Genomic DNA, 53,250 nt, shown 5'->3' with positions numbered 1-53,250 from the left:
TTCGTCTCATGGTTAGGCGATTAGCTGCTTAATATTTACTTTACGAATCAGCTCTAAACCCATGTGGGACTACCATAGTACAGCTTATGTTTGGGTGGGAGCAGCAATATTTCCGATCGCTCTCTTAATAAACTCAAAAATGCTTATCTAAACCAGCTTGTTTCAATACTCCATTTGCAGTATGACGTGATTTTATTTTACTATCAACTACAAAGTTATTATCAGTAATTGGGCTATACCAAATTTCATGATCTCCTTTCCCTTGCTTTTAAAATAACATCCAGCTTCTGTTAAAAGTTTTTTAACTTCAGGAGTAAAGGAAACACTCATTAGCCAGCCATTTTGATTGATTCATGACGATGCGTTGTTAAGTATAAATCAATGTAATCTTTGTTGTCAGATTCAACTCTATTTAATTCAATAAGTTCTGGAATCATAGCTTTGAGTTTTGCTGTTAACATCTCAATAGTAGAAGCTTCTGTAACCAACCCAGGTAGATTATCACTGCTAGCTACCCACACATCAACCTCAGAATCCCAAAAAGCGCTTACTTTGACAATAAAAGTATTCATAATTCGCTTTTTTAGCTATCGCACGTATGTAAACAATTTTAATTCAGAACTTTGAAAATTTTGCAAGTAACTTACAAAATCAGATACAATCTTGACTTGTTATCAGGTGCGTAGGCGTAGCCCGTCGTAGACATCGCTGATTTGCCTACTACGGTGAAACTAGTTGAAGCCTGTAGTAAGCTTTTGCCTGTGATTACTAAGTTTTTCGGCTTGCCAGCTTTGCGAACACAAACGTACCATCAGACTCTGGTAGTTGAGTGCGATCGGGAAACTGAGGCGGTATGGCAATATCACCAAGTGTTTCACTCATACTTTGAAAAGTATTGCAGCTATTTATTTAGTGCTTGACGCTTCCCATAAGGTGTTACTAACTAGTATAAAAGCTTGTTCTGTCTTGATTTCAGTGCTTTTACCCTGCCAGAACAACTTTGATCGCGAGTAAAAAGATATGAAATCTGATATTTTGAAACTGTATGTATTTTAAGTTAGGCGGCATAGTAGGAGCGATCGCTATTTTATTGAGTAATGGCAGTGCGTTCACCGGAGGTGTTGGCGTAGCCATCGCTCAAGATGCAGAAAGATATATCACTGTAGGGCATGATAAATTGGGAAACAGCGTAGCTCTGGACACAGAAACGATTAAGGGCACGATATACAAGCTTTACGGGATCTATGGAGATGGCATCTTCGAGACTACCTTTGATGCATCGTGCAAAGAATCGCGGCTGTTTCGCAATCGCATTGCGATTTACGGGCCAGAAGGACAGCTACTTGAAGAGGATAAAGAAAAAGGAGAAATCCCTTTTGTAGCAAGTTCTTCACCAGGCAAAGGTATGAAAATTGTATGTCAAAAGATTGGTGCAAGTGGTTGGTAGTTGCTCAATATTTTATAAGTGGGGAATGGGGAATAAGCAATGCCCAATGCCCAATTCCCAATTCCCAGGTAGAAAATACTAAGGACAAAACAACGTGTCACGCGTATCTCGTCCTGTAATCGGATTAGTTCCCTTGGCAAGTTTGCACAATTTTTTTTGCTCATCGGGACGCAGCAGCGTATCGGTAAAATCTGCCCCGTCAATGACTGCACCATCAAATCTGGCGTTAGCAGCAAAAGCACCCTCCAACAGTGCATTTGTCAAATTTGCTCTGACTAAACGAGCCGAGTCTAAAGTCGCATTTCTCAAATCAGAACCCTCCAAATTTGCAGACTCCAAATTTGCTGCAAAAAAACTGACGCCGTTCAAATTAGCGTGACTGAAGTTGCTCTGGCGAAGATTAGCTTTAGTAAAGCTAGAGTCTGTTAAATCACGTCCTGAAAAATCAGCCTCGACCAAAATTTCTTTGTTATATTCGAGTGCCAAAGCTGTTGGAGCAAAACCGACCGTTGCGCTGATGGCAATTATTCCCCACAGAAATAAGCTGAGTATGCTTGCCCAAATGTGATGGTCTGTTTTATACTTCAACCTCAACTTTGTTCGGGATAAGTCGAGTGTAGAACCCGTTGTGCGTAGGCGTAGACCGCCGCAGGCATCGCTTAACCTAGAATTCACAGAATTCATCATATTTTTAGTCAATGGCTAACCTTCCTCCATCTCATTATCCAGATATTGGTTCATTAGGAGAAGACCTAGTAGCCCAATGGTTGCAAGCTACAGGTTGGATAATTCTTCATCGTCGCTTTTCTTGTCGCTGGGGAGAAATTGATATCATCGCTGAATATGATAGAAAAGCAGAGGCAGCAGGGAAGCAGGGGAGCAGAGGAGCAGTAGGAGAACTCAGCACTCAGCACTCAATATTGGCATTTGTTGAAGTCAAAACCCGTAGTTCAGGTAGTTGGGATGCCGGGGGAAGAAGCGCAATCACTCCACAAAAGCAAGCAAAAATCTGTCGTACAGCTGAAATATTCTTAGCCCAGTATCCTGAGAAGGCAGATTATTCTTGTCGATTTGATGTTGCTATTGTCTACTGTCAAAGGATATCAAAAAATCTGACTGGGGTTACAGCAAATCAGGAAGCTTTAGCTACTTCATCAGTACCCGGATATAAGTTTAAGCTGCAAGAATACATTCTGGCAGCTTTTGACTTTTCAATTGATAATGGTTAATTGGTAATCGATAAAATATCTTAATTACCAATGACCAATAATTTTGTAGTAGCGTTAGAACCAAATAGGCTTACGCTAAAGTTTCTGGACAGTAACCTAAGCCCCGGACAAACTGCTGCCGGAACGCTTCAATTTCGTCTCTTTCTGGGCTACCGTGAGAAACGATCGCTACCTGATAACGACGCATCACATCCACAGGGCACTGTCCAGCTTCCAAACTCCAAAGTGCCATTTGCACCCTCATTGGCGGCTCATAGCTAATTCCTAATTCATTTAGAAAAGCCCGAAAGTCGCCATCTTCTTGGGGCGAGACTTGACCTTTGAGTTTGATCCTAACCACCCAGCCATCAATTTGATGAATTACGGTGACGAACGAAACTGGTGTCTGGGGTCTAGCGTGGAGGTGTTGAACGACCCTCAGGGTTAGACTGGCATTTGCCAGATAGTACAAGTATTCCATGTTTGTTGGTGCTTGGGATCAAAGCCAATCCTACATATCTATATTCGTCAATCAGTGCCTGTTCCCGGTAGGGTAAAAGCCCCCGTTTTTAGATGGGGAGGTTTACCCAATTTTTATATTAATTTTTCCGTGTTACTTAATAGTAACAATCTTATAGCCTAGCGGCAAAACTGAGCGAAGATGCCTTAAAGTTCCAATATAAGGTAAAACTTAACTCAGCCTTTTTAAGAGAGTATAAATACTAAATAAACCAAAAACTAGTACAAGTCAATTTGAAAGATACATCTAGCCCACAAGAAAAAAATTTTGAATTAGATTGCTCGGTAGCTGGCTATGACTACGAACTACCTCCAGAACTCATTGCCCAAAACCCAGCAGTTCCTAGAGATAGTTCGCGGTTACTGGTAGTTGATTCTCCGACTACAGGCATCGAAACAGCACCTCTACACCATATTTTCCATGATTTGCCTGCACTGCTGCGCTCTGGTGATTTGTTGGTTATGAACAATACAAGAGTCATTCCAGCGCGGCTTTATGGTCATAAATCCACTGGTGCGAAAATCCAGGTGTTGCTGTTGGAAGAACGGCAGCATAACTGTTGGTTAGCTTTAGTTAAGCCAGGAAAAAGCTTCAAACGGGGAGCGAAGATTGTTTTTACAGGAAGGCAATTAGGAATTAAGGATTGTAAAGATTCTTCTTTAGTACCCAGCGATGCACTGAGCTTGTCGAAGTGTCACCAACTCACGGCTACGGTTCTAGAAACAGATGCAGCTACTGGGGGGCGTTTGTTGCAATTTGATGTACCAGAGGGTAAGACTTTGGTGGAACTGTTAGAGGTATTTGGTGAAGTACCGTTACCACCATATATCACTACCTCAGAAGCAGCTGATGAGCAGTATCAGACAGTTTATGCTAAACAACCAGGAGCGATCGCAGCTCCGACGGCAGGATTACACTTTACCCCAGAATTATTACAAAAGTTGGGCGATCGCCAAATCGATCGAGCTTTTGTGACGCTACACGTTGGTGTCGGCACATTTCGCCCTGTGGAAGTAGAGGACGTAACTACCCATCAGATGCATGAAGAATGGATTGAAGTTCCTGCGGCTACAGTAGAGCAAATCCGCGCCACTAAAGCTGCTGGCGGTCGAATTATTGCTGTGGGAACAACGGCAGTACGGGCTTTAGAAGGGGCGGCTCAATCTGGTAATTTACAACCATTTTGCGGAAAAACAGACTTGTTTATTTATCCCGGCTACCAATGGCGGGTGGTAGACGGTTTGATTACGAATTTTCACTTACCGCGTTCTAGTTTGTTGATGTTGGTAAGTGCCCTAATTGGCAGACAACGATTATTGAATATATACAACGAAGCGATCGCTTTTGGATATCGCTTTTATTCATTCGGTGATGCCATGCTAATTTTGCCGTCAGCTGTGGGAGCGGGGAGTGGGAAGAGACGCGATTAATCGCGTCTGTACAAGAAAGAGACGCGATTAATCGCGTCTGTACAAGAGTTAGAAGTTAAAAGTTGGAAATTGGGAATTTTTTCTTTCGTGGTGGGTACTCTGACTTATAAGGGGTTAAAAATAAGTACAGGTCTGCTATTAATGTCTGAAAAATACCTATTTTCTCATTGGTTAAATTTATTTTGTCAGGTAACACTCGGTGGCTGTTCTGCATTTTTGCTCTTGGCTGCACCGACAATTACTAATTTCCCAGTTAGCAAGCTGCTGGCAGAAACTGCAATTTCTCAGGATCTCGAAGCAGCTAGCTTTTTCCAGCAAGGAGTTACGCGCTATAACCGCCAAGACTTACAAGGTGCAGAATATGCCTTTCGTCAAGCATTACAGCGAGATCCTAACCTTGGGGCAGCACGGAATTATCTGGGTAATATATTGATAGAGCAAAATCGCCTGGATGAAGCTTTACATGAATTTACAGAGGCGATAAAAGTTAATCCCAATTCTAGCGAAGCTTATTACAACTTAGGGTTAGTGTTGCACCGACAAGGAGAAAAAGATGCAGCAATTACCGCTTATCGCCAGAGCTTGGCGATCGATTCCACAAGGGTGGCAGGGCTGTATAATCTGGGTTTGTTGCTGTACGAACAAGGAAAGTCAGAGGAAGCGATCGCTGCATACCAAAAAGCAATTAATCTAGATAGCAGCAATGCCAATGCTTATCTTAACTTAGCGATCGCCTTGCAACAACAAGGTCAAATCGAGCCTGCGATCGCCAATTATCGCCAAGCTTTGAAGCTAGATCCTAAAAATGCCGTAGCCTACAGCAACATGGCAAATTTGCTAGCAATGCATGGTCAAGCTTCTGAGGCTATTTCTGTTTATCGGCAAGCGATTCGCCTAAATCCAAAAAGTGCCTCAGCTTACTATAACTTGGGAGTAACTTTATATAATCAGGGCGAATTCAAAAAAGCCAGTGGAGTCTTGAAACGCGCTCACAATGAATATCGCGAGCAAGGTAACATTGAACAAGCCCAAAAAATTGAGCAGCTAATGCAGCAAATTGCTCAGAAAAATGGGCAACAGCAACCTCAAGCCAGTCAAACAGCTACTCCTTCTCAGAGTTCAGATTCTACAGTACAAACATCTGAGCCACAAACGGCAAATCAACCAGAAACGCCCGCAAACCCTGGCGATGTACCTGTCTCAGTCGAACCACAATCCACTTCAACAAGTCCCGGACAATAAAAAACTCAGAGTTAAGGCAATTTGCCCTCATCCCCCAACCCCTTCTCCCAAACTTGGGAGAGGGATTTAGGGTGAGGGCTTTTGATTCATCCAATAAGTCTATTCTCTACTCGAAGTTAATTTTGAGTAAAAGTTGCACACGGCATAACTCCTAACTTTTAATTCCTAACTCCTAACTTTTTTAAATCGGCAAACGATTAATATCTTTATTGCAACCAATAACAACCATTGCTGAACCACGCTCTAAACGCTTGGTAGCGTCAGGATTAATTTGAAATTTCCCATCCTGGCTTACTGCTAGCAAATTTAAACCGTAGCGGTTACGAAGTTGCAGTTCAGTGATGGTTTTGCCGTGAAATTCATCAGGCACAATCAACTCTACAATACTGTTATCGGGGTCGAGGTCAAACCGATCTAGAATTGCTGGTTTAGTAAGAGTACGCGCTAGGGCACAACCCGCTTCATACTCAGGAAAAACAACATGATCTGCGCCTACTCGCCGCAACAGTTTACGATGAACTTCACTAGAAGCTTTAGCAACTACATGAGGTACGCCAGCCTCTTTCACATTGAGAGTGGTTATGATACTTTCTTGAACGTAGTTACCAATTGCGACAATTACAGTATCAAATTCAAAAATTCCAGCTTCTTTGAGTGCAGCTGGTTCTGTAGAGTCTAGTTGCAAAGCATGACCAACTATTCCCTCAGTTAATGCTTCTGAAACTCGTTTTTCATCAATATCTGTTGCCAGCACTTGATAACCAAAATTGTGCAGTGTGGAACAGACAGAGCGACCAAAACGACCTAACCCAATTACAGCAAATTGGTGGTTGTCTTTACGTAAACTGCGAAAAAAACTTAATGATGACAGATTCACCCTTTTTATCCTTATGATGGCTCCCTGTATTTAGGGCAAAAAACGGTTATGCCGCTTGAATTAAAAATTTTATTTTTACCTTACAATGTATATTTTATCAGTTTAGTCATTTGTTATTTGTCATTTGTTATTTGTTATTTTCCCCCTGTTTCTCCTACTCTCTCTCCCTAACTATCCCACGAGTAAATTTTCTTCAGGATAGTGAATTCTGGTAGGGCGGGGATCTCCTAGTACGGCAGACATCAGCAGTAAAACACCGACTCTTCCAACGTACATAGTGACAATTAAGATGAGCTTTGCTCCTGTAGAGACACTTGCTGTAATGCCTGTAGAAAGTCCCACAGTAGCGAAGGCTGATACTACTTCAAACAAAATTTGAATAAAATCTAATGTTGGATCTGTGAGGCTAATTAAAATCGTGGCGAAAATTACGGTTGCTACCGATCCTACTAACACACCTACAGCTTTCAAAATTAAAGTTATTGCTATCTTGCGATCGTACAACAAAACTTCTTCTTTACCCTGAAGAATCGCTTTGGTACAACTGGTCAAAACTCTCAAGGTTGTTGTTTTCATGCCTCCTCCTGTGCCACCTGGACTTGCACCAATAAACATCAGCGCAATTGTAATAAATAGACCAGCAGTAGTCATTTTGCCAATATCGATGGTATTAAAACCAGCAGTTCTGGGAGTAACTGATTGAAACCAAGCTACTAATATCTGGTCACGTAAATTTAGATAACCAAATGTTTCAGGGTTTCTGATTTCTATACAGAAAAAGGCTATTATCCCCACTAATAATAATATCAGAGTTGTACTGATTGCAACTTTGAAATCTAGGGTGAAGACTTGGTTTTGAGTTTTTTTGTGAATGCGATCGCGCAACCAAAGATACATTTCCAAAATTACTTGATAGCCAATTCCCCCAAAGATAATCAACATGCTAATGGTAAAGACTACTAAAAAGGATGATTGATAGCCAATTAAGTTATCTTTAAACAAACTAAAACCAGCATTATTCCAAGCATTGATACTATGAAAAATTGCCAACCAAAGTCCTCGATCCCAACCATATTTTGGAACGAAAGCTGGTATAAGTAAGAATATTCCTGTAATTTCAAAAATTAAAGTTGTGGCAATAATTGAACGGATGACTTGGGCACTCCCGCTCATTCCTGGTCGGTCTAAAGCTTGTTGAATAGCTACCTTTTGTCGCAGGTCAAACTTGCGTCCAATTAGCAGAATCAGAAAGGTAGTGCTTGTCATATAGCCCAAACCGCCAATCTGAACCAACAGTGTCATAAACAGCTGACCCCAAAAAGAAAAATAAGTACCAGGATCGACCACTGATAAGCCAGTAACACAAACCGCAGATGTAGATGTGAACAGCGCCACAATAGGGTTGTTCCATGTACCATCACTAGTTGAGAAAGGCATCATTAACAAGATTGTTCCTATAGCGATGACAGTCAAAAATCCCAGGCAAACTGTGCGAGAAACGGTCATAATTAATTCGTAGTTCGTAATACTTCGGCTACGCCCTTCGACTACGCTCAGGACAAGCTCAGTACAAGTTCGTAATTCGTAATTAAGAAAGTTAGAGTAAATCTAGGTTTTCATTTCTTGTATATGTATGTTGTTTGGAATAATTGGTATAAATTTGACAAAGAAAAGTTTATTAAGGTAAAACTGAGAAATTTTTTCCAGGAGGATAAATCTCGGTTTACCTTCCCCGGAGTAAAAATACCCTTATTTAATTAAAAACATACATGGTAGCCTACCTGTATGTTTTTTTTGAATTCTAATTCGTCTCAATACTACTTTTTTCATGAGTGCAACACTTTACCAGCAAATTCAGCAGTTCTACGATGCTTCCTCTGGTCTGTGGGAACAGATTTGGGGCGAACACATGCACCACGGCTACTATGGTGTCGATGGCAGCCAGAAAAAAGACCGTCGTCAAGCTCAAATTGATTTAATCGAGGAATTGCTCACTTGGGCGGGGGTACAAGCAGCAGAAAATATTCTCGATGTCGGCTGTGGTATTGGTGGCAGTTCTTTATACCTGGCAGAAAAGTTTAATGCTAAGGCTACAGGGATTACTTTGAGTCCTGTGCAAGCTGCCAGAGCAACGGAACGCGCAATGGAAGCGAATTTGAGTCTGAAAACTCAGTTTCAAGTCGCCAATGCTCAAGAAATGCCCTTTGCTGATAATTCTTTTGATTTGGTTTGGTCGCTGGAAAGCGGCGAACACATGCCGGATAAAACTAAGTTTCTCCAGGAGTGTTATCGGGTATTGAAACCTGGCGGCAAGTTAATTATGGTGACTTGGTGTCATCGACCGACTGATAAGTTACCACTGACGGCGGATGAGGAAAAGCATTTGCAGGATATTTATCGGGTGTATTGTTTGCCTTATGTAATTTCTTTACCAGAGTATGAAGCGATCGCACGTCAACTTCCATTAAACAATATTCGCACCGCCGATTGGTCAACCGCCGTCGCCCCCTTTTGGAATGTAGTCATAGATTCGGCGTTCACTCCCCAAGCACTTTGGGGCTTACTCAATGCCGGTTGGACTACCATTCAAGGGGCGTTATCGCTGGGGTTGATGCGTCGCGGTTATGAACGCGGGTTAGTTCGGTTTGGTTTATTGTGTGGGAATAAGTAGAAACAAGACCGCGCTGTAATGAAACAGCGCGATCGCACTACAATTTAAGAAATTCAATGACGGCTAATTTTACAGAGCTTATTTTGAGTATTTTAACTTATTGACAAAAGGTACTTTGTCTTAACTTCTTACAGATATGCTTGTAGAGACGTTGTATTGCAACATCTCTACATACTACTAAATCCCACCAATAACCTTAACTAAGCGGTAAGGAATAAGAGTTACAGAGAGTTCTTGCCTAAGTGATAGCTTAGATAAGGGAATTTAGTGTGTTTCATTCAACGACTGTTACTGAAGCTCCTTCATTGGATGGAGGTACAGCGGGTAATTCCAGACAGTATCCAGCACCATACACTGTCTTAATATAGCGGGGGTGGCGAGGGTCTGGTTCTAGCTTGGTTCTCAAGTGGCGAATATGCACTCGAATCGTTTCTATGTCATCATCAGGATCGTAGCCCCAAACTTCTCTGAGGATTTCGCTAGGAGAAACTGTTTGACCGTGGCGTTGCAGTAAGCAGTGAAGTAGCTCAAATTCCAAGTGAGTCAATTTCACCGTCTCATTGAACCATATTGCCTCAAATCTTTCGGGAACGAGGGTTAATGAGCCATAGTTGAGAATTTCACTATGCTTTGCGGCTTGAGGAATCCGGTCAGTCCGCCGCAAAAGTGCCCGCACCCGCGCCAGCAGTTCTTCAACTTCAAAAGGCTTGGTGAGGTAGTCATCTGCGCCAGCATTGAAGCCTTCCACCTTGTCCTGAGTTTGGCTCAAAGCTGTCAGCATTAACACGGGAATCTCAGAGGTGCGATCGTCGCGGCGCAGGCGTTGACAAACGGTAAACCCATCTACCCTGGGCAACATTAAATCGAGCATGATCAAGTCTGGTTGTAGCTGGAGAGCCAGCGCTTGACCTTTGATGCCGTCTTCAGCTTGACTAACATCGTAGCCAGCCATTTCCAAGTTGACGGCAACTAGTTCTGAAATCGCTGGGTCATCGTCTATGACAAGAATCCTCGGCATTCTTAAAAAATTATTACTACTTATTAAGGATAATTAACAACCTTTGATAGATACAAAGATTTTTGAATCGATTCTAAAAAAGTTTTTAAATCTTACATAAATATTAAGATTAAATGACTGTGAAATCAAGACTCAATTACACGAAATCTTATAGTCTATGATGTGTTATACTCCCCCCTACAATCCGTCTTGGTTTTTACAAAACGGTGTGATGATGACTGTATACACCGCTTTGTGGGGAAAACGTAACTGGGAAAGTACTGTTTTCTTACAAGAACCGTCTTATCACGAAAAAATCTTTATTGGTGGCCAAGGTGTGCCAATTTTTGGCTTGGTTGCCATCCCGGAAAATGCTCATAGCACGATTATCGGTACTTATGGCATTACCGGAGAGTTAGAGACAGAATGGTTTTTGAGGGTGCTAGGGCGTAAAGCTTATGCCCAAGGATACGCTGTAGTGTTATTTGATTGGCGGACCCACGGAAAAACAGCCGAATTGTCCCCGACTCTAACTTCTGATGGTTTGTATGAGGGGGAAGATTTTGTTCGCATCGCTGCTGCTGCAAAGGCAATGGGATGTCCGGGGAAATTTTGGTTTACAGGGTATTCTTTAGGAGGGCAATTGGCGTTATGGGCGGTGAAGGTGGCTGGTGAGGTGATTAAGGAGGATGAAGATTTAGGATTAGAAGATAGCGATATTGGCGGTGGTATGGTGATTTGTCCGAGTTTAGATTCACAGCGATCGCTATCTTATCTAGTTACAAAGCCCTTTGGTAGATATTTAGAAGCAGGGATTGCCCAAAATTTAAAAAAATTGGCGTGGCGGATTCATGATGTTCATCCTGGAAGCCTTGACCCAGAAGCGATTGAACGAGCAAATAGCATTTGGGGTTTTGATAATGAATTGGTAATTAAGCGACTTGGTTTTCCTTCTGTGGAAGCATATTACCAAGCTAGTAGTGCTTTGCAAATATTGCCGCAAATCTCGAAACCGACTTTGATTCTATATGCTGCGGACGATCCACTTTTTGACCCAGCTATCATACCGGAATTAGAAGAAGCGTGCGATCGCAATTTTGCAATAGATTTGTTACTTACTCAGTATGGCGGTCATGTTGGCTATCTCAGTAGCAAAGAGTGCCAGCGTCAAGTACAAGACCCCGATCTTTGGTGGGCATGGAATCGGGTTTTACAATGGTTAGAGCAACAACGAACAGATTCTAGTTGCTAAGATGTTCGACAGATGGAGTCGTATTTTGGAAGCCCAAAATAGAGAGGATGGCATTGACCCAGAAGCTACCACAATATCATTGGTAAACCAGCAATAACAGAAGCAATACCCGTCCAGAGAGTAAAACGCGCAATATCTAATTCATCCAAAGCAACGCTCATTTGCCTAATTGCCAATAGCAGCGCTGCTAGTAGCAGTATAAAAAAGGCAAAGTACTCCAAATTAAGAATCATTCATCCTCACTATGTTCTAGAAAAAAGTAGTTGTAATAGGTTTTTAACAAGCTTTGGCAAGGGTTTTTTGTTCCAGATTTAACACTTTCTGAGAAAAATTATTTCTTACTGAAGATATATCTACTTCAGAACACTTGCAGACATTGGTCGTAGTTCCTTTGAGTAATGCTGTAATAGCTAATGTTGTAGCCAAAATAAAATTTGCGATTCTCTGTTAAGAGTTTTAAAGTATGCTCTCTCAGGGGATTTTATATGGAGTTGAGAAGCGTACATCTAGAGTAATAAATTATAATATTTAGCTGGCAAAAGCAATCGCGGCTATCTGTATTTATGTTTACAGCTAGACTTAATATCTAACAATATCTATGGCATATTCTAGGAAAAACAGGCGCAGTTGTATATAGTAATGCTAAAGCGTCAAACCAGATTCACCCATAATATCGTCGTAATTAAACAAACTATTAAAGTACAACTCTCTTGAATTTTTGACTCAATGACCGCTTCTAATAATATTTGGCTACCTGCACCGACGAATTTAACTTTGCTACCGGATGAGATTCATGTCTGGCGCATAGAACTTGACCAACCAGAAGTACAGCTGCAAAATTTAGCAGCGACTCTTTCCAGTGACGAAACATCTCGTGCTGAACGGTTCTATTTTCAGGAACATCGGCAGCGTTTCATCGCAGGTCGTGGTATCCTGCGAACTATATTAGGGCGCTACTTGGGTATCCAACCGTTACAAGTGGAGTTTAATTATCAACAGCGTGGCAAACCAGTACTAGCAGATAAATTTGCCGATAGTGGACTAGCGTTTAACTTGTCTCATTCCCAAGGGTTGGGTTTATGTGCAGTGAATTGTACTCGCCCAATTGGTGTAGACCTAGAATATATTCGCCCGATGTCTGATTTGGAAAGTCTTGCCAAACGGTTCTTTTTACCGAGAGAATATGAGATGTTGCGATCGCTATCTCCCAACCAACAGCAAGAAGTATTTTTCCGTTACTGGACTTGTAAAGAAGCTTATTTAAAAGCAACTGGAGACGGACTATCTCAGCTAGAGCAAATTGAAGTATCGCTCACTCCCATAGAACCAGCCAAGTTACAGATATCCGAAGATTGGAGTCTTTTTGAACTAGTACCTGCTAACAATTATGTTGCTGCTGTTGCTGTGGCGAATTTTGGCTGGAATTTAAAATGCTGGCAATATTGATGTTGATTAAGCTCATCTCGTGGGTGAAACAAGAGACATTTTGCGGACATTGTAAAATGACAAATGACAAATGACAAATGACAACCTACTTACTTATCTTCCTGCATATTTCTCACAATTCTTGTCACCACCTTTCTAGGTACAAATCTGACGCTTTTTGCAAGTAGTTTATTCATAAAACCAGGAATAACAATGGTTTTGCCCTTCATTAAAGCGTGAAAACCAATTTCTGCTACTGTTCGTGCATCCATCATCTTCTTACCCTTAAGCAATTTAGAGTCTGCCATCCCCGTTCTTTCATGAAAGCCAGATTCTGTTGAGCCTGGGCAAAGAACTGTCACAGTGACACCTGTACCTTCTAATTCATTAGCGATCGCTTCTGAAAAAGATAAGATATAAGCTTTAGTAGCAAAATAAACTGCCATCAAAGGCCCAGGTTGAAAAGCAGCAGCCGAAGCGACGTTTAATATCTTACCTTCACCTTGCTTGACCATGTGCTTCACGAATAGCTTAGTTAAATGGGTGAGACACACCAAATTTACCTGTAGCATTTCCAATTCAGTAGCTAGGTCTGTTTCGTGAAATAATCCATAGATACCAAATCCGGCATTATTTACCAGCACATCAACATTAATATTGGCAAGTTGCAACTCCGTGAAAATTTCTTCAGGAGCAGTTGATATAGATAAATCCTTAACAATAGTTTTGACAAAAATCCCAAATTTTTCTTGGAACTTAACTGCAATTTCTACTAGCTTTGGCCCATTTCTGTCTACTAAGACCAAATTGTAATCATGAGCAGCAAAAATACATGCTAATTCGTAGCCAATTCCACCAGCTGCTCCAGTAATAAGAGCAGTTTTCTTGCTCTGACCTTGATGTTTTGTGTTCATGTAAGAATGTTAGTGAATTCAACTTGATGAAGCTGCGTTGCATTTACAGTGGTTCTCGTTCTACAATTAAGTACGCGTAATATCTGACCCAACGAGAAATATCTTGAGTTATTACCCTTTCAAATGCTTGTGTGGTTCATTAGATAGATGTAGCAGTCCAAACGTAAATTTAGGACTTATGCATCGAAAAAGCTAGGCATTAAAGAAGCTCGGTTATTTAAGACTGCTAGCTGTCACTTTTGATTACTCACAAAAGCAAGCGGGTAAAATTAAACTTTTATGCCAGACACTAACCATTCTATCCTCGATTGCTTCTGTCAAGAGGTGAATACTAAAAATTTACATGATTGAGCATAAAAAAACAGGGCAATTATATTGCCGCTGTTAGTGTATAAGTTATTGCTGGCATCTGAAATATTGGTTATTCAGTAGTACTGAGTTTTAAAAAACATGGACTAAAGAAAATTATTTTGTAGTAGCGTGTCAAGGCTAAAATAGTGCATTAAATGTAGATGGCAGTGCAATACTGCGTAGGTTTTGAAGATTTGTAGTTTTACTTCGTTCAACCCAACCAATCTCTGAAAATGTTGGGTTTCCTTCCTCAATCCAACCTACTAGCGTGACATGCTTAAAATGTTGGGTTTAAAAAACTCACAAAACCAAACTCTAATCATTAACAGAATAATTCAACCCAATAAATTCAGCTTGCCGCGCTACTACAATTTTTTTTTGCAACAATTTAGCCTTGACACATCCTACGCAATTTATGAATTACTAAGCGAGATTCAAGAAGCCGCTTTGAATCAAGTAGGCAGTATAAGTCATAAACAATTGAGAGTCAATTGGAGGGCAAGCAATAGAACTACCTGCTAGTGCATGAAGAGTATCTTGGCAGCTAATATGAGGTCTTCTAGCTTGTAAATACAAATCAGGAATAGTCAGTTGTTCATCAGACCAACGTTCCAACAAAAATGGCCGCAGAGTGTACAAAGGATTGTCCGCAGAAGTCACATTATTGATTAACTCAGATTGCCATTTTTCATAGGGAATCATTTCAACTGAATAACCAAAAGAGCGTATCCACTCAACTAGCATTTTCAAAGCAGCAGGTTGGGGATGTTGTAAATTGAAAGCCTTACCTATAGATTCTTTTTGCCGTGACAGATAAACGATCGCTTTACTTACATAGTCCACAGGTGACATATCCAACATATAATCTACATCAGGGAAATATCCCATTTGTAGACAGCCCTTGGTCATCAAATTGATAAAGTCATGTGTGTTACAAATGCCTGTTTTGCTATCACCTGAAATCAGTGGCGGTCTGTGAATAGTTACAGGAAGCCCACGGTCACGAGCAATTTTGACTAACTTTTCGGCTACCCATTTTGTTTGAGAGTAACCGAGATAAATACCTTCCCAATGATTGAATTCATCCTGTTCTTTAACAACCTTGCCAGCATAAGCCGTGGATTCAAAAACAGCCACACTAGAAACGTAATGTACAGGCTTGACTTTAATTTGACAAGCCAATCTCAAAACTTCTTGAGTTCCTAAAACATTGGCTGCTTTCAGTGCTGAGTATGGAAAAACATAATTCAACAAAGCACCACTATGATAAATAGTATCAATATTGGTAGCTAAAAGTTGAAACTGTTCAGAGCCAACACCTAACAATGGCAGAGATAAATCGCCGACAATCGGAATAATTCTGGACTTAAATTCTTCTTGCCAAATTGCATACTGTTCCAGATTCTTTTGGAGTTTGCTTTTGCCTTCTTCGGCATTAGCCGCACGCACTAAACAATAGATATCCGCATTAGTTTCTTGTAGCAATTCCCGGATGATAAAGGCTCCTAAGAAGCCTGTTCCTCCAGTTAAAAAGATGTTCTTGGGTTCACCCACCAGCACATTAGATGCAGCACCGGGATGGATGGTGGGGTCAAGAACAGCCTCTGCACCTAAATCTAGAACAGAGGGTGCAGCATTGGCATTAGAGGCTACTACTTTTGTATCTTGAACAGGCGAACCTTCTTGTACTTCTTCAGCTAAACGCTGTGAAAGAGCTTCAATATTTGGGTAATGCCACAATAGCAACGGAGATGGTTGAAATCCGAGCAACTTTTCTAAGTTACTTACTAGAATCATTGCTTGGGCTGAATCCAACCCATAGTTTTCTAAATGTTCTTTGACATCTATTTCATCAGTTGCGACTCCTAGCAACTTAGCTAAGTTAGATACCAAAAATATTTGAATATCGTCTGCTGTGAAAGACTGTTTTATAGTCATTTTTAAAGCTCCAACAATGATGTAGAACGAACAGGGTGATATTGACTGTAATAATTGGAAGCTTGCAGTCCTTGAATTTTCAAATTTTGGACACGATACAAAAAGGCTGCACCAGTCATAATTTGATTAGCAACATCAACTACACCACGATTATTTGGTTCAGACAAATAAGAACCGCGTACCCAGTCATTGAAACCGCCCATTGCCGGGCCACACCAAATTTGATAATCGACTTCTCTACCTTTTTCACCAGAACTAGACCAACGAGAAGATAATCCTAAATACCAGCGAAAAATCAACGCCATTTTCAGTTTAGGATTATTAACTGCTTTCCCAAGTTTCTCAGGATTCTTTTGGGACAGATAAGCCGCAGTTCCTTCCCATACTTCAGCAATAGTTTTGCGAAAAACTTGTTTTTCTAATTTCTCTCTTTCTGCCAAAGGAATCTCTTCAATGGAATCATAAGCACGATAGAGTTCAAATAATTTCTGCGCTCGCATGGGGAACATTGTACCCCGTTTGAGAACTTGCAATTTGACTCCCATTTCAAACATATCTGCTGCTGGAGCCATTATCATATCAGCCATTTCTGCTTGGGCTAATAACTTTTTGGTATGTTCACAAGCCCCAGATTCAACGCATGATTGATTAATGGAACCGGTCATTATATAAGCAGCACCCATCATAAAGGCTGCTAATGCTGATTGTGGTGTCCCAATTCCCCCTGCAACGCCGATTCTAATGGGTGTTTGGTAATGATATTGTGCTTGAATTTCATCCCGCAAGGCAATAATAGAAGGTAACACACAAACTAGGGGACGGTTATCTGTATGACCTCCAGAATCAGCCTCGACGGTAATATCATCAGCCATTGGAACTTTGGCTGCAAGAGTTGCTTGTAAGTCAGTAATTAACCCTTGTTCCAGAAGTTCTTTGATTATTCTGGCCGGTGCTGGTTGCAGAAATTTAGTCGCAACTTCTCGGCGAGAAATTTTGGCAATGATTTTATTTTTGATTTCAATTTGATTGGCGTTATTTAATCCCAATCCAGCAAGACGGTAATAAACAATGTTGGGGGTTAAGTCGAGAAATGCAGAGGCTTCTACTGTTCTTACTTGATATTTGAGGTATAAATCCACAGCCCGGCGTTCAATCGCAGGTTCGTTGGGGCTATGAATTAAATTAAATGCGTAAGGCCCTTGAGGTAAGGCTTGTTGAATGCGATTGATGGCTGCTTCCAAACGTTCTGGAGTTAAACCACCTGCACCAAAGGAACTCAAAATTTGCTCTTTTCCGAGTGCAATGACCATTTCTTCAGAAGCAATTCCGCCAGCCATTGCGCCGGTAACGTAGGCATATTTTACTCCATAAGAGGAGAGAAAATTCGGATCTCCAAATTGTTGAATGCGGATTGGGGCTGCAAATGTTAGCAGTTCTACTTGTGCTGTTGTGCCATTATCACCAGGGCATAAATACCCCTCATTTGTGACACCGATTTTTCCGGCAACTTTCACGATGTAGCAGGGTTTATTTAACACCATCAATTTATCTTTGATGGTTTGTTTCTCGAAAGATACAGTTTCTAAAGAACCTTTCCAAACCTGGTTTTTGTTATAAGACCAGGAAGAGAAATTAAGGCCATTATCGTGTTTACTTAGTACCGTATCTACGGTTGTCACGGCAGTTATCCCTCAGATTACAATTATTAAATAAGGGGAGTGGGGAGTGGGGAATAAGAAATGGGGAAGAAATATTTTCCTTTTATCAGTTCACCTTTCCCCTTACCCAAGTTTATTGATGGTTGAAGTATGTGGACTTATGTCAAGATTCGTCATTAAGCAAATTTTGGGCGCAAGCTAGTTGCAATTGAATGATTTCGCTCATTTGCTGACTGTAGTCTTGTCTAGCTTGTAAAAAAGCAGTATGTGCTTTAGTTATCTTTGAATTATTAGCATTGAGCTTTTGATACTGGGTCTTATTTAAATCGAACATGCTGATGATGCTGCTAATTTTTCGAGTTATGACTGGCGGGGAAGAAAGAGAAATTGGCTGTTTAATTGCGCTTGACTCAGAAGATTGTAATTGTTCTCTCGTTTCAAAAACGTTATCAATGATATTTTTCGGTTTTACTTCTTCTGGCTGAGGCAAGATGTTAGGGGAATGACTTTCTTGTTGAGTTATGTGGTTGGAAGTGTTAAGAAAATCTGTGATTTCAGATTGTTGAACATTAGGTATATCTGGATGCTGTATTTTGAAGCGTTCGCTCCTAAGATCCCCAGCAAAATCTTCAACCAGTTTGCGATTTTCGTCGCTCAAAATTGTAGCAGCGATCGCTTTCCCACCCAAGGTAACTGTTCTTAATGTTGCTTTACTTGAATTAGCGCTTTCTTGGGCTTTGCTATACAGTGGTGATAAATCTACGTTCACCTGATGACTGAGTAGTTTTGCTAATGCTTTAACCATCGAAGCATGGTCATCCATCCCTCTACGATTTAGAGAGACTGTGATATGTTCTTTGCTGCCAAGAATTTTATCAATCCATCGTGAACAAACACTACCAGCACCTGCTTCTAAAAATATTTTGACCCCATCGCCGTAGACACGATTAACTAATTGCGGAAAATCAAGTTCTTGGCACAATCCTTTGGCGATATTGTGAGCGATCGCATCTCTTTCAAGTGCAACTGGTTGATAATCGGCGGCAGAATAAAACACAATCCCAGGAAGATTTTGTGATGGTAAGCTGTTTACCTTCTTGATTTCCTCAAACTGCGATCGCATTGCTTCACAATGTATCACATGGTCGAAGGGAGCAGGGAAAGAATTGCAATCTAAAGTCGCAATCACTCGCTTACAGGCAGCATCTTCACCAGCAATTAATACTTCTTCTGGTGTGTTGATTTGAGTTAAGTAGACATGATTTTCATGTTTCAGGCATTCTCTAACTTGAGATGGAGTAGCCATGAGAACATAGGTATTCCAAAAATTATTATTTGGTGAATCTGTTAATCCCCAATATTCACGCACAGCATTTTTCGGCCCAGATAACTTATCGCCAAATAAAGGTGATGAGTTTAAGGTATTACTTCCGCCTTCAAAATCACTCCAAACTCCTTGGGCAACCATCATACTAGTTTCACCCAAGCTATACCCAAAAACGCATTGCGGCTTGACTTGAAAATCATCTCGGAAAATTGCCGTCATGTATCTAGCAAAGGCAATTTCACTTTCAAACATTGCCAGTGAATCATCTAACAATTGCTTTTCGAGAGTTTCTAATTGCCTGGTTGTCAATTTAGGTAAGCTTCTGGGATAAACCAGCTTTTCAACATCGGCAGCCCGATTGTAGAGATTGTTACTTTTTAAGTCCTCGAAGACTTTCGGAAATAACCGAAATACGGTGCGACCAATGCCGATATAAGAATTGACTGCTGCGGGGTAAACATAAGCAACTGCTCCAGTTTTACCCAATGGTTTCGCTGTGAAATAACTTCCTATTGGTGTTTGCCAATCTGTACCATTCTCAAAGGCATTATTTACACCTTTGCGGGCAGATTCAATTTCTTTAAGTAGTTCTTTTGTGTTACGTCCTGCAATTGATAAGACGTATTTTGCATTAGATTGCTGTTGAAAGGTAGCAAATGTTTGGCTAGCGGTAGCTGATAAAGAAGAACTGGCTTCGATGGATTTTTGGAGATGGTTTAGGATATCGGGTATAGTGGAGCGATCGCTAACTGCGATGGGAAACAGATGAAAAGGCATTTGTTGCAAATATCTGTTGTCGCGCTCCTCTTGGCTGGGTTCCTCCGACAAGATTAAATGGGCGTAACTGCCATCTATACCCATGCTATTAATTGCTGCTATTCTGCGTGTACCGCCTTTATCGACAAACCAAGGTCTTGATTCCATCGCCACATAGAAAGGGCTACCTTCCCATACTTGCGGTGTTTTGACACCAGACCATTTTGGTGTGGCGGGAATATACCTGTAATAAAGACAGAGGGCGGTTTTGATTAAGCTAGCAATTCCCGATGCTGTATAGGTGTGACCGATATTTGCTTTGACGCTACCTAATGCACAATGCAAACCATTGCCCACTTTCGGATAAGCTTGGAGTAAACCTGTGATTTCGGCTTCATCCTCCTGGGGAATGCCACTACCGAAGACTTCCACATAGTTAACCTCTGTGGGTTGAATCTCTGCCATCTCGAAAGCTTGTTTGCAGACATTACTGATAGCTGAAGCATCAGGTTTTACCAAAGCATCACTCAAAGTAGAATTACCTTGTGCAAAACTCATGGCATCAATTACTGCATAGATGCGTTCATTGTCTTCTTTAGCAGCTTCGTAGCGCTTGAGGACGACAGCACCCGCACCTTCGCCAACCGTCCAGCCATTGGCTTGTTGGTCATAACCTAACGTATTTACACCCGTATTAATTGGTGCAAATTGGCTGCGGAACAAGACATTTTCCACACCACCTGCTAAATCTACTGCACCAACAACCACCGCGTCTACTTCTCCCGTAGCAAGTAGCATTTGGGCAACTTCCAACGCCTTGAGGGCAGAATTTTCGCCAGCGCTGACGGTGAATGCAGGGCCAGTGAAATTCCACAAAGCAGAAATCCGACTCGCCATGATGTTGGCGATATGACTCACATATTCGCCGATTTCTACTGGTTGGTGAATGCTATCTTTGACAATGGTTTCCAGTTGGGAAAGGTGTTCAGCAGGTAGAGAAATTCCTTGGTTGAGTAAGCCGTCTTTAACTTGCCAAGACAAATTCCATCTTTGCTGTAGCTGATGCACAGAGAATTCTGTCTCTGCGGCAACAATCACAGCTACATTGCCACCTTCCTGTAGTTTCGCATCTTTGACAGCGCGATCGCTAACCTTCAGGAGTAACAATTGTTGTGGGTTTAGCTTTTCGATTTCATTCGGTGGGATTTTGCACGATAAAGTATCGATTTCAAAATCCTTGATGTATGCTCCTACTGGTGATTTCCCGTCTGCTAAACCGTACTCTTTCAGGACACTTTCTTGATTTTCTATACCGTGCCATCTTTGAGGTGGTAGAGAAGTAAAATGTTGTGTTCCATCATAAATACTGCGTTCAAAAGCATCTAAACCATTGCAGTTACCAAAAAAGGCATCCATGCCGACAATGGCGACTTTGGCAGGTGGAACAGGTGAAGTTGATTCAACTGATTCTGTTGTAGTTCCTTGTTCTAAAATCAGATGAGAATTAGTACCACCGAAACCAAAAGCGCTAATAGCTGCCCGTTTAATTGGTGCGTTATTATTTGGCCATGCTGTAGCTGTTCTAACAATCTTGTCGGCAGAAATTGTACCTTTTTCTGAAGTTAAAGGTTCCGAAACATTCATGGTTGCTGGAATTACACCATGAGACATACTCAAAATCACTTTAGTCAAGCCAACCATGCCAGCAGCAGTTAACAAGTGGCCAGTATTTGCCTTTGCAGAACCCACCAGAGGCGCAGCTTGATTTTGACCAAAGAATGTTTCGATAGAATTGAATTCGGTTGTATCCCCTAGTAATGTGCCGGTGGCGTGACACTCTAGATAATCGATGGTTTTGGGACTAACTTTTGCCTCGTTATAGGCTCGTTCAAAAGCTAAAACTTGCCCTTTAGGATTTGGACTCAGTAAATGTTTACCTTTGCCATCATTCGATAGTCCATTACCGCAGATGGTAGCAAGAATATTATCGCCATCTCTAACGGCATCAGAATATCTTTTCAGCATCACCATCCCAACACCATCGGCGGGAATTAATCCTCTAGAGGATTTATCTAAGGGGCGGCTGATGCCGTTTTCTGCATACCCTTGAACACCAGAAAATAACATCCGCACGAATAAGGAATCTGCACAACTGATGGCTCCAGCTAACATGACATCAGCTTTGTGTGACCACAAGTAATGAGATGCTAGTTTAATCGCATAAAATGATGATGAACAAGCAGCATCCAGACATAAATTAATCTGGGATAGAGAGAGAGCTTGAGCTACGATAGATGCTGGCAAACCAGATATCATCGCATTGTACAAAGATGCTTTAGTTGCACTTGGGACAGCTAAATTAAATTCTTCATACTGCAAAAGTTCTCTGACAGCAGGATTAATAGTTTGCTGGTAAATTGGAGAGAATAATTGATTAGATAATTTTGTCGGGAATGACAAATTACCTAAAATTACGCCACATTTTGCCAGGACATTTTGATTACCCCAATAACCACTCTGTACAATTGCTTGTTTAGCGGCATACAATGACCATTTGAAAGTGTTATCTAAACCAGCAACAAATTCTGATGGTAGATTGTATTCAGATGGATTAAACTGGAAGTTGCGGATGTATCCGCCTTTGAGAGAATAAGTTTTGTCTGGTGTACCTTTAACTGGATTATGAAATATTGTCGGATCTACTCCGATTTCTTCGACGGTTGCAGAGGATGTCGAATCTTTTTGATTAACGATGTTTTGCCAGTATTCTTCAGGATTTTTAGCATCGGGGAATAGGCACGATAACGCGATGATGGCTATTTTTTCCACGATTTATATGCTCCGAGTTTGGGTATTTAGCAAGAGATAATTAAAAGGCAGGATTTACGCTGTTCCCCAAACTTTGAACGAGGCAAGTTATAGCAATCCTAAGATTAAGCTAGCTTTGATAGTTCGTAGTAAAGACTTTATTGCTTAGTACAAGATTTCTTGCGAACTCTCTGCGCTCCTTTGCGTTTCCCTTTGCGAACCTTTGCGTTTAAATTTAAACCCTCAATTCTGCACGAATTTACGTAAAGCTATACTTGTAAAATAACAATTAAAGTCCTCGCTACAAACTTTCAACTTGACCAATTACTAGCTTCTAAGCATTTTCATTGACCAAATAATGGCATGAGCGCCGAGCATTCGTGAATAGATTTTACCTTGACGGTCGTGTATGATGAAGTTTGCGATCGCACTACTTGGTGTCTTAGATAGTACTTCACAAGAAACGTAAAAAGTCTCGTTATGTGGTATCATCGCAAATTGTTCAAATTTTTCTACTTTTCCAGGTAAACAACCTTCTTCATGAAAGTGTTGTGTCCAAACCCATAAGGCGTGCATACTCAAGTCAGTGGTGTAAGGATTAACCCATTGGACAGGGAATTGTCCTTGTTGCTGTGGGGTGAGTTCTGGCCAGAGACATTCTGTAGTAATTTTTTCAGGGCTGATGTTTAAAACTCTTTTGATTTCTTGAAAAGCCGGGCCATGAAATAATGTAGCCCCACCATTTTGGTAAAAATCTTTTCCTGTAGCGGTGATGATATTATCTTCTTCGAGATTGAGAGATTCATAAGTGGGTACATTTGGGATTTCTCGCTGGAGATTGAGTTGAGCGCTAAAATGAAAATGGATTCTGCCTTCAGGGTTTTTACTCGAAATTTTGGCTTTAAGTTCGATTCGTTCGAGATTAACTTTAGAAATTTCTTCTATTTCTAAAATATGTTCCTTTGCCAATATTTCATTGAAAGTAATCCCCTTTAAAACCTTAAAATCTTGGTAATTAAACAACCGATAACCGGGATACAATTGTTCAGAAGCATTGATAATCCAAGTCATTGCACAAGTTGCTGGTAAAACAGGAGAACCAGCAATCGTATGATCGTGCAAAAATGGATTAGCCTCCAATGTCATTTGGCGACGAATACGATAGGTTCGTAGTTCTGAATCTAGCTCTGTAGCCATTGGAACTAGTGGACTACCAATAACAACTTGTGAGGTTGCATGATTGGTATTATCCATTTCTTTCACAAGCATTTGTGCCCCAACTGCAATGGGAATTATTTCGATTTTTCGCTCTTGAAAAATCTTCTTTAATTCTGCTGTCACCATCCCACTATCCCAAGCACCCCAGTTGATTGCGACAACATGACATGAGGGATAACTTTGCTTAAATATATGGGCTGATTTGTTCAGAATTTCATTTGCGATCGCATAATCAGATTGTCCAGGATTTCCGTAAAAGCCTGTTACTGAAGAAAACAAAACTAAATGCTGAAGTTGATTAGGGTTAACGCAAGCTAACAGGTTTTCTAAACCTTGAACTTTAGCAGTATAAACTTTTTCAAAATCCTCTTCTGTTTTCTTTTCAATTAACTTATCAGCTAAGTTTCCCGCGCCGTGGATGATTCCGGTAATTGGGCCAAGATGTTGTACAGCAGTAGCAAGTTTTTCTTGTAAAGCTGGCGTATCTGTGACATCGACGCTGATATATTCTGCTTTAGCTCCGGTTTTTTCAATTGCTGCTAGAGTCTTTTTAATTTCGCGGCTGGAGGTAATTTTGTTATATATTTTTTGCACATTCATGGGTGTGGGCTTCTCTCCTTGAGAAAGAAGATTTTCCATGATGCATTTTTTCAATGCGGATTCATCGGAATTTTGAGCAAAATCTGGTTCGCTTTCTAATAGTTCGGAGCGACCGAGGAGGATAAATTTACAGGGTTGCTGTTGGGCTAATCTGATAGTACACTCAGCCGTAATCCCTTTTGCACCGCCGCTCACGACAAAGACAGATGATGGACTAAGCTGGGCTGTTTGTGTCATAAATCCTCGTGAATACCTGCGTAAATTGGATTTGATGTGTAACTTATTTTTGAAACCCCACTTCCATTCCTCTCCCCCACAGGGCTACGGTGTATATGCAAGTCTGAAGTAGCTGATTAACCAGGGTTTTACCCCACCCTAACCCTCCCCTTTACAAGGGGAGGGAACTAGATTTCCTGTTTCCCCCCTTTATAAGGGGGGATTAAGGGGGGTAATTCGACTTGTGTGTACACCGAGGCTTTGATTCTTACTCCCTAACGCTAGTAGGGAAGGGGTTGGGGGTTAGGTTCGAGATAAAGTTGCACACAACATTAATCAACTTTTTAATCGGCGATAATGGTGACTCGTCCTTGTGAGCCGTAGCCAACTTCACTTATATAAAGGTTGGGGTCGTGAAGTTCGGCGATGATGTTTTGTACTGATTGTTTAGCATCAAGTCTGGGACTTAAATCGATCGCACGGGTGAAAACTTTTGACCATTCCCATCTGAGAGTTTTGGTTAATCCAAATAAACCAGCCCCGATCGCACCGAAGTTGACTTTGTACTCTAAACCGAAGGCTCCATCGAGGTGAGCAACTGTGCAGAAACAACTACGTCCATGCTTTGCGGCTTCGTTGAGGGAGGGTTTGAGGTGTTTCGCCATCAAAAATACGTGCTTGACGATCGCCTTTTCTGATTCGTTATAAGAAATACTTCCGGTGTGATTTCCTACAAACATCGGATGTAGATGGATGAAGGCCCCAATCGTTCCGCAGTGAGATGCGATCGCTTGCAATTGTTGTTGAAGATGTTCTTCACTCAAGTTTGCTAAGGTGACGCGGGTTACTCCTGTGGGTAAGGGTGCTTGTTGGGCGATAAGCGATTGGGGGAAGCTGATAACTACTACTTTCCAGCCTTTCTCGATTAGGGATTCAGTTAATTTATAAGTGGTGAGGGAACCATCATCGGTGATTAAACCGATGTGTCCCTCTGGTAACGTGAAATCCAAATAATCGGGCTGTGGTAAGCTTCTGAGTTTGACGGTATAGCGCGGGATATTATGCTCTAATTCCGGTGGCTGTTGTTGGACAAACTCAGGCTCAGACTTTTTTTTTTCACCTCCAGCCAACTGCTGTAGGTAATCAACTATTTGACCGATGGTGCGAAGATCGCCAAGTTCTTCGATATTTGGCTTGGGTAAGTTGGGGTACATTTCTTGCATCGCCCCTAAGATTTCCACCCGTTTAATCGAGTCAATCCCCAAGTCGGCTTCCATGTCCATTTCCAGTTCCAGCATTTCGACTGGATAGCCGGTCTTATCGCTGGTGATGGCTAACAGGGTTTCACCTAAGTTTGCAAATTCATCACTTGTAGCGGGTTCTGGTTCTGGGGTGAATGCGACAACTACGCTTGGTTCCGGTGCAATGACTACCTCAACTACTGGTGCAGCCTCTACTGAAATCTCGCTTGCTTGTTGTACTTCGTGAATTGCAATTTCTACAGAAACACTTCTAGAAGCGTGAGATTGCAGATACTCTACAACTTGACCGATGGTGCGTTTTTCTGACAGTTCTTCTAAATTGGGCTTGGGTAGGTTGGGGTACATTTCTTGTAGCGCCCCCAAGATTTCCACCCGTTTGATGGAGTCAATTCCTAAATCAGCTTCCATGTCCATGTCCATTTCCAGCATTTCGACTGGGTAGCCGGTCTTATCGCTGGTGATGGCTAACAGGTTTTTATCCAAGTCAACAATATCGATGGTTGCGCCAGATACAGGTGCAGCAGTTGTGGGTGCTGGTTCTGGGGTGAATGCAACAACGTCGTTGACTGGAGGTGAGCTAATTTTGACTACAACTTCAGGTTGGGGTTCTACTACTGGGACAGGTGGCTCTACTGTCTCGACAGTGGCGAAATGGGGTGTGGGAAGTAGAGACGCGATCGCTCGCGTCTCTGGGGATACAGGAGTTTCAACTACAGGCTCTACAGCAGGCGGTAGAGGTTCTTGAGTAACATTTAAGCCGTTTTTAGCTACAGGCTCAGTTACAGGCAAAGGCTGGCTTTCTACTATCTTGGTAGTAGGAGGTACTGGTGCATCACTAACAGTTGTTTCTGTTGTGAACGGAGTGAAATTGCTTATCTCTGTTAGTTGGGTTGCTCCCTCACCAGAGATGATTTGAGAATACTCTTGCTGTATGAGTTGGAAAAAGCTTTTAGTATATTCCAGTTGCTCTTGAAGATATTGCTCATGGATGCGTAGAGTTTCACCTTGTTGGGAATGAAACTGCATCATGCTACGCTCTAAGCTTTCCATGACAACTAGCTTCATTTTGGCAGTTTCGGCTGTTGATTTACTTTCACTCAACAATGAATTCTGCTGCTGCATCAGTTGGAAAAACGCTTTAGCGTATTCCATTTGATGGTTGAGATAAGTACCGTGAACTTGTAAATTCTCCGCTTGATTTTCTTGGAACTGTGTCAGGAGGTATTCTAAACTTGCTAAAAGTTGTTCGTAATTTGTAAGTTTTTCTGGTGTTGGTTGCATCTTAGATTCCTGGACTGGTTGTGACAGGGTAACAGGATTCATCTGTTGCTCTGGCTGGGTGATGATACTAGCAGTCACACCGTTCATTGCTGGGGTAAGTTTTTTATGTCCGTTAGTCTCTATCACTGCTACAGGTGGAGTTACACCGGGGCTGCTAAATAAAGGAGCCACAGTTTCAGAAGATTCGGGAGTGGGTAATGTAACTTTGTGCCCATCCTGCAAAGCTAGAGCAAAGGCATTTTTCGTTTTTTCGGATCTGTAGTTTATCCCGTTTAAACGGACATTTAATGTCTTCTTCGTCTCAATTGGGGGTATAGTTTGGGGAAGTTGGTAAGGATCGAGGTTATTCAAAGCCATACCTATCACCCGCAACTGCACAACTGCTTCTCGCAAAGAGCGATCGCTATTCTTTTGAGTGCTGGGGTTCAAAGATACGGTAATATGTGGGCGATCGCCAAGGATATCTTTGACTAAGTTGGTAAGAATTCTCCTTGGCCCAAATTCCACAAAGCAAGTACCACCCGCCGCATAGATATTTTCAATTTCCTGTTTAAACAGCACCGAGTTGGAAAGGTGCGTTTCCAGAATCTTTTGAATACCTTGGGGTTCTTTGGGATACTGCTTACTGGTAACGTTGCTGTAAACAGGGATTTTGGGACTTTGGAATTTGACAGACTTAGTAGCGATCGCAAATGATTTCTGAGCAAAGGCAATTAGCGGTGTATGGAACGCTGCGGATACAGGTAGCAATACAGCCGTATATCCTTTCTCGTGTAAAGCCTCTTTGATTCTCGCTATTTCTGCGGTAGGCCCAGCCAAGACAAATTGAGTCGGAGAATTTTGATTAGCGATCGCAACTTGCGGAAAATGCCTCAGCACTGCTTCCACTTTGCTGATATCTTCTTTGACAGCCAGCATACTTCCCGCATCATGATCTGGATCTTCAGGTGCAGCCATTGCTTGACCCCTAGCTTTCACTAAGAACAAGTAATCTTCTGTACTCAAAACCCCCGCAGCCCATAGTGCGGTTAGTTCACCAAAGCTGTGACCGGCAACGAAATCTGACTTAAATCCAGCTTGTTGCAGGATGCTGTACATCCCTGCACTCAACACCCCGATGGCTGGTTGAGCGTATTCTGTGCGTTGTAAAGCAGCAATTTGGACATTTTTTTCTGCCTCTCCAAACACAGGATGAGGGAAAACGATTTCTGACAACGGCTGCAAATTATCTTTGAGCAACAGGCTATCCATATAACCATGAAGACGGCGCATCAAAGGAAAATTCATCACCAGTTCCCGGCCCATCTCCAAGTATTGCGAACCTTGACCAGAAAATAGAGAGACAACTTTTCCGCCCAACTCCATACCAGAGGAACGGTAATAAATCCCTTGGGGATGCTCCCAAGATGCTGCTGTTCCTTTATGTTTCAGCCACTCAATGCTAGTTTGCAACAACTTGCAAGCTTCTTCCAGATTCTCTGCGACAAACCCAAATCTGGCAGCAGAGAGGGGAATTTGTTGTGATTTGCACTCATTGACTAATTGCGCGTAATGTGTTGGTGCTTCAGGCGATCGCAACTTACCTAAAATCTCTTCAGATTTGCTCAACAATTGGTCTACCGTAGGAGCAAACAACAGCACTTCACTAGCATCACTGTGTAAGCGGTAAGCGGCGTTTTGGTCAGCTTCATATTCTTCCAAAACGACGTGATAGTTAGTTCCGCCAAATCCGAAAGAACTTACACCTGCGCGTCTTGGCGCTTCCCCTTCTGGACGAATCCAAGGTCTAGTTTCAGTATTCAAATAAAAGGATGAATTTTTAATGTTGAGTTTGGGGTTCGGCTCGGTAATGTTAATTGTCGGCGGTAATACTTTGTGATGTAAAGCCAAAGCAGTTTTAATCAAACTCGCCGCACCCGCAGCCGCTTTTGTGTGTCCGATTTGCGATTTCACACTACCCAAAGCGATGTGCTGCTTTTTGTCATCATGCACATCAAAGAAGTCTTTTAAAGAACCGAATTCTGTCGGATCTCCAGCCATTGTACCTGTACCATGTGCTTCCATCAAACCAACAGTAGCGGGAGAGAAGCCGGCATCTTCATAAGCACGTTCCAAGGCTTTAACTTGACCTTCTTTGCGGGGAGCATAAATGCTCTTGTAACGCCCATCGCTGGAAGTACCAATACCTTTAATTACGGCATATATTTTATCGTTGTCCCGTTCAGCATCTTCTAGCCGTTTGAGAACAATCATCCCGATACCTTCACCCAGCATCATCCCATCAGATTTAGCATCGAAAGGTTTGACATTTTCGCTAGGAGAAACCGCCGGTGTTTTGCTGAACGAGATGTAAGCCATGATGGTGTTATCGGTATCAACGCCACCAGTTAGCATCATGTCAGAACGATGCTCAACTAGTTCGCTGATTGCCATTTTTAAAGCACCGAAGGAACTAGCACAAGCGGCATCAACTACACAATTCATCCCGCCAAAATTTAGGCGATTGGCAATTCTACCCGCGACTACATTAGCTAACATTCCAGGGAAAGCGTTCTCATCCCACTTCACGTAGGCGCTTTTGATTTTATCAACGATTTTTTGGGTATCTTCGTCAGATAAACCACTGCTTTTAAGCGCTTTTTCCCAAATTGGATATTCCAATCTGGCAGAAAGTGGCATTCCTAATTGCTTGGCCATCGCCACGCCTAAGATTACCCCAACCATCTCGCGGTTAAATTCACGTTTTTCGCCATAGCCAGCATCTTCCATCGCTTCTTTCGCAACCAATAAACTTAATAGTTGCGATACATCTGTGACTTCTAAAATGCTGGGTGGTATGCCGAATTCCATCGGGTTAAAATCTACCTCTGGAAGAAATCCACCTCTTTTACAATAGGTTTTATCTTCAGTAGTTCTAGGATTCGGATCGTAATAATCTTCGACGCTCCAGTGAGTCGAAGGAACATCAGTAATACAGTCAATTTTGTTTACTATATTTTGCCAGTATTCCCGCAAGTTTCTAGCTTGAGGCAATAGAGAAGCCATCCCAACGATGGCAATAGGATTGTGTTGTAATTGTCTGTTAATTCTGTTAATTGACACTGATTTATCTGATTTATCTGACTTCATGTTTTTTTCCTCTATAGACCTCATCACAGCCTTTTCACAATTATTGATAAGGCTCTCTAACTCCGCTAAGGCAGTATTAATTGAATAAGCAGACATAGGGCATAGTTAGTACTGTGGATTGTGTAGTTACAGTAATTTCTGTTGCCTACTAAATAATGAAAATCTCTCGTCTTGTAAGCAGCTAGCTATCCTATCTGTGCTAAATGCTTTTCTGCAAATCGACACCACACGACACATACTGCCCTGACAAAGCCTTAGATTTATAGGCGATTTTGGCACACTGCGTAGGCGTAGCCCGTCGTAGACATCGCGAAAAAATGTTATCCAACGCTAGACTCTTGATATTGTGGCAATAGGTCGATGACGTTGTTAAAACTGGTAAAATAGTCTTGGAGTGTAATAGCTGCTTGACCAGTAAATTCAATCCATTTGTAATAGTAGAGATTTGGAGCAATGGTATCCTACTGGAGCGAGGAAAACTGAGGAGTAGCTAAGGAAACAGAAACGTTTTTTTCACTCGAAACCGTTTGATTATCTAGCCTAAACACAGCAATATAGCTGGTGTTAATAAAAACGTTCTGTATCTCAATCAAGGTCATAGCTAGTTTTAACGTCCAGGATAATATATTTTATGGTATATGACCTAGTAAAGTTGACAATTTCGTTACAGAAAAGACACCGCCTTTAATCCGAGTTTATGCAAGTTGGAAAAGTAATTAAACGATCGCTAGATAATGACAACGCAGTTATTTTTAGTTATTTTTTAATTTCAAAATATTAATTAAATAACTAGTTTCTTTAACCACTTTAAAGCATTGAATTAATAAAAATACTAGCATATTTTACAAAAACTAAATCATTCCTTTAAACTTATTTTATAAATAACCATATACTCTTACTGATAGAATTTTTGAATAAATTTAGCCTAAAAGTATAATTTATAACTAAATAAATATGTGAAAAATTTTGTTACCTACGGGTTAAACATAAATATTTTCTTGGTTAAGTTAACACTACAAATCTGTTGTCTAGTAAGTAACAATTCAATGAATACATATATAAATGCAATAACTACAAGTATTGTTTCTCAAAGAAGCATCATAATTGAGTCAAAGTTTTTGGTTATTTTTTAATATAAGTCAAGTTAAGAAGCAAAGTGGTTATTTATAAAGCAAATATTAATTTTAAGTATGTTGCTAGATAAACATAATATGAGTTAAATGAATTTTTAGTAAACAGTAAACTTAAACAAAGCTCAGGTTTTGCATCTCATCTACCACTGACCTGTGCAATCAATTACAAAGCTAATAGTTTAAGTAAGGGCAATTCATCAATTACCCCTGCTACAAATCGCTATAAGAATGTCTTATATTACACAACCTCGATAATAATAATCTGTTAGTAATATCAAATCTGCTTAATAACGAACTATTTGTACGTATTCAATTGCTAGACAATAGATTAGCGATTGGTACATTTTTTTCAGCACCTTATCTGATTGTGATGAAATCTTTTAGTGAGAGAATCAGGACTTATGCAAATTCAATTAGTTGACAATAATCAACTTTTAGTCCATACTTGATAACAAGTTTATCCAGGTTTTGATCTCATTTTTATTAGCGCTTCGTTGTTATTGAGAGTTAAGTTTGCTGGCTAGCGCTATTGTATTTTACGCTACGGGATTAGATGACAAATTAGGATATAACTTAGGAAGCTTTGAAGTAACACGCCATTAATTTTCACGCCACAATACTAAGTTTGGGCGGTAAAAGCGTACAACAATTCATATAAAACCAATTTAGAGCCATCCACGGAATTTAAAGTATAAATCCTAGAGGAAAAGCCCTCTTGGTAATTTGCGGATGAGTCTATTTTAATCGACTAAATATAACCAGGATATTCTCTAAAAAAGCAGAATTGGAATGAAAATATGGCAGTAAATAAAGAAAGTCGATTATTCAGAAAACCCGTAGGCCGATCGCAAGTAATTTTAGCAGCTTCTCTCACTTTAGCGGCTGGATTAATCGCTTTCTATAGTTTGACACCTTATTGGTCTAAACCCAAAGTTGTGACAGCCCCAGCAAATCCTCCCAAAGCTGCCACGCCTGTGAAAGTTGCTGTGACAGCCTTGGGACGTTTAGAGCCAGAAGGCGAAGTTACTACTTTGACTGCTCCCACTTCTAATAATGGGGTGCGAGTAGATAGACTGTTGGTGAAAGAAGGAGATGCGGTTAAAGCAGGGCAATTACTGGCATATCTAGAAAACTATGGTCGTTCTAGAACCGCGTTGCAACAGGCTTTAGACAAACTCCAAGTTGCCAAAGCTAAACTAGCGCAGGTGAAATCGGGAGCTAAAACCGGAGATGTCGATGCTCAAAAGGCTGCGATCGCTCGTTTAGAGCCACAATATAAAGGAGACGTTGCGACACAACAGGCGACAATTGACCGCATCCAAGCGGAAGTAGACAACGCTCAAGCCGAGAATAATCGCTATCAGCAATTATATAGACAAGGTGCGATCGCGGCTTCTGTAGCAGATACCAAAGCTTTGCAACTAAAGACTACACAACAGCAGCTAACGGAAGCTCAAGCCACCCTCAAGCGAACTCAAGACACATTCCAAGAACAACGCAAGCAAGCAGAAGCACAACTCAAAAGTATTAGTGAAGTGCGTAGCGTAGATGTTCAAGTTGCACAAACCGAAGTCAATAGTGCCACAACTTCTGTTCAACAAGCAAAAGCCGACTTGGATTTAAGTTACATCAAATCTCCCATAAATGGCAAAATTTTGAAAATTCACGCCAAAACCGGAGAAGTAATTAGCACCAGCAGAGGATTTGCTGAGATAGGTAAGACATCTCAAATGTATGTGATTGCAGAGGTGTATCAAACCGATGTTCAAAAAGTACGTGTAGGACAAAAAGCCACCATTACCAGCACTGCATTTCCTGGAACAATAAAAGGAACTGTAAAAGAAATTGGTTGGCAAGTCGACAAACAAAGTATCTTTAGCCTCAACCCTGGTTCAGATACAGACCGCAGAATAGTGGAAGTGAAAATCTCCATTGATAATCCCGCCGACAGTGAAAAGGTCGCTCGTTTCACTAACTTACAAGTCGATGTCGCCATTCATATTTAGTCATAAGGCATAGGTCATTCACAAATGACAAATGACCAATGACAAATGACAAATGACAAATAATAAATAAATCCATGATTTTAAAAATTCCTTTAGCATGGCTACAGCTAGCCCAACAAAAAGTTCGTTTATTAGTAGCTGTAGCCGGGATTGGCTTTATTGTGCTGCTAATGTTTGTGCAACTTGGTTTTCAAGATGCCCTCTATTCTAGTGCAACCGCAGTCCATCAGAATCTCAAGGGAGATTTATTTTTAGTTAGTTCGCAATATAAATCTTTGACCTCAAATCAAAGCTTTTCGCGGACTCGTTTATACCAATCTTTGGGGTTTGATGGCGTAGAGTCAGTTAGCCCGATGTATTTGCAATTTGCCAAACTAAAAAATCCGGCTACTAGTGAGAAATATTCAATATATGTTATTGGTTTCGATCCAGGTAGACCGGTGATGAATCTCCCAGAAGTAGAGAAAAATTTAGATAAACTCAAAATTCCCGATGTCGTGCTTTTTGATCGGGGTTCTCGCCCAGAGTTTGGCCCAATAGCTGAAAAATTTAATGCCGGAGATACTACACAAACAGTTGAAATATTTCCCTTCAATTCATTAATTGGCTATAAAGTGAGAATAGGCGGGTTATTCACATTAGGGCCTTCCTTTGGGGTAGATGGAAATTTACTTGTTAGTGACTCCACTTTCTTGAGGATAAATCCTAATACTCGTCCAGCAGATATGATAGATATTGGCTTGATTTCCCTCAAACCTGGTACTAATGCAGAAACAGTACTGAAAAATTTACAAGCAAGTTTGCCTAATGATGTCCAAGTTTTTACCCGCCAAGGCTTCATTGATTTTGAAAAAAACTATTGGGCTGTCAGAACACCCATTGGTTTTATTCTTAACTTGATGTTGACAATGGCTGCGGTGGTTGGTGTGGTTATTGTTTATCAAATTCTTTACAGCAATATTGCTACACAATTCGTTGCTTACGCCACTTTAAAAGCCATAGGTTATGCCAACAGCTATTTATTAAATGTGGTATTTCAGCAAGCCTTGATTTTGGCAATCTTAGGTTATATCCCAGGATTTATTACTTCTGTCTTGTTATATAGTTTTGCAGCAGAAGCAACTAAACTACCAATAGTTATGACCACTAATAATGCAGCGCTCGTCTTAACTTCAACAGTCTTAATGTGTATAACATCAGGAGCGCTTGCTATCAATAAACTTCGCTCCGCAGATCCGGGAGATATTTTCTAGCTACTTGGTAGCAAAATAATTAAATTTTTTGCCATGATATAAACTGATATCTAAATATTAGTGCAGCATCTCCACAAAGAAATTCTTCTTATACAAAGTTTAGATTTTAGATTCAGAGTATTTACCAATATTTAAATTTGGTATTACTTAAAGTCTTTTATCTAACAAATCAAATTCACCTATTTAACAACAATTTCGATTTTATGAACCTCAAAGACAAAACTCTCCTAATTACTGGAATTAATGAATTTGTCGGTTTGCGTACAGCCGAGTTAGCCATAGTGCAAGGGATGAAGGTTCGTGGACTACAAAGTTCTACAGAACAGAACAAACAATTACAGAATTTAGGTGTAGAGGTAATTATTGGTAGTATCACTGATTCTACTATTGCTCAAAAGGCTTGTCAGGGAGTAGATATCGTTTTACATACAGAGCAAATTGCTGAAGAAGCTGGTGCAATTAAGCATTTTCGTGATGTGAATGTTGGCGGTACTGTCAATATGGCTAAAGCTGCTAAACAAGCTGGTGTCAAAACATTTGTGCATTTATCTAGTGTGATGGTTTACGGTTTTAACTATCCTGATGGTGTTACAGAATCCGGCCCACTCTCTGGCGAAAATAATCCCTACTGTCAAACGAAAATCGAAGCCGAAACAGCACTTCTAGAACTGAATAATCCGTCAGATTTTGGCATCATCATTATTCGAGCCGGAGATGTTTATGGCCCTGGAAGTATTCCCTGGATAGTCAGACCAATTCTGATGATGCGCCAAAAATTATTTGCTTGCGCTAATGATGCTAAAGGAGTAATTAATCATGTATATATAGATAACCTGATTGATGGCATCTTTTTAGCGATGGAAAAAGAAATCTACGGTGAAATATTTAATATCACTGATGGACAAGAAACTTCCTGGAAAGAGTATTTTATGCGTTTAGCAGCAATGGAAGATTTACAAGCACCCCTTTCATTATCGAAAGATGAAATCAAATTGTTTCTAAAGCTACGCGTTCAAGGACAAAAACTGTTTCGGAAAAAAGTTGATATTTTACCAGAGTCTATAGATTTTATGACTCGTCCTTACGCTTGTTCCATTGCTAAAGCCCAAAATCTGTTAAATTACAAACCAACAATTGACCTAGAATTAGGAATGCAGCAAACACATGAATGGCTGCAAAAAACAGATATTCAAAGCTTGGTGAAATAGTTCACAGATTTTTGAGAATTCAGGAGTCAGGAATCAGAATGGGCTAAACGCCCCGCTATCGCTAACAGAGTAATTGCAAAATGAAGAAGCTAGAAGGCACTTGATTTACTTGAAATGATTCAGCTTGGTATCAAAGTATCCTTAATCTTGACTCCTGAATTCTGAATTCTTACGTTGCGTCTACCTAACTACGATTAAGCAGAAAATAATTCACAGATTTTCCGAATACTTGTTTTCTATGAGTCGCAATCAGCCACGATTGAGCATCGGATTACCTGTATACAATGGTGAAAAATTTCTCAAAGAAGCCATAGATTCACTCTTGGCTCAGACCTTTGAAGATTTTGAACTTATTATTTCAGATAACGCATCGACAGATAAAACTGAGGAAATTTGTAGAGCTTATGCCGAGCAAGACCAACGTATTTGTTACTACCGCAATGACACGAATATCGGTTGTGCTGGTAACTTTAATCGCGTCTTGAAACTGTCTTCGGGTGAGTATTTTAAATGGGCAGCTCATGACGATCTACATTCTCCAGATTTTATCAAGAAGTGTGTTGAAGTGCTTGACCAAGATCCTACTATAATCTTGTGTCACTCCCAGGCATATTTCATTGATGAACAGGGGAATTTTATCCAAAATTACGATATCAAAGTCAAGGCAGATGCACTAAAACCACAGGAGCGTTTTCACGAATTGCTGACCAAGCATTTATGCAACCAATGTTACGGGGTAATTCGCGCTAGTGCTTTGAAAAAGATACCACCTATGGGTGGCTATGGTAATGCAGATGGAATTCTTTTGTTAAGACTTGGTATTCTTGGTAGGTTTTATGAAATCCCTGAATACCTGTTTTTCTTCAGAAGTCATCCGCAACAATCAATGAGTATGTTCTTTCCGAATTATTTGTTATTAACAAATACAAACCAAAAATCATTCTTGAGTATGCTCCCCGATTTTTATGCATATACAGTGTGGTTTGATTCAGCAAAGAAAGGACAAATTTTATTCCCACATTGGAGAATAATCTGGGAGTATATACTCTCTATATGGCGTAGTCCCCTGAGTTTGAATGAACGGCTATGTTGTCATAGAAGTTTACACCAGCAGTTAAAAGGAACAGAATATCTTTTACTGAAAGATTTGCTAATAGTGCTGCCAAGACTTTGGAAAGGTTGGCGAAAAGCATCAATAGACCTCTTGCAAAAATCCTTGAATCACCCCTTCCCAACCCTCCCCTTGTAAAGAGGAGGGGGCAAGATTTCAAGTTTCCCCCCAATAGATCGGGGAGCCACTGCGTTGCGGAGGTTCGCTCCGTTGTAGCAAGTGGCGTGGGATAAAGGGAGGTCTATTCGACTTATGCAAGAGGTCTAATAAAAAAACAACAAACCACACTTTTAACGAATCAAAATTACCTATTCTGGTTACAAAATTATGCTGAAACTATCTCAACTATCTCATGTTTTCCTTGCTACTTTAGTGAGCATCAGCTTTGCTAAAACAGTGAACGCAGAGCCAACTGCAACACTTAATGTTGTAGTAAATGGAATACATCACAAAAAAGGTGAGATTTGCTTTCGAGTTTATGCAAATGAAAAAGGATTTCCAATGAATAGTACTAGTGAAGCTCAAAGTGGCTGCGCTAAAATTACTGGCACTTCTGTAAAAAAAGAATTCTTCGGTTTGAAGCCTGGAACTTATGCTGTCGCTGTAGTTGACGATCAAAATGGCGATCGCAAACTCAATAAAGACTTTTTCGGAATTCCTAAAGAAGGTTTTGGAATTTCTAAAAATCCAACTGTGTCCATACAAACAGGTACACCAAAGTTTCGTGATGCCAGTTTTGTTGTCAACAAAAATACAACAGTTAACATCATCATGAAATATTCGCTGGATTCGTAAAGGGAATGGGGAGTAGGGAGACAAGGGGACAAGGGGACAAGGGGACAAGGGGGACAAGGGGGAATTTTTGAACAACTCTCTCCCTTGTCTCCCCCCTCTTCCTTGTCTACCTTATCTCTTCTCAATGCCCCATGCCCAATCCCTCATTCTGTCGGAGATTAAAAATTTAATGGAAGATTTGGCAATATTTCTGTCTAAGTCTTTGATGGGTTGGCTGGTTATTCAGGTGTGTTTTACGCTTGTCTTTATATGGTATCTGCGCTCGTCTAAAAAAAACTTATTGCCAGACGATCAGCTACCGAAAACAGCAGTAATTCTTTGCTTACGCGGAGCCGATCCGTTTTTGCCGAGATGTTTGCGATCGCTCCTAAATCAAAACTATCCACAGTATGATTTAAAATTAATCGTTGATAGTCACGAAGATCCTGCTTGGAAAATTGCTAGTGAAACCATCACAGAGCAAGAAGCAACCAACGTTCAAATCAGCCCTTTGAGAATAGTACGTAACAGTTGTAGTCTCAAATGCAGTTCTTTAATCCAAGCTGTCCGAGAGTTGGACGACTCCTACAAGGTGGTTGCTTTAGTCGATGCTGATACTATAGTTCATCTCAATTGGCTCAGAGAATTAGTCAGTCCTCTAAGCGATGCGAAAGTAGGCGCAACAACCGGCAATCGGTGGTACGTACCAACAGGCAGGTATTGGGGTTCTTTAGTGCGGTACGTCGGCAATGTCTCTACAGTAGTGCAAATGTTTATCTTCCAGATTCCTTGGGGTGGAACTTTGGCTGTGAAAACAGAAGTGCTTCGCCAAACAGAACTGCTAGATAAGTGGGGACAAGCTTTAGGCGAAGATTTTATGATGCACGACATCCTGAAAAAACATGGTTTTCAGGTAAAGTTTGTACCTTCGCTGCTAATAGTCAATCGTGAAGAGACTGATTTATTCAACTTAATAGACTATCTCAAGCGCCTCATCCTTTTTTCTCGACTGTATCATCCCCGTTGGTTGGCTCTTGTGAGTGAAGCTGTTTCTAGCATTTTGTTTCCCACTCTACTGTTCGTGTTAGTTATAGAGTCGTTGTTAGAGGCAAAATGGGAAGCTGCGGCTCTGTTGTTAGTCTGCTATGGAGTTTACACTGTCGGATTACTCTTGATAATGCTGGTGTTGGAATTAGAGATACAGCGAGTAGTTCGCTCTAATGACCAGGCGATCGCCAAATTATCAGCTGCTACAATCATTAAAATGTTGATTGGGATTCCGTTGACACAGTGGGTTTATGGGTTAGCGATGCTATCATCTCTGTGGACATCAACAGTCACCTGGCGCGGTGTCAGCTATCGCGTGCAAGGGCCTTGGAATGTCCGCTTAGTGGAATATCGCCCTTATCAATGGTTGGATCAACCGATTAATAGCAAGGTTTCTCTTTGAATTAAATCGCTAAATATCAACTAGGGCATGAAAGTTATTACACTAAACATTCCCTAGTCTTCAAATTATATTATCTTATATTTAGTAGAACTATATTAGCTATAACCTTGTAAACATATACGTTTTTACTTGTTGATTACCAAAACGTATTTACAATTTTTACAAGGGTTTAGACAAATATATTAAGGGGAATTTTGACTTAGCCTTTTGGATGTTTTGATAGTTTCTAACCCAGGTTTATATACGTGTTTGCAATTGAGTCTACTTAATCTCCAACCTTTTCCATACCTTTCTCTAACTCTCTCCTAAAAAGCTACGGTGTACACACATCTTGGTAATGAAGCCCAAACCCTGAATTTACCCCCCATAATCCCCCCTTATAAAGGGGGGAGACCGGAAATTTATCTAGTTCCCTCCCCTTTATAAGGGGAGGGTTAGGGTGGGGTAAAACCCCTGTGTATACCGTAGCCTAAGAAAATAGGAAAGCGGAAAACCTTTGTTGCTGTCAGGGGAGTGCCTCAAAGCATCTCTTCTAAAAAGAGAGAGATCGGACTCTATTGCACACAAACTAGAAGCACTATAAACATCTACTTCAAAATCTAAAATTTCAGCTATTTAACAATGCGTAAATCCTTAGTCTAGTTGTATTAGTGGGAATTTCTGAGCCAAATAATCAGGATGTTCATAAAACATTTGCTGCGTAAATCCTAAGTTAAAAACCAGCAATTTTCTGAAATATTCCCTTTTATTATGACTAAGCAAAAACTTCGCATTGCACTGTTTACAGGGTTGTATGCTCCTTTTTTGACTGGTGTTTCCGTTGCAGTACACCAACGAGTTCGTTGGTTGCTAGAGCAGGGACATGAGGTTTTTCTAATCCATCCGCAAATCAACGATCGCTACCCCAAAAATGTTGGCGATCGCCCCATGCTAGGTTTAGAGGAAATTCAATCTTTTCCTAATTTTTCTGCTTACGCATTCCCTACAGAACCGCTGCTATTTTATAAGTCTCTTCCTCAACCGTTGAACTATCGACATTGGAGCGATACCAAGTTGCTAGAGAAATTCAAACCCGATATTATCGTGGTTGAAGAAGCAGCCCAAATGAGAGGTTTATACTCATTTTTCTTACAAGGTTATGGTCGCCCAATCGGCACTCAATACGCAAAACGAACAGGCACGCCAATAATATCACTCTTCCATACAGATATTGTTGCGTATATCAAATATTACTTTGGAGACCGATTCTTCAATTTGGTTCGTCCCATCGTTCCCGTTTTAGTTAAGCAGTTTAGTGAGTCTTATGACTTCAATTACTTCTCTTCTAAAGAACAATTGACTAAATACGAAGAACTGAAATGCCAACGCGCTGAATACGTCGCTTATCAAGGTATCGATTGCGAAAAATTTCACCCGCGAAACATTTGTTACAACCCAATTCCTAACGATAACCGACCAACTTTGTTGTTTGTTGGACGCATTACACCCGAAAAGAATGTCAATCAATTGCTTGATATATTTCCAGTCATAGCTGCTAAAATTCCTGATGTCCATCTGGTAATTGTTGGTAGTGGCCCGCTAGATGAAGAGATCCGCGAGCGTGCTAAAAAGTTTGGATCGGGTATTACTGTATGGGGTGAGTCTCACGGTACAGAACTTCTAGGTTGGTTTGCTAGAGCAGATGTTTTTGTCAACCCCTCCGTCACCGAGAACTTCTGCACTACAAATAACGAAGCATTAGCGTCTGGAACCCCTCTGGTTGCTGTTTTTGCACCTTCAACTTCAGAACAGGTATTTCCTGGTCGGAATGGCTTCCTTGCCCAACCTAACAACCCTACAGACTTCGCCCAAAAGGTAATTGCGATTCTAGAAAATCCCGGTTTGAAAGCAGATATGACTAGACACGCTCGCCCCTCTATACTCGAATTTGATTGGTCAGCGTGTATGCAGAAATTTGAACATAAACTTTACCAAATCGTTGAAGGAGCGCAGAAGGTGGAGGTAGGTACAACCAGTGTAAGACTACAGCAATAAGAAATATGGCGATCGCTAGTATTTACATTATTAGCGATCGCTAATTAGTGACTTTGACTAAGGCTCTTGGTCTAATGATGCGTAGGCATAGCCCGTCGTAGACATCGCATTAAAATGAGACCAGAGTTCAATTAAGTTGTGCGATAAAACTTACAATTTGGTCAAGCTAGTTTTAGCACCATGCCACCTATGTAAAATAGGCATAGTAAACAATCCCCACGCCAAACCCGTAATCAACCCAAAAGGCGTAACCAGATAGTTATTAAAATTCCACAAACCAAAAATCTGTGCTGCTAATTCCAAAGGATAAGCCATCATTAGCACACTTGCGATCGCCACACCACTCCAGCCATATTGATTTAACCAGTAAAATCCCTTACCACCAGTTACGCCGTACAGCAGACGAGTAATCAGCAAACCCGTGACAGTGCCGTAGCAGCGCATACACACAGCCATAATAAACGGTGGTGCTAAATCTAACCCCATCTCTGGTTGCGGACAGACATGATTACCCATGAAATAAATGATGTCCGCAATTCCAGGAAGCAAAGACACTCCAGACGCAGCCAAAAAGGGAGCAATCGGCGGGCCAAAAACCATCCCTACTAGCATAATGTCAGCAATCAAACTGACCCAATTGAGATTTTTGGAAGATTGTAATTGCATAGAGGGAACAATTCTTTGCATAAAATATCCTTTTTTGTTTTATCTTTGCGTGCTTTTTAATATACTGCAAGGAAATTATTGCCAATTATCATCACCATTGTTACCAATATATTGACAATTTGAGATCGCTACATAACAGATTTTCGCCTCATGGCATTTTATGATTCCAGATATCACAAGCAAACTCAAACATTTTTATCCTCAACCTACCTATCAAAATTAATTAAGCAAATATGCACATAATAGAACTCACCTCTTTAAAATCTGGGGAAACTGCCATCATCTGTGGGCTTTCAGGAGAGACTGGCTTACAACAACGCTTGCTATCACTGGGCTTTCGCACTGGCAGGCAAGTGCTAATTCTTCGGAAAGCCTGGTTGAACGGCCCATTACACGTCCGCGTTGGGACAACAGAAGTTATGGTGCGTCGTCGGGATGCTAAAGCAATTCAATTAACAAAAGATACTTGCAAGACACCAAAATGACCCATTGTAACAGTTCTAACCCATCCTCCAAGAACACAACTGCCGGAATCAAACAAATTGCGGTTTTGGGAATGCCTAACACAGGTAAATCCACCTTTTTTAACCGCTTTACAGGCGCTAATGCGAGTGTCGGTAACTGGCCTGGTATTACAGTTGACCTAATGATGGCAAAAATCAAAATTGATAATCAAGAGGTACAGGTTGTAGACTTGCCAGGGATTTACGATTTACGCGGTTTTTCAGAAGATGAGGCAGTGGTGCGCCGATTTTTTGAAACTACCCCAATACATTTGGTAATAATAATTCTTAATGCAACGCAAATCGATCGCCAAATTAGCCTAGCTTTACAAGTGAAACATTTGCAATTATCAGCTGTACTACTGCTGAACATGGCAGATGAAGCACCGAAGTTTGGGGTAAGTATCGACCACGATAAAGCATCCGAGTATCTGGGAATGTCAGTAGTGCCTATTAGTGCCAAGTATGGACAAGGTTACAATCAGGCATACAAAATAATTCAGGAAGAACTAGCTAAAGGGAACGAGCCATTTTCTGTGGGTAAGGTGGAAGATAATTTTGCACCAGAACACCAGATAGCATCAGAAATGGAAACCCTGTTACAAAATGCAGTTTACACTTCGACAGAAGTAAAAAAAAACTTAACATCTCGCTTAGATAAAATTCTCTTGCATCCAGTATTGGGGTTGCCGATATTTTTTGGGGCAATGTATTTGATCTTCCAGTTTATCTATATGCTGGGAACACCGTTACAAGGTTATTTGGGTAATGCTCTGACTTGGTTTAAGGATAATGCTTTAGAGCCTATACTAGCAGGTTTTTCCTACCAGGGAGTATGGGGAAAATTTTTCCATGATTTCCTTATAAATGGTATCTACGAAGGGATAGGAACAGTAGCGACATTTCTCCCGGTGATTTTCTTGTTCTTCATCTGTATGGCGATATTAGAAGATAGCGGCTACCTATCGCGTTCTGCATATTTGATGGATGCGTTGATGGAGAGACTAGGTTTGGATGGTCGGTCGTTTGTAATGTCACTGATGGGATTTGGCTGTAACGTGCCAGCAATTATGGGGTTACGGGTGATGCGTTCCCCAAGTTTGCGACTGTTGTCAATGCTTGTAATTCCTTTTTCCCTGTGTTCAGCACGATTGAATGTATTTATCTTTATGACGACTGCGATATTTACTCCCCAGCAAGGGACTAAAGTCTTATTTAGCTTGTATCTGTTTAGCTTTGCAGCTGCAATTTTAACCGCAGCTTTGTTTCAAAGTAAATATCCAAATAAAGAACCATTTTTATTAGAACTACCGCCTTACCGCTTCCCGACGTTCAAGCACATGATTATGCGAGCTTGGCGGGAAGTTATCCACTTCATGGTTTGGTCGCGCCAGTTTATTATCTTTGGTGTGGTGGTGATTTGGTTTTGCAATAACTTTCCTACCAATGTGCCACCTGCAAGTCCTCAGACTATTTCTGGAATGATTGGTCAATTTACACAGCCAATATTACAACCGTTGGGTATTAATCCACAATTAGCAGTGGCTCTGATTTTTGGCTTTATTGCTAAAGAAATTGTTTTAGGGGGTTTGGCGGTAATTTACAGTACGCAAAATGATGCTGGGTTGGCGAAGGCTATTTCTCAACAGATAGACTGGGTTCAGGCTTACAGTTTTATGCTGTTTACCCTGCTTTATGTCCCTTGTATATCAACCATTACAGTAATTAAAATTGAGTCTAGGAGTGTTAAATTTGCTTGTATCTCAGTAGTATGGTCAGTGGGTTTAGCTTGGATAACAAGTTTTATTTTCTACCAAAGTGCGCGAGCTTTAGGATTTTAATTAGGTTAAGTATTTAGTTGAATAAAGTTTTCCCAGAAAACATATTACTCGTAATTTAGAACGCGAACGCTTGAATCAAAGTATTAGCTACTGTTTGCTTGAAAAGCAATATCATACTCTAAAGCTTCGATATATAGCACAAAAATAATCTTCAACTATATTTTTGACTATTTTCCCAAATCATTCTGACTAACTCTGATACTTGTTCAGGAGTTTTTAAAGGACGTTCAGGAGGATTAACAGAAGGAAATACTTCTTTGATTTCCTTTAACCCAGTATTTATGGCATTATGAATATTTGAACTTTTCTGATTTACTTGAGAAGCAATGTTACTGTAAAATTCTGAAGCACAGATAACAAAACCTCTTGAATCCTGATACTCGATACGTTCAGAAATCTTACCTTTTACAATCCCAGATTTATATTCTACTTCTAGCACCTTTAACATTTCGTGAATCACTTGTAATACAAATTTAGGAGACTGAAGATTTCCTTTTGGTAATGCTTGCAATGCTTTATTAATTCCCATGATAGAATCGTCATAATTAGTTTTCACTTGTGGAGATGCAGGTTGATATTTTGCTATATCGTAAAGCTTTTCCAAACTTTCCTTAAATTGTGGGACACCATTTGACTTAAGTGGTTCTTCCACTTCGTGGTAAAGTTCGTTTACCGGATGCCCCAAATGTGATTCTGCTTGGTCAGGTGTTCCTTGGTCAAGTAACTCTTTTCCTACTATTAGATGTCCTCGCATCAAGCCTAATGCCCTCATATACGAAACATTTTGCTCTACTAGTGGAATTTCTTGTAGCTTTTGTGGAGCGCTACTAATGGAATCAGAACTACAGCTATTAATAAATATTAAAACAGTAGTCAAAATTGAAATGATTATAATATGCAAATATGACATATTTTAAATTGATATTTTCTTATTATTTGACTAGGTTCGGCATTGATAAAACTTATCATGTTCAACATTAAAAAATGGATCTTTATTGCTTTCATGAGTAATAAAATAACTAGTAAAAATTCCTAGTGTCTTAAGATCTCTTTCAAGTTCAAGCAATTGAATATTATTGTCTTCATTGCGAAATTGATTTTTTTCGGAATATTCATTTGCTTTTTCTCTATATTTTTTGAGAAAAGGTTTATTTTTGAAATCAAGCTCATTGACAGCAGCAAAACTAAGCGCTGTGTCAAATGCTGTCACTGCTTTTGAATATTCACCTTTCAAGTAAAGTACAAAACTTTTATTTCTCCAAGCATAATAAAAGTTTGAAGCAATATCTTGAGGTGTTATTTCATTATATAATTCGATTGCTTTCTTAAGATAATTGCTTCTGTTTGTAATATCTTCTATCGCAAGATTAGCATAAGTTGATGCCAAATGATATTTAATTTTATATGATTCTTTTTTACCTATATTTCCTATTGCTTTATCTACATCTAAAGCTTCTATAAAAAGTTCTTTAGCAAGTATCATATTCTGCTGAGATAATCTTGCAATTGCCTTCGTTAATAAAACATCTTTGTAAAATTCAGAATTGGTTTTAGGGATTTTGTTAAGAAGGATAATTGCTCTCTGATATTCTCTATCTCTATTGATTAAAAAATGACTTAGTTCAAATAAAATCGAAAAGTCTTCTTCAAGAATATTGTCTTTTTTGCTATATAACTCTAATGCTCTACTATATCGTTCTTCTGTAGGCTGACACTTTGGATTTTGACTTAACACAATATCTTTGAAATCTTGGACGAAATCTTTATAAAATGCAGCCTGTACATCTACTGTATCCTGCTTATAAGCTATGTCAAAATTATTTTTTATTTCATTAAAAACCTCTTGTTTTTGAGCTGAATCCCAATCAGGATTCCATGTTACAAGAGATGCTTTAGCAGCACGCTTTAGTATATTAGTATTGTTTGGTTCTTTGTTAAGCGCTTCTTTACAAGATTTCAAAACCCGCTTTACTTGTTCTGGTTCTTTTCTCGGATCTGTTAACTTTTCATTACATTGAGATGAATCAATATAAAATGAAACTTTTGATAAAATTCCTATCCCGAATAAAACAAAAAAAGTGATTAATACAACAAAAAAGCCACCGTTAATATGAAGAACAAAGTCCCGACCAATCTGCAAAAGATTTTTATTAGATTGTCCTCTTTGTTGTGTGTTATTTCTTTGTGGAAGTTTTTTTTGTGACATAATTGAGAGTATCTGAGTTTTGCAAATCTACTTAACAAATAAAAAAGAAGGTATAGTTCACACTTTGAAAATAAAAATATTTTTGCAAAAACTATTTAGGGAAGCGAAGGAATTATTGATCTTTCAAAGAACTTCTTATTGATTTACTTTAAGTGAGATATACTAATCACTGCAAAATTGAATTCTAAATTATTAAAAGCATTATTTTGTAATCACTTTAATTAAAATAACAATATAATAATTATTGATAAACCTTGCTTTGCAAGGTTTATCAATAATTGGGTTTAGATTAGCATAGGAGACTCCGTAGAGCCGATATACTTAACAGGATTCAGTGTTAGGGGGAAGATTGTTGCTGCTGATCTGTTTGAGGATTCTGCCCATTATTGTTTATTCCAAGAGTCGATGCCCAAGCTAATCCTCCGAGAGCGAGAACACCAAACAATAAAAATGAAATAAAAATATAGTTTGTATTCTGATAGTCTCTCCCTACTTGTGTTACATTTCCACCAGCATTATTAGCGGTTTGAGTGACTTCATTTTGATCGGTTTTACTAGGCTGTTGGTTCATAGCTTTATTCTAAGGTTTTTAAGTTTACTCATACAGGATATCTATTGTTTACTACAGTTTCTAAAACTGCTACCCTCTCCTCATAAGTCAAGTACCTGCCAATTTCATCTCACATCATTAGAACAATTTAAATAATCAGGCAAAGCATCAATCATTACCTGGGTTTTATTCGTACAATTATGTTTGAGATCAACTATAAGACACTTATGCAGTTCTTTTGGAATCCTGATGCATAAATTAGGTGAAAGCATACTGTACTCACCTTTAAATAACTTTTTTATAAAAAGAATTCATAATTGAGAATGCTCTACCCATAATTGGATGGAGTTTTAATAAGGAAGAGTGTTTAAAGGTTTTACCTAAAAGGGCAAGGTATTAAACCAATATTTGCCTGTCACTTGCACAGAATTTATTTTGGATTTTGACTCTTGACTCCTAAATTCTTCTTTATTGAAAGATTTTCTCTATAGTAGCGTAATTGTTTACAGACAAAGTATTTTGCTTGACGAATTTTTAATAATTTTTATGAAAAAATATTTACTTGAAACTGACTCAACCCAACCCACTATTTTATACCTAGAAAACCACAAAATTGTAGGGTAGCAAAAGCCACCCTAGTCATTTACTTCTGTGTGGTGTCTGGAGCAGTTCGTTTTCTTAACGTACCTTATTTACATAAGGACTTGTTAATTTATCCAACTGCTGAATCAACAGACTCAAGAATAATCCTACATCTGTCACCACACCCACTGATTCTACAGAACCGCGATCGCTTAACTTAGTCACTACAGCTGGATTAATATCGACACATACCATTTTCACTCCTGCCGGAGTCATATTACCCACGCCAATGGAGTGCAGCATCGATGACAGCATTAAAATCATCTCTGCACCTTCTAGGTGTTTGGCATATTGCTCTTGTGCTTGAATCAAATCCATTACGGTATCAGGCAAAGGCCCGTCATCCCGAATGGAACCCGCAAGCACAAAAGGTATATTATTGTGGACGCACTCATACATCACGCCACTTTTAATTGCTCCCGCCTCCACAGCTTTGGGAATGCTGCCATAACGACGGATACTATTAATTACCTTGAGGTGATGGCGGTGTCCTCCATGTACGGCGACACCCCGCTTCATGTCTACACCCAAGGAAGTGCCCATGATATTTTGCTCGATGTCGTGAACTGCGATCGCATTACCACCCAGCAGTGCTTGTACATATCCTTCCCGAATTAGTTGCGCCAGGTGTTCGCCGCCACCAGTGTGAATCACCACAGGCCCAGCCGTGACAACTACTTTACCACCAGCATCGCGGATTTTACGTAATTCCCAAGCCACTTGCTCAACGACTAATTCCACGCGCCGTTCGCTGGAAACTCCTGCCGACATAAAGCTGAATTCTTGAGTGCTGCGGAGTTCCCGCGATTCAGTTTTGCGGATGGTGCGGATACCTAAAACATCTACAATTACCTGTTCGCCAACTTTTAAATCGCGGAGGATTTTACACCGAGCTACAAAGCCATTGGCAGTTTGGGTAATGGCGATCGCACCATCCATCCGTTGATTTTCTACCTTCACCCACTGACCATTAATTCGCACTTCCGTGGGATAAATTGTACTGACGTAGAAATCATCAGGCGCAACGCCATCTTGAATTACCGGCTCTAGTTTTGCATCTCGCTCATCATGGGGTAAATCTACAGCACCCAAATCAATCAATCGGGAGATGATTTCTTCCATCACCTCATGGGATGGTGCTGATACTCTCACCTCGGCGGCTGAAGTACTTTGGCGCTGTTCTCCCAAATTGAAATTCAGGACTTTGAAACTTCCCCCGGCATCTATAATCAAATCCAAAGCGCGGTTAATTAAGCCAGCATCTAGCAAGTGTCCTTCCATGCGAATGACACGGCTTTCTACCGAGACAGTGGCATGAAGTTCATCTCTAACTGGTTCTGTAACCCGCAGAGTTAAGCATTTAGCCGCACCACCGGCTTTGAGAAATTCGGTAAGTGGCGTTTCCAGCACTTGGAAACCTGCATCTTGAAGGCGGGTTTTCAAAGCATCACTCGTCTTGTTCATGATAACGATGCTATCCACATTCACCGCATTACAAGCGAAGTTGACTGCATCAGCTTCTTCAATTGCGATGCGCTTTTCTGGTGCAACTCGCATTTCAATTAAGCGGTTGGAGTAAGAATCAAAAGCGCCGGGATAGTATAGCAAATAGCCATTTGCTAGGGGACAAAAACAGGTATCCAGGTGATAAAAACGTTCGTCTATTAATCGTAGGGATAGCACCTCAATATCCAGCCATTTAGCTAGATAAGGGTGAGAATCTAATTCTGAGCGGAAACCGTATCCCGCCCATAACCAGCGTCCTTCTCGATCCAGCAGTGCGTCTCCTGCTCCCTCAAAAGGCAAATCTTTGGGAAGTTCATTGACTGTATAACCATTTGCCTCAAACCATTGTTTGAAGAAAGGCTCCTCTCCCTGACGTTCTTTGTGCAAAAAGCGACTGAGGACGACATTATCGCCCAGAACCAAGCCAGCATTGGCGGTAAAAACCAAATCAGGCCAGCCTTTTTCCGGTGGTACTAAATCGACAATGGCGTGTTCTTTGAGGATTTGATGTAGTCCCTGCCACTGTTCCACGGCGCGATCGCGCGATGACTTGTGAATATTCCCTTCCATCCAAGGATTAATCACATAGTCCACATCGTAGTGGTCAGGAGGGCACATTAAAAAGCGAATCCGGGAAGTCATAAAAATCTTACAAGCGTTTTATATGCTACAAGCTTACTTTGAATACAGACTTTTGTTTTTTTTACAGGTAAAATCTGCTACTAAAGCATCTATCTTTTGATAGTTGAAGACTTTATCAAGCCTTCGCTCTCAATTCTATTACTGGAACATGGTAATAATACCAATTCAAAATTCAAAATCAAGAAAGCCTGATTTAATTTAGGTTTCCAAGAAAGTGGGGCCACTGGGGGCGTATTAGAGGGCGAAGCAACTAGATCGAATTCATCAGCATTAGCACCAAAATCTTTATCAAATGCTTTCAAATTCACAGTCTATAGTATGCTAGTAACAAGCAACTAACCACTATGTTCGGCAAGTAGAGTTAAGCGAACGTTTGTTTTCCCAGCGTTCGCCTTTAACTTTTCACCAACACCCGTGACTTGAATAGCACGCTTGTTAAGCTGAAGGGTAGGTAGCATAAAGATGCTCCAGAGGTAGAGGTATGCAGAGGGCATGGAGAAGAGACAAAGTAGACGAAGAAGAGAGGGGGGAGACAAGGGAGAGAGTTGTTCAATAATTCCCCCTTGTCCCCTTGTCCCCTTGTCTCCCCTGCCCCCTGCCCCCTGCCCCCTGCCCCCTCAAGCAGTCACTATATAAGACGAATCGATCGCTGCTACACGCCCAGCATCTACCAAAGCTTGATACACTATCGCCGCTACCTCACCGCGTGTAGCATCGCGGGTAGGATTGAGTTGTTTCAGGTTTGGGTAATTGACGATAATTTTCTTGTCTATAGCTTTTACTACTTCATCCTTGGCATATTCAGGAATCTTGGCTTGGTCATCGAAAACTTTGATAGTTGCCGTACCATCACTAGATAACCCCAATCCATTCACCAGAGAGACAATCACTTGCACGCGCTGGATATTTTTGTTGGGACTAAAGGTATTGTCGGGAAAACCAGAGAGAAATAAACCCTGATATGCCTGCTGAATTACCTTGGATGCCCAGAAGTCTGCTGGTACATCTTTGAATTTGATCGCCGCACGGTTTGGCGATGGGTTGAAAGCTTTTACTAGTATTGCCGCGAATTGTGCCCGTGTCATTGTCGCATCGGGTTTAAATGTGCGATCGGGAAAACCATTAACTATCCCCAATTTGACTAATTCCCTAATAAACCCACCTGCCCAATGATTCGCAATATCGGTTAATTCAATAGCAGGTGTTGGAGTTGGAGTTGGTGTTGGCGTTGGAGTTGGTGTTGGCGTTGGAGTTGGAGTTGGAGTTGGAGTTGGAGTTGGTGTTGGCGTTGGAGTTGGAGTTGGCGTTGGAGTTGGAGTTGGCGTTGGAGTTGGCGTTGGTGTCGGGGTTGGAACTGAACTATCTGCAAACTCTATGTTTCCGGTAACTTTAGACGCATCTATTTTATTTCCTAGAGAAATCAGCTTGTTGGAACTGACATTTTGCAAATCGAATTTACCGTTATTGCGTAGAGTATTGCCCCCTGGATTATTGTTACTGCCGATATCCGGTAGAGCAGTTCCAATTACTGTGATCCCATCATCAGTATTATTTTCACAGACATTATTACGCAATACGGGACGGGCGCTACCAGAGATGACAATCCCAGAACGGTTTTCATAAATTCTGTTATCTCGAAGGATGGGTGATGCAGTATCGCTAATGGCAATGCCAAAACCCGTTTTAGAGTAGGTGTTATTTTCGATTTGACCTTTAGAATTTTTAGCGATCGCAATTCCATTAGCTGCATTCTCACTGAACACATTACCTAAAATCACTGGGTTAGCATCGCCTGTAGCAAATACTCCCTCGCGCTTATTGTTGATGAAGGTGCTATTAGCAACAGTAGGGGTAGTTGATTCAATCCAAACACCACTACCACGACTAGCCAAATTTGTTACAGTCACTCCTCGGAGTTCAGCTTTATCCAGCAGTACAAAAGTGACATTCTGACCAGCAAAAGTACGGCTTAGGTAAGTACCACTTCCTTCAATCAAAATACCATTGCCTTTATTGGTTTCATTACCCACCACTGTCACACCAGATGGAACCGTTAACGGAAAGACTTCACCGCTAGCAGCATTGTAATTACCATTTGCTAGTTGAATTTTGGTATCAACAGTAGCTACCTTAAGGGCTTTAGTAATAGTTTTGAAAGGGGCTTGTTGGCTACCTGGGTTGGCATCACTGCCTGTTACTGAATTTACGTAAAAAGTTTGAGCCATATTTATACTTTCATAAAATACATAGCTATCCTAGCGCTAACCATAAAGGTAGGTAGCAGTTGATGCATTAAGTAAGTTTAAGTACTTTTCATTACAAAGTTAAAAAATTATGTAAATGCTTTTGGGTTTCACTAGTACTCGACTAAATGAACTACCTTTAATTGGCTTCTCTACGAGACGCTCCGCGAACGCCTGAACTAGAGGTTTCTACATCCTCTAGAACAATATGAGCAAAATTACCTTGAGATTTTTGACGCGCGAATTCAATCAGTAAGATGTGAAAATTACAACGGAGATCGAGAGTGAACCTTGGGGTGAAAGGTTGTTTCAAGTCACAGACCCCAACGGTGTCGTGATTCAACTGGTCTAGTGAATCGCCGAAAACATAGGAGAAACAGTATGAATTATGCCCCGCCACCTGGGATAAGGATAAACCTCCGCCCTGCTAGCTTTGCTGATTTGGATTTATTGCGCCACTGGGATGAGCAACCTCATGTGATTAACTCCGATCCTAACGATGACTGGGGCTGGGAAGTACAACTTGAACGCACTCCCGAATGGAGAGAGCAATTGATTGCTGAAATTGATGGTCGTCCCATCGGATTTATTCAGATTATCGATCCAGCACATGAGGATAGCCATTACTGGGGTGATGTTACGGCGAATCTTCGTGCCATTGATATCTGGATTGGGGAAGAAACTGATTTGGGTAAAGGCTATGGAACACAAATGATGCGGCTTGCACTTGCTCGATGTTTTGCCGATCCGCAAGTGACGGCTATACTTGTCGATCCGCTAGCCAGTAATACTCGCGCTCACCGCTTCTATGAACGCTTTGGCTTCAAATTTATCGAGTATCGACGGTTTGGTGACGATGAGTGCTTTGTTTATTGTCTGAGTCGAGCAGATTGGCATGGTGAAAGTGAAATTAGCTAAATCACCAGATGAGGAACAATTCAATAAACGATCGCCC

Annotated in this window: 39 protein-coding genes and 1 pseudogene; 17 read left to right on the top strand and 23 right to left on the bottom strand. The window is 40.7% G+C overall.

What is annotated here, in order from left to right:
* Window positions 1-329: 329 nt before the first annotated feature.
* A complete protein-coding gene (locus RMY64_RS29145) occupies window positions 330-572 on the bottom strand; it encodes a DUF1902 domain-containing protein (RefSeq protein ID WP_322701821.1) in 243 nt (80 codons plus the stop codon).
* 473 nt (window positions 573-1,045) lie between these two features.
* Between RMY64_RS29145 and RMY64_RS29140 the strand changes: the two genes are divergently transcribed.
* Window positions 1,046-1,447, top strand: coding sequence for a hypothetical protein (locus RMY64_RS29140; RefSeq protein ID WP_322701820.1), 402 nt, complete (start codon window positions 1,046-1,048; stop codon window positions 1,445-1,447).
* 78 nt (window positions 1,448-1,525) lie between these two features.
* Here the strand turns inward: RMY64_RS29140 and RMY64_RS29135 are convergent, their stop codons facing one another.
* Window positions 1,526-2,131, bottom strand: coding sequence for a pentapeptide repeat-containing protein (locus RMY64_RS29135; RefSeq protein ID WP_409882441.1), 606 nt, complete (start codon window positions 2,129-2,131; stop codon window positions 1,526-1,528).
* Window positions 2,132-2,145: 14 nt separating this feature from the next.
* Here RMY64_RS29135 and RMY64_RS29130 point away from each other — a divergent pair, with 14 nt between their 5' ends.
* Window positions 2,146-2,676, top strand: a complete 531-nt coding sequence (locus RMY64_RS29130; RefSeq protein WP_322670415.1) for a YraN family protein — start codon at window positions 2,146-2,148, stop codon at window positions 2,674-2,676.
* Window positions 2,677-2,746: 70 nt separating this feature from the next.
* Here RMY64_RS29130 and RMY64_RS29125 read toward each other — a convergent pair whose 3' ends face one another.
* Complete coding sequence (locus RMY64_RS29125) at window positions 2,747-3,136, bottom strand: hypothetical protein (protein WP_012412259.1); 390 nt, start codon at window positions 3,134-3,136, stop codon at window positions 2,747-2,749.
* Between the two features lie 272 nt (window positions 3,137-3,408).
* Between RMY64_RS29125 and queA the strand changes: the two genes are divergently transcribed.
* Window positions 3,409-4,605, top strand: a complete 1,197-nt coding sequence (gene queA, locus RMY64_RS29120) for a tRNA preQ1(34) S-adenosylmethionine ribosyltransferase-isomerase QueA (RefSeq protein ID WP_416211790.1) — start codon at window positions 3,409-3,411, stop codon at window positions 4,603-4,605.
* 141 nt (window positions 4,606-4,746) lie between these two features.
* Window positions 4,747-5,847 (top strand): tetratricopeptide repeat protein, encoded by a 1,101-nt coding sequence (locus RMY64_RS29115; protein ID WP_322670414.1) that lies wholly within the window; start codon window positions 4,747-4,749, stop codon window positions 5,845-5,847.
* Between the two features lie 181 nt (window positions 5,848-6,028).
* Here RMY64_RS29115 and RMY64_RS29110 read toward each other — a convergent pair whose 3' ends face one another.
* A complete protein-coding gene (locus RMY64_RS29110; protein WP_289797626.1) occupies window positions 6,029-6,724 on the bottom strand; it encodes a potassium channel family protein in 696 nt (231 codons plus the stop codon).
* A 171-nt stretch (window positions 6,725-6,895) separates the two neighbouring features.
* Entirely contained in the window at window positions 6,896-8,230 is a 1,335-nt protein-coding gene (locus RMY64_RS29105; protein WP_322701819.1) for a TrkH family potassium uptake protein, read from the bottom strand.
* A 322-nt stretch (window positions 8,231-8,552) separates the two neighbouring features.
* Here RMY64_RS29105 and RMY64_RS29100 point away from each other — a divergent pair, with 322 nt between their 5' ends.
* Window positions 8,553-9,395, top strand: coding sequence for a methyltransferase domain-containing protein (locus tag RMY64_RS29100; protein ID WP_322690785.1), 843 nt, complete (start codon window positions 8,553-8,555; stop codon window positions 9,393-9,395).
* 274 nt (window positions 9,396-9,669) lie between these two features.
* Here the strand turns inward: RMY64_RS29100 and RMY64_RS29095 are convergent, their stop codons facing one another.
* A complete protein-coding gene (locus RMY64_RS29095; RefSeq protein WP_322693880.1) occupies window positions 9,670-10,413 on the bottom strand; it encodes a response regulator transcription factor in 744 nt (247 codons plus the stop codon).
* Window positions 10,414-10,570: 157 nt separating this feature from the next.
* On the opposite strand from RMY64_RS29095, the gene RMY64_RS29090 reads away from it, so the two are divergent.
* Window positions 10,571-11,644, top strand: coding sequence for a YheT family hydrolase (locus tag RMY64_RS29090; RefSeq protein ID WP_322701818.1), 1,074 nt, complete (start codon window positions 10,571-10,573; stop codon window positions 11,642-11,644).
* 65 nt (window positions 11,645-11,709) lie between these two features.
* Here the strand turns inward: RMY64_RS29090 and RMY64_RS29085 are convergent, their stop codons facing one another.
* Window positions 11,710-11,877: a hypothetical protein gene (locus RMY64_RS29085; protein ID WP_190893192.1), complete on the bottom strand. Its 168-nt coding sequence runs from the start codon at window positions 11,875-11,877 to the stop codon at window positions 11,710-11,712.
* 43 nt (window positions 11,878-11,920) lie between these two features.
* Window positions 11,921-12,070 (bottom strand): hypothetical protein, encoded by a 150-nt coding sequence (locus RMY64_RS29080; protein ID WP_322690782.1) that lies wholly within the window; start codon window positions 12,068-12,070, stop codon window positions 11,921-11,923.
* 300 nt (window positions 12,071-12,370) lie between these two features.
* Here RMY64_RS29080 and hetI point away from each other — a divergent pair, with 300 nt between their 5' ends.
* Window positions 12,371-13,090 carry a 4'-phosphopantetheinyl transferase HetI gene (gene hetI, locus RMY64_RS29075; protein WP_322701817.1) on the top strand — a complete coding sequence of 240 codons (720 nt, stop codon included), beginning with the start codon at window positions 12,371-12,373 and terminating at the stop codon, window positions 13,088-13,090.
* An 89-nt stretch (window positions 13,091-13,179) separates the two neighbouring features.
* On the opposite strand, the gene RMY64_RS29070 is transcribed toward hetI, so the two are convergent.
* The 7 genes and pseudogenes from RMY64_RS29070 to RMY64_RS29040 all read right to left on the bottom strand — a co-directional run bounded on the left by RMY64_RS29070 (window position 13,180) and on the right by RMY64_RS29040 (window position 31,126).
* The gene (locus tag RMY64_RS29070) at window positions 13,180-13,983 is read right to left on the bottom strand and encodes an SDR family oxidoreductase (RefSeq protein ID WP_322701816.1); all 804 of its coding nucleotides are present in this window, start codon (window positions 13,981-13,983) and stop codon (window positions 13,180-13,182) included.
* A gap of 774 nt (window positions 13,984-14,757) precedes the next feature.
* The gene (locus tag RMY64_RS29065) at window positions 14,758-16,272 is read right to left on the bottom strand and encodes a thioester reductase domain-containing protein (protein ID WP_322670405.1); all 1,515 of its coding nucleotides are present in this window, start codon (window positions 16,270-16,272) and stop codon (window positions 14,758-14,760) included.
* A gap of 2 nt (window positions 16,273-16,274) precedes the next feature.
* The gene (locus RMY64_RS29060) at window positions 16,275-17,951 is read right to left on the bottom strand and encodes a PfaD family polyunsaturated fatty acid/polyketide biosynthesis protein (protein WP_322670404.1); all 1,677 of its coding nucleotides are present in this window, start codon (window positions 17,949-17,951) and stop codon (window positions 16,275-16,277) included.
* A 142-nt stretch (window positions 17,952-18,093) separates the two neighbouring features.
* On the bottom strand, window positions 18,094-22,842 hold the full coding sequence (locus RMY64_RS29055) for a PfaB family protein (RefSeq protein ID WP_322701815.1): 4,749 nt from the start codon (window positions 22,840-22,842) through the stop codon (window positions 18,094-18,096).
* Window positions 22,843-23,148: 306 nt separating this feature from the next.
* Complete coding sequence (locus tag RMY64_RS29050; RefSeq protein ID WP_322670402.1) at window positions 23,149-24,876, bottom strand: SDR family NAD(P)-dependent oxidoreductase; 1,728 nt, start codon at window positions 24,874-24,876, stop codon at window positions 23,149-23,151.
* 323 nt (window positions 24,877-25,199) lie between these two features.
* The gene (locus RMY64_RS29045) at window positions 25,200-30,623 is read right to left on the bottom strand and encodes a polyketide synthase (protein WP_322701814.1); all 5,424 of its coding nucleotides are present in this window, start codon (window positions 30,621-30,623) and stop codon (window positions 25,200-25,202) included.
* Window positions 30,624-30,847: 224 nt separating this feature from the next.
* A pseudogene (locus tag RMY64_RS29040) lies at window positions 30,848-31,126 on the bottom strand (hypothetical protein).
* A 1,331-nt stretch (window positions 31,127-32,457) separates the two neighbouring features.
* Here RMY64_RS29040 and RMY64_RS29035 point away from each other — a divergent pair.
* The 7 genes from RMY64_RS29035 to RMY64_RS29005 all read left to right on the top strand — a co-directional run bounded on the left by RMY64_RS29035 (window position 32,458) and on the right by RMY64_RS29005 (window position 41,496).
* Window positions 32,458-33,666 carry an ABC exporter membrane fusion protein gene (locus RMY64_RS29035; protein ID WP_322701813.1) on the top strand — a complete coding sequence of 403 codons (1,209 nt, stop codon included), beginning with the start codon at window positions 32,458-32,460 and terminating at the stop codon, window positions 33,664-33,666.
* A gap of 74 nt (window positions 33,667-33,740) precedes the next feature.
* Entirely contained in the window at window positions 33,741-34,919 is a 1,179-nt protein-coding gene (gene devC / locus RMY64_RS29030) for an ABC transporter permease DevC (RefSeq protein ID WP_322701812.1), read from the top strand.
* Window positions 34,920-35,122: 203 nt separating this feature from the next.
* On the top strand, window positions 35,123-36,127 hold the full coding sequence (locus RMY64_RS29025; RefSeq protein ID WP_322670398.1) for an NAD-dependent epimerase/dehydratase family protein: 1,005 nt from the start codon (window positions 35,123-35,125) through the stop codon (window positions 36,125-36,127).
* Window positions 36,128-36,365: 238 nt separating this feature from the next.
* On the top strand, window positions 36,366-37,376 hold the full coding sequence (locus tag RMY64_RS29020) for a glycosyltransferase family 2 protein (protein WP_322701811.1): 1,011 nt from the start codon (window positions 36,366-36,368) through the stop codon (window positions 37,374-37,376).
* Between the two features lie 189 nt (window positions 37,377-37,565).
* Window positions 37,566-38,033: a DUF2141 domain-containing protein gene (locus tag RMY64_RS29015; protein ID WP_322701810.1), complete on the top strand. Its 468-nt coding sequence runs from the start codon at window positions 37,566-37,568 to the stop codon at window positions 38,031-38,033.
* 169 nt (window positions 38,034-38,202) lie between these two features.
* Entirely contained in the window at window positions 38,203-39,462 is a 1,260-nt protein-coding gene (locus tag RMY64_RS29010) for a glycosyltransferase family 2 protein (RefSeq protein WP_322701809.1), read from the top strand.
* A 750-nt stretch (window positions 39,463-40,212) separates the two neighbouring features.
* On the top strand, window positions 40,213-41,496 hold the full coding sequence (locus RMY64_RS29005; protein ID WP_322701808.1) for a glycosyltransferase: 1,284 nt from the start codon (window positions 40,213-40,215) through the stop codon (window positions 41,494-41,496).
* A gap of 150 nt (window positions 41,497-41,646) precedes the next feature.
* Here the strand turns inward: RMY64_RS29005 and RMY64_RS29000 are convergent, their stop codons facing one another.
* Window positions 41,647-42,162 carry a DUF2085 domain-containing protein gene (locus tag RMY64_RS29000; protein WP_416212166.1) on the bottom strand — a complete coding sequence of 172 codons (516 nt, stop codon included), beginning with the start codon at window positions 42,160-42,162 and terminating at the stop codon, window positions 41,647-41,649.
* Window positions 42,163-42,395: 233 nt separating this feature from the next.
* Here RMY64_RS29000 and RMY64_RS28995 point away from each other — a divergent pair, with 233 nt between their 5' ends.
* Window positions 42,396-42,647 (top strand): FeoA family protein, encoded by a 252-nt coding sequence (locus tag RMY64_RS28995; protein ID WP_322701806.1) that lies wholly within the window; start codon window positions 42,396-42,398, stop codon window positions 42,645-42,647.
* Complete coding sequence (gene feoB, locus RMY64_RS28990) at window positions 42,644-44,506, top strand: ferrous iron transport protein B (RefSeq protein WP_322701805.1); 1,863 nt, start codon at window positions 42,644-42,646, stop codon at window positions 44,504-44,506. The genes RMY64_RS28995 and feoB overlap by 4 nt, the downstream gene beginning before the upstream one ends.
* Before the next feature lie 151 nt (window positions 44,507-44,657).
* Here feoB and RMY64_RS28985 read toward each other — a convergent pair whose 3' ends face one another.
* The 7 genes from RMY64_RS28985 to RMY64_RS28955 form a co-directional block, all read right to left on the bottom strand.
* Window positions 44,658-45,416 carry a hypothetical protein gene (locus RMY64_RS28985; RefSeq protein WP_322701804.1) on the bottom strand — a complete coding sequence of 253 codons (759 nt, stop codon included), beginning with the start codon at window positions 45,414-45,416 and terminating at the stop codon, window positions 44,658-44,660.
* Window positions 45,417-45,446: 30 nt separating this feature from the next.
* The gene (locus RMY64_RS28980) at window positions 45,447-46,712 is read right to left on the bottom strand and encodes a hypothetical protein (RefSeq protein WP_322701803.1); all 1,266 of its coding nucleotides are present in this window, start codon (window positions 46,710-46,712) and stop codon (window positions 45,447-45,449) included.
* 337 nt (window positions 46,713-47,049) lie between these two features.
* The gene (locus RMY64_RS28975) at window positions 47,050-47,283 is read right to left on the bottom strand and encodes a hypothetical protein (protein ID WP_322701802.1); all 234 of its coding nucleotides are present in this window, start codon (window positions 47,281-47,283) and stop codon (window positions 47,050-47,052) included.
* A 657-nt stretch (window positions 47,284-47,940) separates the two neighbouring features.
* Window positions 47,941-50,052 (bottom strand): TIGR00300 family protein, encoded by a 2,112-nt coding sequence (locus RMY64_RS28970; RefSeq protein WP_322701801.1) that lies wholly within the window; start codon window positions 50,050-50,052, stop codon window positions 47,941-47,943.
* Window positions 50,053-50,387: 335 nt separating this feature from the next.
* Window positions 50,388-50,510, bottom strand: coding sequence for a hypothetical protein (locus tag RMY64_RS28965; RefSeq protein WP_322701800.1), 123 nt, complete (start codon window positions 50,508-50,510; stop codon window positions 50,388-50,390).
* 159 nt (window positions 50,511-50,669) lie between these two features.
* Window positions 50,670-52,277, bottom strand: coding sequence for a DUF1565 domain-containing protein (locus RMY64_RS28960; protein ID WP_322701799.1), 1,608 nt, complete (start codon window positions 52,275-52,277; stop codon window positions 50,670-50,672).
* A 157-nt stretch (window positions 52,278-52,434) separates the two neighbouring features.
* Complete coding sequence (locus RMY64_RS28955; RefSeq protein WP_322701798.1) at window positions 52,435-52,608, bottom strand: hypothetical protein; 174 nt, start codon at window positions 52,606-52,608, stop codon at window positions 52,435-52,437.
* 68 nt (window positions 52,609-52,676) lie between these two features.
* Here RMY64_RS28955 and RMY64_RS28950 point away from each other — a divergent pair, with 68 nt between their 5' ends.
* Window positions 52,677-53,213 (top strand): GNAT family N-acetyltransferase, encoded by a 537-nt coding sequence (locus RMY64_RS28950; protein WP_322684593.1) that lies wholly within the window; start codon window positions 52,677-52,679, stop codon window positions 53,211-53,213.
* The last annotated feature ends 37 nt before the right edge of the window (window positions 53,214-53,250 follow it).

It is taken from the genome of Nostoc sp. DedQUE08 (genome assembly GCF_034530895.1).
Lineage (GTDB): Bacteria > Cyanobacteriota > Cyanobacteriia > Cyanobacteriales > Nostocaceae > Nostoc.
This window is presented reverse-complemented; position numbering and strand designations above follow the sequence as displayed.

What these genes read in the sequence shown, in the direction of transcription:
- RMY64_RS29090 (WP_322701818.1), top strand. Translation starts at nt 10,571, where the DNA reads ATGATGTGTTATACTCCCCCCTACAATCCGTCTTGGTTTTTACAAAAC.
- RMY64_RS28970 (WP_322701801.1), bottom strand. Translation starts at nt 50,052, where the DNA reads ATGACTTCCCGGATTCGCTTTTTAATGTGCCCTCCTGACCACTACGAT.
- RMY64_RS29050 (WP_322670402.1), bottom strand. Translation starts at nt 24,876, where the DNA reads ATGACACAAACAGCCCAGCTTAGTCCATCATCTGTCTTTGTCGTGAGC.
- RMY64_RS29115 (WP_322670414.1), top strand. Translation starts at nt 4,747, where the DNA reads ATGTCTGAAAAATACCTATTTTCTCATTGGTTAAATTTATTTTGTCAG.
- RMY64_RS29035 (WP_322701813.1), top strand. Translation starts at nt 32,458, where the DNA reads ATGGCAGTAAATAAAGAAAGTCGATTATTCAGAAAACCCGTAGGCCGA.
- RMY64_RS29005 (WP_322701808.1), top strand. Translation starts at nt 40,213, where the DNA reads ATGACTAAGCAAAAACTTCGCATTGCACTGTTTACAGGGTTGTATGCT.
- RMY64_RS29130 (WP_322670415.1), top strand. Translation starts at nt 2,146, where the DNA reads ATGGCTAACCTTCCTCCATCTCATTATCCAGATATTGGTTCATTAGGA.
- RMY64_RS28980 (WP_322701803.1), bottom strand. Translation starts at nt 46,712, where the DNA reads ATGTCACAAAAAAAACTTCCACAAAGAAATAACACACAACAAAGAGGA.
- RMY64_RS29135 (WP_409882441.1), bottom strand. Translation starts at nt 2,131, where the DNA reads ATGAATTCTGTGAATTCTAGGTTAAGCGATGCCTGCGGCGGTCTACGC.
- RMY64_RS28950 (WP_322684593.1), top strand. Translation starts at nt 52,677, where the DNA reads ATGAATTATGCCCCGCCACCTGGGATAAGGATAAACCTCCGCCCTGCT.
- RMY64_RS29105 (WP_322701819.1), bottom strand. Translation starts at nt 8,230, where the DNA reads ATGACCGTTTCTCGCACAGTTTGCCTGGGATTTTTGACTGTCATCGCT.
- RMY64_RS29145 (WP_322701821.1), bottom strand. Translation starts at nt 572, where the DNA reads ATGAATACTTTTATTGTCAAAGTAAGCGCTTTTTGGGATTCTGAGGTT.
- RMY64_RS28975 (WP_322701802.1), bottom strand. Translation starts at nt 47,283, where the DNA reads ATGAACCAACAGCCTAGTAAAACCGATCAAAATGAAGTCACTCAAACC.
- RMY64_RS29025 (WP_322670398.1), top strand. Translation starts at nt 35,123, where the DNA reads ATGAACCTCAAAGACAAAACTCTCCTAATTACTGGAATTAATGAATTT.
- RMY64_RS29100 (WP_322690785.1), top strand. Translation starts at nt 8,553, where the DNA reads ATGAGTGCAACACTTTACCAGCAAATTCAGCAGTTCTACGATGCTTCC.
- feoB (WP_322701805.1), top strand. Translation starts at nt 42,644, where the DNA reads ATGACCCATTGTAACAGTTCTAACCCATCCTCCAAGAACACAACTGCC.
- RMY64_RS29065 (WP_322670405.1), bottom strand. Translation starts at nt 16,272, where the DNA reads ATGACTATAAAACAGTCTTTCACAGCAGACGATATTCAAATATTTTTG.
- RMY64_RS28960 (WP_322701799.1), bottom strand. Translation starts at nt 52,277, where the DNA reads ATGGCTCAAACTTTTTACGTAAATTCAGTAACAGGCAGTGATGCCAAC.
- RMY64_RS29020 (WP_322701811.1), top strand. Translation starts at nt 36,366, where the DNA reads ATGAGTCGCAATCAGCCACGATTGAGCATCGGATTACCTGTATACAAT.
- RMY64_RS29125 (WP_012412259.1), bottom strand. Translation starts at nt 3,136, where the DNA reads ATGGAATACTTGTACTATCTGGCAAATGCCAGTCTAACCCTGAGGGTC.
- RMY64_RS28965 (WP_322701800.1), bottom strand. Translation starts at nt 50,510, where the DNA reads ATGCTACCTACCCTTCAGCTTAACAAGCGTGCTATTCAAGTCACGGGT.
- RMY64_RS29010 (WP_322701809.1), top strand. Translation starts at nt 38,203, where the DNA reads ATGGAAGATTTGGCAATATTTCTGTCTAAGTCTTTGATGGGTTGGCTG.
- RMY64_RS28985 (WP_322701804.1), bottom strand. Translation starts at nt 45,416, where the DNA reads ATGTCATATTTGCATATTATAATCATTTCAATTTTGACTACTGTTTTA.
- RMY64_RS28995 (WP_322701806.1), top strand. Translation starts at nt 42,396, where the DNA reads ATGCACATAATAGAACTCACCTCTTTAAAATCTGGGGAAACTGCCATC.
- RMY64_RS29070 (WP_322701816.1), bottom strand. Translation starts at nt 13,983, where the DNA reads ATGAACACAAAACATCAAGGTCAGAGCAAGAAAACTGCTCTTATTACT.
- RMY64_RS29095 (WP_322693880.1), bottom strand. Translation starts at nt 10,413, where the DNA reads ATGCCGAGGATTCTTGTCATAGACGATGACCCAGCGATTTCAGAACTA.
- hetI (WP_322701817.1), top strand. Translation starts at nt 12,371, where the DNA reads ATGACCGCTTCTAATAATATTTGGCTACCTGCACCGACGAATTTAACT.
- RMY64_RS29000 (WP_416212166.1), bottom strand. Translation starts at nt 42,162, where the DNA reads ATGCAATTACAATCTTCCAAAAATCTCAATTGGGTCAGTTTGATTGCT.
- RMY64_RS29015 (WP_322701810.1), top strand. Translation starts at nt 37,566, where the DNA reads ATGCTGAAACTATCTCAACTATCTCATGTTTTCCTTGCTACTTTAGTG.
- RMY64_RS29045 (WP_322701814.1), bottom strand. Translation starts at nt 30,623, where the DNA reads ATGTCTGCTTATTCAATTAATACTGCCTTAGCGGAGTTAGAGAGCCTT.
- RMY64_RS29085 (WP_190893192.1), bottom strand. Translation starts at nt 11,877, where the DNA reads ATGATTCTTAATTTGGAGTACTTTGCCTTTTTTATACTGCTACTAGCA.
- RMY64_RS29140 (WP_322701820.1), top strand. Translation starts at nt 1,046, where the DNA reads ATGTATTTTAAGTTAGGCGGCATAGTAGGAGCGATCGCTATTTTATTG.
- devC (WP_322701812.1), top strand. Translation starts at nt 33,741, where the DNA reads ATGATTTTAAAAATTCCTTTAGCATGGCTACAGCTAGCCCAACAAAAA.